This window comes from Pseudoxanthomonas sp. JC1303, assembly GCF_058448525.1.
The window spans coordinates 2,889,372-2,947,042 of the sequence record NZ_CP185958.1 but is presented as its reverse complement, the minus strand read 5'-3'; the positions used below and the strand labels follow the sequence as shown (position 1 = coordinate 2,947,042).

Sequence of the window (57,671 nt, the reverse complement as noted above, 5' to 3'; positions counted from 1 at the left end):
GCAGTCGACATGGTCCAGGCGGATCAACGAATACGGCAGCCGCGCCGGCGGCGCGAACTCGATCCGGAACTCGCGCTCGGCGCGCACCGCCTCGGTGCCGGCCATCTTGGCCAGGCGCTTGATCCGGCTCTGGGCCTGGCTGGCCTTGCTGGCCTGGGCCTTGAAGCGGTCGATGAAGCTCTGCAGATGCGCGCGCTCGGCCTCGGCCTTTTCGTGCTGGATCTGCTGCTGGCGCAGGTGCTCGGTGCGCTGACGCTCGAAGTCGGTGTAACCGCCGACGTAAAGCTTGGCCCCGCCGCCATGCAGGTGCAGGGTGTGGGTGGCGACGTTGTCCAGGAACTCGCGGTCGTGGCTGATCAGCAGCAGCGTGCCCGGGTACTTGAGCAGCCACTGCTCCAGCCAGAACACCGCGTCCAGGTCCAGGTGGTTGGTCGGCTCGTCCAGCAGCAGCAGGTCCGAGGGCATCATCAGCGCGCGGGCCAGGTTCAGGCGCACGCGCCAGCCACCGGAGAAGTCCTTGACCGCCCGGCCATGGGTGTCGGCCGGGAACCCCAGGCCGTGCAGCAGCTTGCCGGCGCGCGCCTCGGCGTCGTAGCCGTTGAGTTCGGCCAGCTTCTGGTGCGCATCGGCCACCGCCTCCCAGTCCTCGCGTGCGGTGGCGTCGGCCTCGGCACGCAGCACCGCGGCGATCTCCTCGTCGCCGCCCAGGACGAATTCCAGCGCCGGCTCGTCCAGTGCCGGAGTCTCCTGCGCCACGCTGGCCGTGCGCACCTTGCCCGGCAGTTCCACGTCGCCCTTGTCGGCCTCCAGCTCGCCCTTGACCGCGGCGAACAGGCTGGACTTGCCGGTGCCGTTGCGGCCCACCACGCCGACGCGGTAACCGGCGTGCATGGTCAGGTCGACGTTGGACAACAGCAGGCGCTCGCCACGGCGCAGGGCGAAGTTGCGAAGGGAAATCACAGGCAATTCCAGGGGGTGGGTGCAGCGGACCGCACAGTGTATCGGGTCCTGACGAATGTGATGGTTTGTTAAGAAACCGTTGCACAGCCACGCAACCCAAGGTATTCGTGGTTCGCGTCGCGACAATTCGCCACACCGGGACGCAGATCCCGGGTTGGGCGTGCGACGTCAGTCCCCCAACTTGACCGGAGCCACCATGTCATACAAGCCCACCCTGCTGACGGCAGCCATCGCGCTTGCGTTAGCCACCCCCGCCCTGGCCCAGGACAACGCCCCCGCCAAGACCCTGGACAACGTGATCGTGACCGGCACGCGCGTCGCCGACCGGACCGTGGCCGAGTCCCAGTCCCCGATCGACATCATCACCCCCGAAGTCCTCGAGCAGACCGGCACCACCGAACTGGCCACCGCGCTGACCCGCGCGATCCCCTCGCTCAACTTCCCGCGCCCGGCGGTCACCGATGGCACAGACGCGGTGCGCCCGGCGCAGCTGCGTGGCCTGTCGCCCGACCAGACCCTGGTGCTGGTCAACGGCAAGCGCTACCACACCACCGCGCTGGTCAACCTCAACGGCAGCCAGGGCCGAGGCTCTTCCCCGGCCGATCTGAACACCATCCCGATCGCCGCCATCGAGCGGGTCGAGGTGCTGCGTGACGGCGCGGCGGCCCAGTACGGCTCGGACGCCATCGCCGGCGTCATCAACGTGGTCCTCAAGGGCAGCGACAGCGGCGGCAGCGTGAGCCTGCGCGGGGGCAAGTACAGTGCCGGCGACGGTGCCCAGTACCAGCTCTCCGGCGATGCCGGCTTCAAGCTGGGCGAGGTCGGCGGCGTGCACCTGGCCGCGCAGGCCGGTCACCAGAACAACACCGACCGTGCCACGCCCTACAACGGCCGGGTCGAGCAGCGCTACGGTGATCCGGAAGTCGAGCAGGGCGCGGTGTCCTACAACGGCGAGCTCAAGCCCGCCGACTACCTGACGTTCTATTCCTACGGCATGGCCAGCAAGCGCAAGGTCACCTCCAACGGCTACTTCCGCGCCGCCGAGGACAACCGCAACCGACCGGAAATCTATCCGGACGGCTTTCTGCCGCAGATCTACAACGAGTCCGAGGACGTGTCCTGGGTCGGCGGTCTGAAGACCTACACCGAAGGTGGCCTCAACATCGACCTGAGCGCCAACTACGGGCACAACAAGCTGACCTTCGACGTCAAGCATTCGCTCAACAACTCGCTGGGCCTGAACTCGCCGACCAGCTTCTATGCCGGCGCGCTGGAAGTGAACCAGTACGTGCTCAATGCCGACTTCAACAAGCAGCTGGACTGGGGCCTGGCCTATCCGGTCACGCTGGCCTTCGGCGCGGAATGGCGTGGCGAGGAGTTCAAGGAAACCCCGGGCGAGGAAGCCTCCTACGTCAACGGCGGGGTGCCCTCGGCCAATGGCTCGCTGCTGCCGGGCGCGCAGGTGTTCTCCGGCTTCAAGCCCTCGGACTCGGGCAGCTTCGACCGCAACAGCTACTCGTTCTACGCGGACCTGGAAGCGGATCTGACCGACAAGTTCTCCGCCGGCCTGGCCGGGCGCTATGAGAAGTACAGCGACTTCGGCGATACCGGCAACGGCAAGCTGTCGCTGCGCTATGCCTTCACCGACAAGGTCGCCCTGCGCGCCACCGCTTCGACCGGCTTCCGCGCCCCGTCGCTGCAGCAGCAGTACTTCCAGTCCATCGCCACCAACTTCATCAACGTCGCCCAGCCCGACGGCTCGGTGGTGGCCACGCCGTTCGAGATCGGCACCTTCCGCACCAACGCCGCGGCCGCCGTGGCCCTGGGTGCCGAGCCGTTGAAGGCCGAGGAATCCACCAACTACGGCCTGGGGCTGGTGCTGCAACCGGTCGACGGCCTGTACGTGACCATCGACGCCTACCAGATCGAGATCGACGACCGCGTGGTGCTGTCCGAGAACCTGACCTCGACCGCGGTGCGCAACTACCTCAACGGACCGGGCGGCTTCAGCGGCATCGGCGGCGGACGCTACTTCACCAATGCCGTGGACACCACCACGCGTGGCGTCGATGTGGTCGGCACCTATCGCTGGGCGCTGGCGTCGAGCAACCTGGACCTGAGCGCCGGCTACAACCACAACAAGACCGACATCGACAAGATCGCCGCCAACCCGGCCGCGCTCGAGGCGATCGACCCCAATGCGGTGCGCATCGGCCGTGCCGAGATCGGGCGCATCACCAAAGGCTCGCCGCAGGACAAGTTCTACCTGGGCAGCGTGTGGAGCCCGGGCGCCTGGGCGTTCAGCGCCACCGCCACGCGCTGGGGCGAGTTCACCACCTTCGGCACCACCGAAGCGGCCGACCAGACCTATAGCGCCAAGTGGACCCTCGACCTGGCCGCGACCTACAAGCTGGGCGACTGGAGCTTCACCCTGGGTGGCGACAACGTGCTGGACGAATATCCGGACCGCACCGTGGCCGGTGCCGGCACGCGCAGCTACTTCCCGTACAGCGCGACCTCGCCGTTCGGCTTCAACGGCGCCTACCTGTACGCCAACATCGGCTACAAGTGGTAAACCCCGCGCGCATCGCAGATACGCGGACCCACCAGGAGCCCCGGCATCGCCGGGGCTCTTTTCGTTTCGCAAGACGCCATGTGCGCCGCCTCGCCGACACATCTCGACACATCCGGACACGGGCCCAGGCAGATGACGAAAACGCGGCACCGCCATGCGAATTCTTCATGAGTTGATCAGCAATGGTTGTAGGCGTGGCCGATGGACTTAACGAATAATTACGAAGGCACCTCACAACAACTCAACGCAATACCGACCTGTTGAACCTTGTTGTCCTTCGCACTTCTTCGATGGAGCTTCCCATGCAGCCGATCCAAACACGCCTCGCCGCGGCCGTGGCCTTCGCCCTGATCGCCGCCCCTGCCTTCGCCCAGCAGGCTTCCAGCACCGACACCACCAAGGCCAGCACACTGGACACGGTGATCGTCACCGGCACCCACGTGACCAATCGCACCGTGGCCGAGTCGCAATCGCCGATCGACATCGTCACCCCCGAAGCCCTGCAGGCCACCGGTACCACCGAACTGGCGACCGCGCTCTCCCGCGCCCTGCCCTCACTGAACTTCCCGCGCCCGGCGCTGGTGGATGGCACCAGCGGCATCCGCCCGGCGCAGCTGCGCGGGCTGTCGCCCGACCAGGTGCTGGTGCTGGTCAACGGCAAGCGCTACCACACCTCGGCAGCCATCAACCTCAACGGCAGCATCGGCCGTGGCGCCTCGGCGGTGGACCTCAACTCGATCCCGGTGTCGGCCATCGAGCGCGTGGAAGTGCTGCGTGACGGCGCCTCGGCCCAGTACGGCTCGGACGCCATCGCCGGTGTGATCAACATCGTACTCAAGGGCGCCGGCCAGGGCGGCAGCCTGGGCGTGAACTATGGCGAATATTCCAAGGGCGACGGTGAGCAGTTCCAGCTCTCCGGCGATACCGGGGTGAGCTTCGCCGACGGCCGCGGCCGCGTGCATCTGGCAGGCCAGGTGGGCAGCCAGGATCCGACCAACCGTTCCGGCGCCTACGCCGGCAGCACCCCCAACACCGGCAACTTTCCGGGCGTGGGCGAGAAGGCCTTTGTCATCGGCGACCCCGACGTCCACGCAGGTGCAGTGTCGGCCAACGGCAGCTTCGACTTCACCGACCGCATCACCGGTTATGCCACCGCGCTGGCCAGCAACCGCGACATCGATTCCTACGCGTTCTACCGCTCGCCCAACCACAGCAACCAGGGCGCGTTGATCGCCCAGTTCTATCCGGACGGCTACGTGCCGGTGATCAACCAGTACTCCAAGGACCGCTCGCTGGTGGCTGGCCTGAAGGGCGCGACCGACGGCGGCTTCACCTGGGACGTGAGCTACAACTACGGCTACAACAAGGTCGATTACGCGACCGGCAACACGCTCAACTACGACCTGGGCACCGACAGCCCGACCCGCTTCCACGACGGTGCGCTGGAATACACCCAGAACATCCTCAATGCCGACTTCACCCAGCCGCTGGAGTGGGGCCTGGCCTACCCGGTGACCCTGTCCTTCGGCGCCGAATATCGCGAGGAAAAGTGGAACCAGTCGCCGGGCGAGGCGGCGTCCTACTACGGGGGCGGCGCACAGGGTTTCCCGGGCTTCAGCGCCGAGAACGCCGTGCATGCCGACCGTCACAACTACGCGGTCTACGCGGGGCTTGAGGCGGACTTCACCGACAAGTTCTCCGCCGGCCTGACCGGCCGCTGGGAGGATTACTCGGACTTTGGCAGCAAGGCCTCGGGCAAGCTCTCGGCACGCTACGCCTTCACCGACAAGGTCGCCCTGCGCGCCACGGTCTCCAACGGCTTCCGCGCCCCGTCGCTGGCTCAGCAGAGCTACCAGTCGATCTCCAGCATCATTTCCGACGGCGTCTTCTATCAGAGCGGCACCTTCCCGGCGAGCAGCGCGGCGGCGCAGGCGCTGGGCTCCAAGCCGCTGAAGGCCGAGACCTCGACCTCCTACAGCATGGGTCTGGTGCTGCAGCCGATCGACCGGCTGTCGCTGACCGTGGATGCCTATCAGATCGAGATCGACGACCGCATCCTGCTGTCCTCCAACGTCAGCCTGTCCGGCAACACCCAGGCGCAGGCGCTGCTGTCCAACCTGGGCCTGAGCGGGGTCAACTCGTTCCGCTACTTCACCAACGCGGCCGATACCCGCACCCGGGGTGTGGACGTGGTGGGCACCTACAGCATCCCGTTCGCCGCCAGCGCGCTGGACCTGACCGCCAGTTACAGCTACGGCAAGACCGAGGTGCAGCACCTGGATGCCTCGCCGAGCGCGCTGACCGATCTGGGCATCACCACCTCGCTGGTCGCTCGTGACGAGGTGGGCCGTCTGGAAGACAGCTTCCCCAAGGACAAGACCATCCTGGGCGGCACCTGGCACAGCGATCGCTGGAGCCTGGGCCTGACCGGCACCCGCTACGGCAGCTTCACCGTGCGCAACAGCACCACGGCCGCGCGCGACCAGAGCTTCAATGCCAAGTGGCTGGTCGACGTGACCGCCAGCTACAAGCCGACCTCGCAGTGGACGCTGACCCTGGGCGCGGACAACGTGCTGGACACCTACCCGGACCGGAACATCTACGCCAACTCGACCAGCGGCGTCTTTCCGTACAGCAACTACTCGCCGTTCGGCTTCAACGGTGCCTACGTGTACGGCAAGATCGGCTACACCTGGTAAGCCTGCTTCACCGGCAACATCCACGCACAACCCCGGCGCCCGCGCCGGGGTTGTGCTTTTCCGGCCACCTCCAAATCGCCTGGCCAGACACGCCGTGGCGTCCCCGGCGTAAGGTGGATCCGCGTGCCTCCCCGGCGCGCCGTGCCGATAGACGGCATGAACCGATCAGTCATTTTCGATTTGCCCCATCTGGTTCAGCTGGGCCACACTCGTGGCCGGAAGGACACATCACCAAGGGAGCCCATGCATCACGACACCAGCCTGATCGACATCATCGCCGTCGGCCTAGCGGTTGCTTTCCTGCTGGGCGCGCTGGCCAACAAGCTGCGCCTGTCGCCCCTGGTGGGGTATCTGGTCGCCGGGATGGTGGTCGGCCCGTTCACGCCGGGCTTTGTCGCCGACCAGGACCTGGCCACGCAGCTATCCGAGCTGGGCGTGATGCTGCTGATGTTCGGCGTGGGCCTGCACTTCTCGCTGGACGATCTGATGGAGGTCAAGGGCATCGCCATCCCCGGCGCGATCGTGCAGATCGCCGTGGCCATCGGCCTGGGCTGGGCGCTGGCATGGTTCATGGGCTGGCCGCTGCTGCAGGGTTTCGTGTTCGGCCTGGCGCTGTCGGTGGCCAGCACGGTGGTGTTGCTGCGGGCGCTGGAGGACCGGCGCATGCTCGATACCCGGCGCGGCAAGATCGCGGTGGGCTGGCTGATCGTCGAGGACCTGGTCATGGTCCTGGCCCTGGTGCTGCTGCCAGCCCTGGCCGGCGCCCTGGGCGATGCCGGCACGGTGCGCGCCGCGGCTGAAGCGGGTGGCGGCGCCGCGGTGCAGGCCGCGCAGGGCGAACCCAACATCACGGTCGCCATCGCCAAGGCGCTGGGCATCACCCTGCTGCAGGTGGCCGCCTTCGTCGCGGTGATGCTGGTGATCGGCCGCCGGGTGATCCCGTGGACGCTGGAGAAGGTCGCGGCCACCGGCTCGCGTGAACTGTTCACGCTCTCGGTGCTGGCCATCGCATTGGGCGTGGCATTCGGCTCGGCCAAGCTGTTCGGGGTGAGCTTCGCCCTGGGCGCGTTCTTCGCCGGCATGCTGCTCAACGAGTCCGAATTGAGCCACAAGGCGGCCAATGATTCGCTGCCGCTGCGCGATGCGTTCGCGGTGCTGTTCTTCGTCTCGGTCGGCATGCTGTTCGACCCCATGATCCTGGTGAAGTACCCGCTGCAGGTGCTGGCGACCTTCGTGATCGTGGTGGTCGGCAAGTCGCTGGCGGCCTATGCGATCGTCCGCGCCTTCGGCCATCCGCGGCAGACCGCGTTCACCATTGCCGCCAGCCTGGCCCAGATCGGCGAGTTCTCCTTCATCCTGGCCGGCCTGGGCCTGAGCCTGAAGATCCTGCCGCAGTCCGGCCACGACATGATCCTGGCCGGGGCGCTGCTGTCGATCGTGGCCAACCCGTTCCTCTTTGCCGCCCTGGACGCGTGGAGCCGCCGCCAAGCCCAGGACGCCCTGGCCACCGATACCCCCGAACCCGACCCCTTGCCCGGCCCGCCGCTGATTGCGCAGGACCATGCCATCGTGATCGGCTACGGCCGCGTGGGCAGCAGTCTGGTCCGGGTCCTGGCCGAACGCGGGCTCCATCTGGTGGTCATCGACGACAACCGCGACAACGTGGAAAAGGCCCACGCCGCCGGCATTCCCGCCATCCGCGGCAGCGCCGCGGCCGACGCGGTCCTGGCGGAGGCCCAGCCGGAAAAGGCGCGCATCGCGGTGCTGGCCATCCCCCAGCCACTCGAAGCGGGCGAGGCCATCGCCAAGCTGCGCGCGCTCAACCCGGCGCTGACCGTGCTGGCGCGTGCCCATAGCGAGGGCGAGGTGGCGCACCTGCTCGAGCACGGCGCCGACGCGGCCGTGCTGGCCGAGCGCGAACTGGCCCATTCGCTGGCGGAAATGATCCTGTCGATGCCCCCATACCGGCCACCGCGCGCGCAGACCGCCTCCTGAGGCCAAGATCGCGCATTGCCAGCACAAAACTGCGACGGAAAGCGGGTTCGCAGCGGTGACCGGGGTCCCGAGTTTCGGTACAGTCGCCTTTCATTTTGAGTCGGTGCGGCATCCGGCTTTTCGGGGAAGTGTCTTGCGTATTCTGTTTGTGGGAAACGAAGCCAGCCTGTCGCTGGAGCTGATGGCGTACCTCACCGATCTGGGCGAGGACTGGCAGGTCGAAACCGTCGGCGATGGAAATGCGGCGATGGAAATGGTCGCCAATACGCCAATCGACGTGGTCATCGCCGCCCCCGTGCTGCCCGACCTGACCACGGCCACCCTGCTGGGCCAGATCCGCACCCTGCGGCCTGAGACCAGCCGCATCGCCATGGTCGATCCGGAGCAGGCCCAGCGCGGCCCCGCCGCACGCCTGCTTGGCGTGGCCCACCGCTTCCTGTCCATGCCGCTGATGCCCGAAGCCTTGCTCGAAGCGGTCACCAGCCTGGAAGAACTGCGCGAGCTGCTGGACAACCCGCGCCTGCGCTCGACCATCGGCCGCATCGAGAAGCTGCCCTCGCCCCCGCACCTGTACCTGAGCCTGGTGCACGCGCTGGAAGACAATGAAGGCGCCGACGCCAACGACATCGCCAAGCTGGTTTCGGCCGACCCGGCCATCGCGGCCAAGGTCCTGCAGCTGTGCAACTCGGCGTTCTTCTCCGGGGGGCGCAGCATCGCCGACCTGCGTACAGCGGTGACGCGCCTGGGTGTTGCGACCCTGCGCGACCTGGTCCTGGCCAGCGAAGTGTTTTCGGTCCAGACCCTCTCCCCCGAGGAACGCAACGCCATGCAGCAGCGCGCGCTGCTGTCTTCGCGACTGGCGGCCAAGATCCTGCCGTCCACCAGCGCCGAGCTTGGGTCGACCGCCTCGCTGCTGGCTGATATCGGCCTGCTGCTGCCCGGCGTGCGCGATGAACGCGCCGTCCCGGCCGACGACCAGGACGAGCGTCCCGGCCACAGTGAGGCCGGCGCCTATCTGCTGGGACTGTGGGGCCTGCCCATGCCGATCATCGAGGCGGTGGCCTTCCAGCGGCATCCGCAGAGCTCCAGCCTGCGCAGCTTCTGGGTGACCGGCGCGGTGCACGTGGCGACCTCGCTGATCAGCGGCGACCCGGTGGACGAGGAATACCTGCGTCGCGTCGGCGTGCTGGCCAAGCTGCCGGCCTGGCGCGACCAGGCCGACCGGCTGCTGGGACTGGCCGAAGAAGAGGCCTGAGTACCCGAGGCGACGCGCAGGTCGCCGCTCAGGCCAGGCTCGGGGTAAGTTCGGGCACGGCCAGGTCGAGCAGTACGTCGGCCAGCGGGCGCGGCCTGCCGTAGAAGTGCCCCTGCGCCCAGTCCACGCCCATCGCCCGCAGGCACTGGGCGGTTTCGGCATCCTCGACGAATTCGGCCACGGTTTCCGCGCCAAAGGCCTGGGCCACCGCGACCGACGCCTGGACCAGCGCATGGTCGCGTCCGCGCTGGACGACGTTGCGGATGAACGAGCCATCGATCTTGATCTCGTCCAGCGGCAGCTCCTTGAGCCGGGTGAAGCTCTGCATGCCGGTGCCGAAGTCGTCGATGGCGATGCGGCACCCCCCGGCGCGCAGCTCCTCCAGCAGTTCGATGGCCGCGGCGGTGCTGGCGATGGCGGCCGTCTCGGTGATTTCGAAGCACAGGGTGGACAGCGGCAGCGGCCATCGCGCCAGCAGGCTGCGCAGCTCGGAGCGGAAGCTCGGAGAGGCCACGCTCTGACCGGTGAGGTTGATCGAGATCCGGCCACAGTGCGGCAGCGCGGCACGGTGCCGTTCCAACTCACCGCGCAGCGTGCGGATGACCGCCAGGTCCAGCTCCACCCCGCGCCCGGCGGCTTCGATCGGCGCCATGAAACGCGCAGGCGAAATCAGCGTGCCGTCTTGATCGAAGAGACGGCACAGTACCTCGCCGCAGAGCTTGTCGGCGGCATGGCCGCCATCGCGCAAGGGCACGATGGGCTGGAAATGCAGGGCAATGCGATGCCGCCGCAGGCTGTCCAGCGCCTGCCCGGCGTCCTGCAGCTGGCGCAGCTGCAGGTCCTGCTGCTGCAGGTCGGCGGCCGCGGCGTAGCGCGGCAGCACGTCGCTCCGGCGCCGCGCATCGAAGGCCAGGTGGGAGGATGCGCGTAGCGCCGCGTCCAGCCCCGACGCCCCTTCGCCGTACAGGGGGGCGACTCCCATATAGGGCGACAGACGCAGCCGCTGCCCGCCCAGGTCCAACTCGGCGGCCTCCAGGGTGTGCATCAGCTGTTCCCAGGACAGCGCCTGCGGCTCGCGGATGAGCACGAACTGGCCGGTGCCCACGTAATACACCCGGGCATGCCGACGCAGCTGCGCGGCGGTCTGCTGCATCACCGCGGTCTGGGTGTCCAGGCCAAAGCCGGTGACCATGAAATCGACCTGGTCCAGCAGCAGATAGGCCAGCTCGCACCCTCCACCGGGGCGTCGCTGCAGGTCGCGGGTCAGCGCGCGCAGATTGGGCAGCAGCGTGATGCTGTTGCGCAGCGCCTGCTCGGACAGGTCGTGGGCCAAGATCCGCCGATCTCGCCGCCCCAGCCACACATAGAGCATGCTGATCAGCAGGATGCTCACCTCCACCGCGATGTGCAGCAGGTTGAAGAACCCAAGCACAGTGTTGCCGTAGGGCGCGGCACCGGCGGCGGCGGCAACCAACAGAAACAGCCCCGAAGACAGCGCCAGCATGGCGCCAAGCGGCGGCAGGCGGATGACCAGAAAGGCCAGCACCACGAACGCCACGAAGCGGGAGTCCATCAGCACCGGCGGCATCATCCCGGCATCGGAGAACCCGCGATACAGGCAGTGCGAAGCGAGCACACCAAGCCCCAAGGCCCCACCCAGCAGCAACGGCCAGCCAACACGCAATGCGCGCGAGGGCATGCGACCCCACCGCCGATGGTCGCGTTCGGTCCAGGCCAGCATGAGCGGCAAGGTGACCACGGCCACGCCGAACTGCGTGGCAAAGAACGTCTGGAAGATCTCCCCAAGCCATTCGCGGCGCGGCGGGTCGAGCACGATGGACGTGGCCGCCACCAGCGCCATGCCCAGCGGATAGAGCAACAGGGCCACCGCCGCCAGACGTGGCAATCGCGTGCGCACAAAGCGACGCCCGTGACCGGGCACCGGCCAGCCGGTCCAGTGCGCGCACAGCCTGGTCCACAGCACGATGACGCACCAGGCCGCCAAGCCCCATGCCAGGACGGGCCAGCCCCCTTCACCACCGCGAGCCTGGCGCACGCACCAGCCCAAGGCCAGCATCAGGCCCACGCCCGGCATGGTCCAACGATCGCGCGCCAGCAGCGCGATGGCCAGCAGCAGGCCGGCATGCAGGTGCACCAGCGATGCATCCTGCACCTTGCCTGCAAAATCGATGCGGTAAGCGATCGCGACCTGCTGCAGGACCAATCCCGTCAGACCAAGCAAAACGATCCTGCCCAGCCGCGTGGCCGTCCAGTGCCTCATTCCGGCATTCCCCCTGTCGCCACACGCACTCCGGCGGCGATCGGGCGGCATCGTGACATGCCGTCGCGGCATGCGGCATAGCACCATCCGGATGCGTGCACTCGATCACGCCGACAACGTGCCCGCGCGCTAGCTCAGCGCATGATCCGTTCCGAGCACCAGCTGCAACGGGCGCGGCGCCGCGATCAGATAGCCCTGCACCCAGTCCACGCCTAGCGCCTGCAGGCACGCCAGGGTCTGCGCGTCCTCGACGAATTCGGCCACCGTCTGCGCCTCGAAGGCGCGTGCCACGGCCACGCAGGCCTGCACCACGGCGTGGTCCTTGCCGCCTGCCGCCACATTGCGCACGAACGAGCCGTCGATCTTGATCACATCCACCGGCAGCAGCTTGAGACGTTCGAAACTCTGCATGCCCACGCCGAAGTCGTCGATGGCGATCAGGCAGCCGCGTTCGCGCAGTTGCTCGAGCAGCGCGCGCGCGACCGAGGCCTGCAGAATCGCGGCGGTTTCGGTGATCTCGAAGATCAAGCGGCTGCCGGGAATCGGCGCGTCGTCGAGCAGGGCCAGCAGGCTGCTGGCGAAACTGGCCGAGGCCAGGCTCTGTCCGGTGAGGTTGATGGCGAGTCGGGCGAAACGCCCGATGGCCTCCGGGCGCGCGGCCAGGGTGTCGAACAGTGCCCGCACCACCGCCAGGTCCAGCTCGCCACCGCGACCGACCGCCTCGATCTGCGGCAGGAACGCCGCGGGCATCATCAGCTGGCCGGATTCATCGCGCAGGCGACACAGCACTTCCCCGTGCAGCGGCGCCTCCCAGTCCAGTGGCGCATGCGCCTGGTCGATCGCATGCAGCGGCTGGAAGTAGAGCTCGACCTGCCCCTTGCGCAGCGCCGCCAGGGCATCGGAGGCGCTGCTGACCATCTGCCATGCCCCCACCCGACCCTCGTCCGGATCGTGCAGCAGCGGGTGCAACTCGCTGCGACGACGCGCCTGGAAAGCCAGTCGGGAAGCGTTACGCAGGGCTACTTCCAGATCGTGGGCCGTATCGTGGGCGAATGCGGCCACACCCAGATACGGGAGCATGCGGAAGTGTCCGCCGCCCGCCTCGATCCGCACGTCGCGCAGCCGCTCCATCAAGTCCTCCCAGCAGCTGTCGATGGGCGCCTGTGCGGTCGGCAGCAGAACGAACTGCCCGGTGCCCACCACATAGGCCTCCACATCCTCGCCCAGGCGGCCGGCCGCTTCGGTCATGACTTCGGCCTGGACCTCCAGGCCATAGACCGAGACCAGATCCTCGGTCCGGTCCAGCAACAGGTAGCCCAGTTGCCGACGTTCCGCCGCACGTGTGCGTTCTGCAACGCCATCGCGCAGCGCCTTCAGGTTGGGCAGGCCGGTCACCGCATCGCGTCGCGTCTCCCGATCCAGCTGCCGCGCGTTGCGGCGCGCATCGCGCAGCACGATCAGCAGATACAGCGCGGTGATCTGCAATACGCCCAGTTCGACGGCGATATGCAGCAGATTGACGAAGCCCAGCGGGGTATTGCTCGCCGTGGCCGCGCGCGCCGCGCCATAGGCAATCAGCAGCAGGCAGGCGCCGAGCAAGGCCATTGACACCGGATAGCGCAGGCGGATCACCGCCGCGCCGACCAGGACGAACAGGGTGAAGCGGAAGTCCATCAGCGGCAGCGGCTGGCCCGTGCGTGCGCCCAGGTGCTGGCGCAGATAGCCCTCGGCCAGGAAGCTCACCGCCACCGCGACCGTCAACACCAGCAGCCAGCCCAGGGCGCGCAGGCGTCGCTCGTCAGGCACCGGGGTCCCACGCTCGGTCCAGGCCGCCACCAGCGGCAGGGTCACCACCAGCACGCCAAACAGCTTGGACAAGTACACCTCGACCATGACCTGCACGCGTTCGCCGGCAGGGAACAGCCAGAGCGAGGCCAGCCCCCCGATCAAGGCAATGCCGACCGGATACAGCAGCAGTCCAACGCAGACATAGCCAGGCAGGTCGCCCAGACGCAGATGCGCCTGGGCGCCTGCGCGCGGCCAGCCCATCAGCCGCGCACAGAGCCAGGTCCACCCGAAGAGCAGCGCATACGCGCCGACGCCCACCGGCACCTCGTACCAGCTGCCATGCATGAACAGCATCCAGTCGGCGATCCAGCCCAGGCACAGCACGACGTGGAGTCCGGCCAGCACGCGGGTGCGGACGAACAGCATCGCCACGGCCAGCAGCAGGCCCGTATGCGGATGCACGAGCGAGGCCATCTCGGCGCTGCGCCCGAGGAAGGACGGATAGCCGACGCTGACCCGCTGCAACAGCAAGCCCACCGCGCCAAGCAGCAGCATGGTTCTCAACGACGTCGTTGCGCGCTCCCCCATCCCGCCATTCTGCCCACAACGGCGCGCTGCGCGACACCAAGGCAACCGGCGTCACACCTGCAGTCTGTCCGGCGTCAGAGTCCGCGCCGCGGGCGGGAGGAAAAAGCCGCTCAAAGGCCCGCTGCCCATCCCCGCATGGCACCCCTGGCCGCCAGGATCCCCATGGCCTCGCCGCCGTTCGTGCCGAAGGCCGCACCGCGGCGAGTCGCGTCCCAGCGCCGTCCGTCCCCGATCCGGTCGCGGAAGAAAAAGGCCCCGCGTGCGCGGGGCCTTTCCTTATCCCTTGGCGAACACCAGCTGCCCGCCTGCAGCATCGACCTTGACCGTGTCGCCGGCGCCGAATTCGCCGCCGAGGATCTTGGAGGCCAGCGGGTTCTCCAGCTGCTGCTGGATCGCACGCTTCAGTGGGCGCGCACCGTACACCGGATCGAATCCGACATTGCCCAGCAAGTCGAAGGCGCCATCGGCCACCTCCAGGGCGATGCCGCGCTCGTGCAGGCGTGACTCCAGTCCGCGCAGCTGGATCCTGGCGATCTGGCGGATCTGCGCCTTGTCCAGCGGGTGGAACACGACGATGTCGTCCAGCCGGTTGATGAACTCGGGGCGGAAGTGCGCCTGCACCACGCCCATCACCGAGGCCTTCATCTGCACATAGGCCTCCGGCGAATCATCGCCGCTCATTTCCTGGATCTGGTGCGAGCCCAGGTTGGAGGTCATCACGATGACGGTGTTGCGGAAGTCCACGGTACGTCCCTGGCCATCGGTCAGGCGGCCGTCGTCGAGCACCTGCAGCAGGATGTTGAACACATCGCTGTGGGCCTTCTCCACCTCGTCGAGCAGGATCAGCGAGTACGGACGACGGCGCACCGCCTCGGTCAGGTAACCGCCTTCCTCATAGCCGACATAGCCGGGAGGCGCGCCGATCAGCCGCGCGACCGAGTGCTTCTCCATGAACTCGCTCATGTCGATGCGGATCATCGCGTCGCTGGAGTCGAACAGGAACTCGGCCAGCGCCTTGCACAGCTCGGTCTTGCCCACGCCGGTCGGGCCCAGGAACAGGAACGAACCGCCCGGGCGGTTGGGATCGGCCAGTCCGGCGCGCGAGCGGCGCACCGCGTCGGACACGACCTTGATCGCCTCTTCCTGGCCGACCACGCGGGTGTGCAGCTGCTGTTCCATCTGCAGCAGTTTCTCGCGCTCGCCCTCCAGCATCTTGCTCACCGGAATGCCGGTCCAGCGCGAGACGACCTCGGCGATTTCCTCGGCGGTCACCCGGTCCTGGACCAGCTTGAAGTCCTGCTGTTCGGCGGCCTGCGCGGCGGCGAGCTGCTTGTCCAGCTGCGGCAGCACGCCGTACTGGATCTCGCTCATGCGCGCGTAGTCCTGGCGGCGCTGCGCGCCTTCCAGTTCCACCTTGGCCGCCTCGATCTGCTCCTTGATCTTGGTCGCGCCCTGCAGGGCGGCCTTCTCCGACTTCCACACCTCGTTGAGGTCGGAGAACTCACGTTCCAGCGTATCGATGTCGGCCTCCAGGTCGGCCAGGCGCTTGGCCGACTCGGCGTCCTTTTCCTTCTTCAGCATCTCGCGCTGGATCTTGAGCTGGATCAGGCGGCGCTCCTTGCGGTCCAGTTCCTCCGGCTTGGAGTCGATCTCCATGCGGATGCGGCTGGCGGCCTCGTCCATCAGGTCGATGGCCTTGTCCGGCAGCTGGCGATCGGCGATGTAGCGGTTGGACAGCGTGGCCGCCGCGACGATGGCCGGGTCGGTGATCTCCACGCCATGGTGGACCGCGTAGCGCTCCTTCAGGCCGCGCAGGATCGCGATGGTGTCCTCCACCGTCGGCTCGCCGACGAAGACCTTCTGGAAGCGGCGCTCCAGCGCGGCGTCCTTCTCCACGTACTTGCGGTATTCGTCCAGGGTGGTGGCACCGATGCAGTGCAGCTCGCCGCGTGCCAGCGCCGGCTTGAGCATGTTGCCCGCGTCCATCGCGCCATCGGCCTTGCCCGCGCCGACCATGGTGTGCAGCTCGTCGATGAACAGGATGATCTGGCCTTCGCTCTTGGACAGGTCGTTGAGCACGCCCTTCAGGCGCTCCTCGAACTCACCGCGGAACTTGGCCCCGGCGATCAGCGCGCCCATGTCCAGCGACAGCACGCGCTTGTTGCGCAGGTTCTCGGGCACCTCGCCGTTGACGATGCGCTGGGCCAGGCCTTCGACGATGGCGGTCTTGCCCACGCCGGGCTCACCGATCAGCACCGGATTGTTCTTGGTGCGACGCTGCAGGACCTGGATGGTGCGGCGCACTTCCTCGTCGCGGCCGATCACCGGGTCCAGCTTGCCTTCCTCGGCACGCGCGGTCAGGTCGATGGTGTATTTCTCCAGCGCCTGGCGCTGGTCCTCGGCGTTCTCGCTCTGCACGGTCTCGCCGCCGCGCACCTTCTCGATGGCCGCGGCGATCTTCTGCTTGTCGCCCCCGGCCGCGCGCAGGGCCACGCCGAGCGGGCCACTGTCCTCGGCGGCGGCCAGCACGAACCACTCGCTGGCGATGAAGGCATCGCCATGCTGCTGGGCGAGCTTGTCGGTGACGTTGAGCAGGCGCGAGAGGTCGTTGCCGATCGACAGGTTGCCGGCCTGGCCGGTGACCTTGGGCAGCGCCTCCAGCGACTCGCCCAAGCGCTCGCGCAGCACCGGCACGTTCACGCCGGCCTGGGCCAGCAGCGGGCGGGTGGAGCCGCCGGACTGGTCCAGCAGCGCCACCAACAGGTGCACCGGTTCGATGAGGTTGTGGTCGCGGCCCACGGCCAGCGACTGCGCATCCGCCAGGGCCTGCTGGAAGCGCGAGGTGAGCTTGTCCATCCGCATGGGGAAATCCTCGAAAGTGAGTGGCCGGCGCGGCCGGCAATGATCCTGAGATGGCGTTGACGCGGCGTGTTTCAAGGTCCGGTGAGACCGCGTTGCCGCGCCTGCCGGTGGTCCATCCTCGCCCCGCCCTGCGTGTGCCGCCTTGATCCGGCGCAATGTCGCCGCCAGGCCCGTCCACCGCATAATCGGCCCATGCCCGAGACCGCGCCCTGGTGCCTGTACCTGCTGGAATGTCGCAACGGCAGCTACTACTGCGGCATCACCAACAACCTGGAAGCCCGCTTCGCCGCGCACCTGGCCGGGCGCGGTGCACGCTACACCCGTGCCCACCCGCCCCTGCGCATCCTCGGCAGTCGCAGCTATCCGGATCGCGCCAGCGCCTCGCGCGCAGAGTGGGCGCTCAAGCAGCTGCCACGGGCGGCCAAGCTGGCCTGGTTGCAGGGATCATCGGTCGTGCCCGCCTCCTGAAGCCCGACGTGCGTGGCCGAGCGCGACATCGCGCGACGTCGCCAAAGGGCATCTGGATCACGGCGCGGTGGCGCCCGGCCCACTAGCCTCGAACTCCCTCCACCACCGGGTACGTTACGATGCACTACCACCTGTACTACTGGACCGGCCTGCAGGGGCGCGGCGAATTCGTCCGCCTGGCGCTGGAGGATGCCGGCGCCGACTACACCGATGTGGCCCGTGAGCAGGGCGACGGGGTGATGCAGGCGTTCCTGCAAGGTCGCCACGAAGGCCCACGCCCCTTCGCACCGCCCTTCCTCAAGGCTGGACGGTTGGTGATCGCCCAGGTGGCCAACATCCTGCACTTCCTGGGCCCGATCCTGGAGCTGGTGCCCGACGCGGAATCGCGGCGCATCCAGGCCCTGCAGCTGCAGCTGACCATCGCCGACCTGGTGGCCGAAGTGCACGACACCCATCACCCGGTCGCCACCTCGCTGTACTACGAGGACCAGCGACCCGAGGCGAAGCGGCGGGCGCAGGAACTGCGGGAAAACCGCCTGCCCAAGTTCCTGGGCTATTTCGAGAGCGTGGTGGAAGACGGCGGAGGCAAGCACGCCCTGCGCCAGCATTCCTACGTGGATCTGTCGCTGTTCCAGCTGATGCGCGGACTGGCGTACATGTTCCCTAAACGCATGGCGACCCTGGCGCCCGACCTGCCGCTGCTGCACGCACTGGCCGACCGGGTCGAGCAGCGCCCCGGCATCGCGGCCTACCTGGCCTCGGAGCGACGCGTGGCGTTCAACACCAACGGAATCTTCCGCCACTACCCGGAATTGGACGCCGCCTGAAGGCGGCGCCCGACGGCAGCGATCACATCCGAGTCAGCGCGGCGCGCATCGCCTTGAGCTGGGCCTTGACCGCCCGCTCCTGCTCCGGCCCCAGTCGCACCAGGGCCTTCTGTCCGACCGACAGGCCTTCCAGCACCGGATCGACGTAGCGATAACGACCCTTGGCATCCAGCTCCACTGCAGGCGGCTGCGCAGGTTCTGGCGCTTGCAACAGATGGTCGATGACCGCCACCAAGCGATCATTGAAATAGCCGTTGGCATAGCCCAGGTCCACATAGGCCTGCTGGAACAGCGGATAGAAGCGCTTGTAGGCGCGCACCAGCGTAGTGGGGTCGGCCTGGGTGAAAGCCTGCACGTAGGGCGCGTAACGCTGGGCATTGGAAGCGGCGATGGTCGTCGCCGTGTCGGCCTGCTCCACCGCCAGCTTGCCCGGCACCGGCTTGATCGCCATGGCGCGCTGGCTGAGGCTGGGCAAGGTCAGGTTGTCGATCATCACTACCAGGCGTGGGATCAGGCGGTCGCGCAGCAACAGGTCCAGGCCCGGTGCATTGCCGGCCGCCTGGGCCAGCGCGTCCCACGCACCGCCGTCACTGTCGCCCAGCGCCGGCAGCGCGGGCGCGGCGGCATCGGCCGTCTCGGCGTCATCGGCCACGGCATCGGCGATGGGGTGCTGGATCTGCGGGGTTTGTTGAGCAGGTGCTGTCGAGGAAGCAGACGCGGCGGGTGACGCCGCAGACGCGGGAGTCTCCTCGGCGGACGTGTCCTGGGGCATGTTCTGCCGGAACAGCCACCAGCCGGCGCCCACCACGACAACGACGACGATGAGCCAGGGCCAACGGGAAGATCTGGATTGCATGATGCGGATGTCCTGGTGAAGCAAGAACATCTTCTGACCGCGTCGGTTCGCCTAGGTTCCGTCGGTGCCCTGGACGGGTTCGGCGGGCCCGGCCCGATGCAGGCGCGACAGGCCCCACATCAGGGCCGCCAGGGCCAGATAGGCACCGGCGAACTGCAGCATCATGGTGCGCGGCAGGCCATGGACCTGCCAGGGGACATAGATGCCGCCGCCCGCGGCGACCGAGTGGATCAGCCCGAACAGGGTCAACGCGGCGGCGACCAGCCAGAACGCGCCGGCGCGCAGCAGGCGCCCGTCGATCATCGCCACCACCGCCCCGATCCACAGCATCGAGGTGATGATGAATCCATTGCCCAGCAGCTTGATGACGGCCATTTCCGACAGGCCATGCGCATCCGGCGTGGCCAGCAGGTAATCCATGCGGTCGGCCGGCACCCAGCCCTGGGCCTTGATCAGCAACAGGTAGGCCACCGAAGGCAGGAAGCCCAGCACCATTGCCCCGGCATGCTGGCGCGGGGTGGCCTGGAAGGCCTGGGTGGTGATGTCGATGGCCACGTACACGATGATCGGCGAGAGCACGGCCAGCGGCAGCCACTGCACCAGCATCGAGACGACGCCCAACATGCCGCCGATGCCGATGAACAGCCCGGTCAGCAGCGTGTACCCGCTGCGCGCGCCCATGTGTTTGTAAGCCGGCTGGCCAATGTAGGGCGTGGTCTGGGCCACGCCGCCGCACACGCCGGCCACCAGCGTGGCCATCGCCTCGACCAGCAGGATGTCGCGGGTGCGGTAGTCATCGCCGGCCGCGCGCGCGCTCTCGGAGACGTTGATGCCGCCGACCACCATCAACAGCCCGAAGGGCAGCAGCAACGGCAGGTATGGCAGCGCATGCGGCATCCCGTCGATGAAGCCCAGCGAGGGCCAGGGCAGCACGACATGCGGTGCGGTGAAGGTCGGCACCGCGAAGCCCGGCACGCCCAGACCGGACAGCCCCAATAGGTAATACAGCGCGGTGCCGATCAGGAAGGCGACCAGCACCCCGGGCAGGCGCACCGGCAAACGTCCCTTTGCGATCAGCACGTACAGCAGCAAGCCCAGGGTCAGCAGTCCCACCACGGGCGACTTGAGGGTTTCCAGCAGCGGCAGCAGCCCCATCAGCACCAGCGCGATGCCGGCGATGGAGCCCAGCAGCGCCGCGCGCGGCAGGGCGCGGGTCACCGCCTCGCCGAAGAACGACAGCACCAGCTTGAGTCCGCCCATGATCACCAGCGCGGCCATGCCCAAGTGCCAGGTCTCTATCGCCGCTGCGTGCGCGTCCATGCCGAGGTTGCGGAAGGTCCAGAAGGCCGGGCCCAGCACCAGCAGCGCCATGCCGATGCTGGTCGGCGCATCCAGGCCCAGCGGCATCGCCGTGACATCGCTGCGTCCGGTGCGCCGGGCCAGGCGGCGCGCCATCACTGTGTAGGCCAGGTTGCCGACCAGGACGCCGAAGGCCGTGCCGGGGAACATCCGACCGAACACCACCTCGGCGGGAAACTGAAACATCCCCACCAGCGCCATCGCGATGAAGCCCAGGATGGACAGGTTGTCGACCACCAGGCCGAAAAAACCATTGAGGTCGCCAGGAACGAACCAGCGCGCGTGCGCCGGGGAACGGGGAGCGGAAGCAGGCATGCAGGTGGCGCCGACGCGGGGAAGCTGTCGATCCTAGGCGCTGGTCACCCTGCCGGACAACGTCACGCGCAAGGCGCGGCCAGCCGCTCGACCAGAAAGTCGATCAGCACGCGTGCCTTGGGCGGCAGGTAGCGGTTGGGCGGATACATCAGCCACGCGGTCCCGGCGTAAACCGGCGGATGAAACGTCCAGTCCGCCAGCACCCGCCGCAAGCGGCCATTGGCCAGCCACGGACTGGCCACGAAATCCGGCAGCGACGCGATGCCCAGACCGGCGGCAGCGGCCTCCGCGCGCACCGCACTGTGATTGGCCGGATAGCGCCCGTGCACCTCTACCCGCGCCCGCTCGCTGCCCCGGGTGAACTGCCAACGCTGGTCCTGGCGCGACTCGCCCAGGTGCAGGCACTGGTGCGCGGCCAGCGCCCGGGGATGGTCCGGCTCAGCGTGCGCGCGCAGATAGTCCGGCGCAGCGCACAGCACGTGTTCGACCCGATGCAGCGCGCGTGCCACCCAGCCCTCGAACGGTTGCTCGGTCACCCGCACCACCAGGTCCACGCCCTCGGCAATCGGGTCCACCAGCCGGTCCAGAAGCAGCAGTTGCAGGTCCACCTGCGGATAGCGCGCGAGAAACTCCGGGACATGCGGGTGGATCCGGTGCCGCGCATAGGCCACCGGCGCGCTCAGGCGTACCAGCCCACGCGGAGCAGCCTGCAGCTGGCCGGCGGAGCCCACCGCGGCGGCCGCCGCCTGCAGCATGTCGCGGCAGCGGGCACAGACGGCCTCGCCGGCATCGCTCAGCCGCAGCTGGCGGGTGGAGCGCTCGATCAGCCGCACCGACAGCGCGCGCTCCAGGCGCTGGACCTGGCGGCTGACCGCCGAGGGGGTCACGCCGAGTCGCCGTGCGGCGGCCGAGAAGCTGCCGGCTTCGGCCACCTGCACGAAGGCCGCCATGTCCGGCAACAGGGGGATCAGGTCGATGTCGTCCACGGCGCCTCGATTGTTGCCTCAAGCACACAGGTGATGTGCATCAAACCCGGATTATTAATCTATTGGCAAGGACGGAGACTGCGCGTCCGCCCCCTCCCGAGGCCTTCATGCCAACTTCCCGCGCCCCTCTGGGGTGGCCCGACCTGTTGCTCGTCCTGTCCGCCCTGGTCTGGGCCACCAGCTATGGCGTCACCCAGTCCGCCCTGCACTGGGTGCCGGTGGCGATGCTGCTGGTCTTGCGCTTTGGCTTGGCGTCGCTGCTGCTGGCCCCGGCGTGGCTGCGCCTGCGCCTGCCGCGCACCGATTGGCTGCGGCTGGCTGTGCTGGGCGCACTGATGCTGGTGACCCTGACGCTGGAATGCGTGGGGGTCCTGCACACCAGTGCCGCCAACGCTGCTCTGCTGATCAGCCTGTGCCTGGTGCTGACGCCGCTGGCCGAGTGGGCCTGGCTGGGACGTCGCCCTACGCTGCCCGAGACGGTGGCGTGCGCGGTGTCGCTGGGCGGCGTCGTGCTGCTGACCACCGACGGCGGCCTGCATCTGCGCCTGGGCGATGGGCTGCTGCTGGCCGCCGCGGTCAGCCGCAGCGCGCTGGGCGTGCTGACCCGCCAGCAGATGCTGCGCCGTCCGGTGCCCGCCCTGGCCCTGACCGGCGTGCAGTCCGGCGTGGTCGCCCTGGGCGCGCTGCTGGCCCTGCTCGTCCTGCCCGGATCCCTGCGCACCGTTTGGCATCCCGACACCGTCGAAAACCTGTGGCTGCCGCTGGCCTGGCTGGTGCTGGGCTGCACCCTGTTCGCCACCGGTGCGCAGAACCTGGGCGCGCGCCACCGCAGCGCCACCCGCGCGGCGGTGCTGGGCGGCTGCGAACCGGCCTTCGGCGCCCTGTTCGGCGCGCTGTGGTTGGGCGACCGGCTCGGCAGCTGGGGCTGGGCCGGCGCGGCCCTCATCGTCGGCGCCGCGCTGCTGGCGGTCATGCCAATGCCCAGTGCCTCCGCCAAGCGAGCGTTACGAGAACCGGCATGACCTGGCATCCGCTCAGCGCGATGCCGTTTAAATCCGAAGATGCAGGAACTGGTTGAAGTCGCTGGCGACGTAGTCGCCAAACGCGGGGCCGTTGACAAAGCCGCGCCGCCGGTACAGCGCCAGCGCCGGCTCGAAAGCCTCGCCCGAACCGGTCTCCAGGCTCAGGCGATGCAGGCCCAGTGCACGCGCCTGTCCGATGATGTGTTCCAGCACGGCGGCGGCCGCGCCCTGGCGCAGGTGGTCGGGGTGGGTGCGCATGGACTTGAGCTCGCCGGTGCCGTCGCCCCAGTCCTTGAGCGCGCCCACCGCGACCAGTACATCGCCGCGCCACGCGCTCCACACGCGCATGCCCGGTGCCTGCAGGCCGGTCAGGTCCAGCGCGAAGACGCTGCCCGGCGGCGAGTGGGCATGCATCTGGCGCAGGTGGTACTCCAGCAGCGCACGGATCTGTGCACCGCTCAGGTCATCGGGTCGGATCTCAAACGGCGCGGCGGTGATGCTCAGAACGAGACCTCCACCGGTGTGCGCGCCCACAGCACCGACTGGTGGCCGGTGGCCTGCTTCCACGCCAGGCGGATGGCTTCGATGTCGGCCCGGTGTTGCGGCGTGTCCTGATGCAGGATGACCAGCACCTTGGTCTTCAGCCGGTTCGGCGCCGGGGCGCCACGGAACATCCACTGTCCGTAGGCATCGAACACGGTCAGTCCATCGGGGAACCGCGGGGTCACTTCCTTGTCCAGGAAGGCGCGCCACTGCGCCTGGCCGATCGGTGCGTCCTGCGGACGGTCGGCCACACCGTCGTCGGCGCCCACGCCGAAATACAACTCGCTGCGAACCCAGCCGGTGGCCTGCGCCGGGCGCGCGGCGTCGCCCTGCATCGCGGCCGTGGTCTGGTTGGAGCGGGTGGGCTGGATCGCGCAAGCGGACAATAGCGCCAAGGTCATCGCCAGCAACGTCGATCGCGTGGACATGGAGGGTTCTTGCATCAGGGGACGGCGACAGAGCGTGCCACCAAGGCGAAGGACGCGCCATGGCCGAGACCGCCGTGCAGGGGACGGCGCCGGCTTCACACCATGGCAAGCAAGCTCCGGGGCCCTCGTCCGTGCGATGCGCATGTTGCCTTGCGGCGATGATCATGGCCTGCCCCCGTACGTGTCACGCATGTGCGTAAAAGGGCTTGTTTCAGGCCTTTGCGCGTGCGGCGCGCATTTGCATCGCGGCGCGCGATCGTGCTTCCCTGAATGAATCTCACCAGATGACGTGGGGCCATGGCGCACCTCTCAACACTCGACTACTGGGTCATCGCGGGCTACTTCCTGCTGACGGCGATCATCGGCTTCTCGGCCACGCGCAAGTCCGCGTCCTCCGACGAACTGTTCCTCGCAGGCCGCAGCCTGGGGCCCATCGCGGTGGGTGTGTCGCTGTTCGCCTCCAACATCTCCTCCGACACGCTGGTCGGCCTGCCAGGCGCGGCCTACAGCACCGGCATCTCGGCGGCCAACTACGAGTGGATGGCCGGCGTGGTGCTGATCTTCACCGCGATCTTCGTCATGCCGGTGCTGCTGCGGGCCAAGGTCTCGACCATGCCCGAGCTGATGGAGCGGCGTTTCGATTCGCGCCTGCGCAAGTATCTGTCGGTGATCACGCTGTTCCTGTCCATCGTGCTGGACACGGCCGGCACGCTGTATGCCGGCGGCCTGATCGTCACCACGTTCCTGCCGATGTTCGATCTGTGGAGCGTGTGCATCACCATCGCCGCGTTCACCGCGGTGTACACCGCCTGCGGCGGCCTACGTGCGGTGGTCTACACCGACGTGATGCAGGGCGTGGTGCTGCTGGCCGGCGCGGCCTGCCTGAGCTTCATCGTGTTCGGCAAGTTCGACTACAGTTGGTCCAACGTGGTGGCCCAGGTCAGCCCGGAGAAACTCTCGCTGATCCGCCCGCTCGACGATCCCGGCGTGCCATGGCTGGGCCTGATCACCGGCGTGCCGATCGTAGGCTTCTACTACTGGACGATGAACCAGTACGTCATCCAGCGCGTGCTGGGCGCGCGCGATGTGGAAACCGCTGGTCGCGGCGCGGTGATCGCCGCGACGCTCAAGCTGCTGCCGATCTTCCTGATGACCATCCCCGGCGCGATGGCCAGCGTGCTGCTGCCCGGCCTGGAGCATCCCGACCAAGTGTTCCCGGCCATGGTGTCCAACTTCACCCCGGCCGGCGTCACCGGCCTGATCCTGGCCGGCCTGATCGCCGCGCTGATGTCCACCGTCTCGGCCACGCTCAATTCGGCCGCCACCCTGGTCACCCTGGACTTCGTGCGGCCCAAGAAGCCGCATCTCTCGCCGACCCAACTGGCCTGGACCGGCCGCCTGGTGACCCTGGTGATCGCGATGATCGCCGCGCTGTGGGCGCCGATGATCCAGCACTTCTCCGGGTTGTGGGCCTACCTGCAGCAGGTCTTCGCCTTCGTCGCCTCGCCGTTGGTGGCGGTGTTCCTGATGGGCCTGTGGGTCAAGCGCCTGGGCGCTTCGGCGGCGTTGCGCGGCCTGGCCTGCGGCCACGCGCTGAGCGCGGTGCTGTTCGTGCTGCGCGAGACCGAGGTCATCACCCTGCACTTCACCATCATGGGCGGCGTGTTGTGCGTGGCCACCGCGCTGCTGACCACGTTCTGGATGTGGAAGCTGGGCGCGGCCGACGGTCCCGACGCCGATGGCCAGGAGATCCTGGCCGACGCCCGTCCGGGCCTGACCCACATTCCCAAGGATGTCGCCGTCGGCATCGCGCTGGTGCTGGTGCTGACCGCCGTCATCCTGGTCGTGCTGCGCTAACCGCCCTTTCATCAAGGGCGACGCGCCACCAAGTGCGCCTGCACCGGCTCGGTGAGGTGATGCGTCGAATCGCCGCAACCTGCGGCGTTCAGTCCAGGAAGCGCTCGCGCTGCTGAGGGCTGGGCACCGCGCAGGCCGTCGTGCCGAACCAGCGCTTGCGCCGACGCGCCAGGAAGCGATAGCCCGCATCCCCTAAGCCTCGTGGCAGCACGCGGGCCAGCACCGCCAGCCGCCACAGACCGCCGAGCCCGACCAGGACCCGGACGATGGCCGCGATATCGGTGTGCATGCCCCGCGCGTCGACCAGCAGGAACGAGGCAGGATCCTCCGGATCGAGCCCATGCGCCGCCAGCAGCGCCCGCCCGCTGGAACCCTGCATCGCCGCGAAGCGATATCGACCGCGTCGGTCGTGGCGCAGCAGGAACCGCACCCAGCCATTGCAAAGTACGCAGGTGCCGTCGAAGACGATCACCGCGCCTGCGGGGAGGGACGCATCCTCACGCATCGGGGCAGCCCGGCTGGAGTCGTCCGTGGTAACGCACCAGCAGGCCGACCCAGGGCAGCACCACGTCCACGTCGAAGACATAGACGCCGGCGTCCGTCGACTCGAAGGCCCGCGTCCTGGCGAACCAGCGCCGCGGCAAGCGGACTCCACAGGTCCGCACCGCCTCCACCGACCAGACCAGCCCTGCCGCGTCCGCGCGCAGGCTGAAATCGAAGGTCACCAGCCCGAGGCGCTCGCGCAGCAGCCGACCGTGCTGCCAGAGCGTCGAGTCCATGCGGTGGTGGCCGAAGCGCCGCTGCCAGCGCTCAAGACCGCCGGCGCGCACAAATCCCACGCGCACCGGAACGACGCCGGCCGGAGGCAGCCGGGCCGCCCAGGCCAGCGGCAGGACCAGCGGATGGTCGCCGCGGATCACCTCCCCGCTTCCGGCCCAGCAGGTGTCCTGCTGCGCATCGTGCAAGGCACGCACCGGCGCCGGCAATCGCGCGAACGCTTCCTGGCCGAGCACGCGGGCGAAAAGAGGAGGCGCGGCGGAACCCGGCGCGGAATCGACGTCTGACCAGAGGCTCGCTTCCATGCGCGACCGATCCTCAGCCCGACCGCCAGGCCAGGGTGGCCATGCGCCCGGTGCGCGCATCGCGCCGGTGCGAATAGAACCGGCCCGGGTCGCTGATCGTGCACAGGCCGCCGCCGTGGACATCGACCACGCCGACCGCGGCCAGGCGTCGCCGCGCCAAGGCGTACAAATCGACGTTCCAGTGGCCAGGCCGGGTCGAGGCAAAAGCGGTCGCGGCCTGCGGATCGGCGGCGGTGAAGGCCTCGAAGACCTCCACGCCGATCTCGTAGGCCTGCGGGCCGGCCGCCGGCCCCAGCCAGGCGCGCACCTGGGCGGCAGGCGTGCGCATGGCCGCGACAGTGCGCTCCAGCACGCCGTCGGCCAGCCCGCGCCAGCCCGCGTGCGCGGCGGCAACCTCGCTACCGTCGACCGCGGCGAAGACCACCGGCAGGCAGTCGGCGGTGAGGATCGCCAGGACCACGCCGGGCGCGCTGGTCACGGCGGCATCGGCCTGGGGCTCGTCCGCAGCGGCGCGCGGCGCAGACAACGTCGTATCGAAGCGCACCACCCCGGTGCCGTGCACCTGGCGCAGCCACTGCGGCAGCGACGGCAAGTCCGCCAGCGCCGCAAGTTCCGCGCGATTGGCCTCCACCCGGACCGGGTCGTCGCCGGTGGCTGCACTCCGATTGCCCAGATTGAAGGTATCGAACGGCGCGGCCGAACCACCGGCGCCATGGCGCAGCGTCACTAGCGCGCTCACGCCCGGCGGTGCGGGCCAGTCGGCGAGCAGCAGCGCGTTCATCGCCCCTTGTGCGCGGCCGTGTCCTCGCGCAGGGCTGCAAGCAGGTCCAGCATGTCGGCGGGCACCGGGGCGCTGGTGCGCACCGGCTCGCCGGTGGCCGGATGCACGAACTCGAGGGTTTCGGCGTGCAGTGCCTGGCGGCGGAAGCCGCGCAGCTGCGCGTTGAGCGCCTCGGTGGCCCCGCGCGGCAGGCGCAGCGGACCGCCGTAGAGCGGGTCGCCGACGATCGGGAAACGCGCATGCGCCATGTGCACGCGGATCTGGTGGGTGCGTCCGGTTTCCAGGCGGCACTCCACGGCGGTGTGACCCCGGAAGCGCTCGCGCAGGCGGTAATGGGTCACCGCCTCGCGACCGTCCTCGCGCACGGCCATCTTCAGGCGGTCGCGGGGATGGCGGTCGATCGGCGCATCCACGGTCGCCCCGGACACCATCGCCCCGACCACCACGGCCAGGTACTGGCGATGCACCTGGCGCGCGGACAACTGGGCCACCAGCGAGGTGTGGGCCTGCAGCGTGCGCGCCACGACCATGACCCCCGAGGTGTCCTTGTCCAGGCGATGGACGATGCCCGCGCGCGGCAGCGCCGACAGCGCCGGATCGTGGAACAGCAGCGCGTTGACCAGGGTCCCGGTGTGGTTGCCCGCGCCCGGATGCACCACCAGCCCGGCCGGCTTGTCCAGCACGATGACCTCGCTGTCCTCGTAGAGCACCTGCAGCGGGATGTCCTCGGGCAGGGCGTGAGTCTGGGTCTCGATCACCACCTGCAGGCTGGCCACCTGCCCGGGGGTGACCGGGTCGCGTGGGCGCACGACTTCACCGTCCAGGCGCGCGTCGCCGGACTTGATCCACTCGGCCAGCCGCGAGCGGGAGAACTCGGGGAACAATTCGGCCAGGACCGCGTCGAACCGGCGCCCAGCGGCGTTGACGGGCACCTGCGCGGTGCGCGGACCCTCGGCGGCGGGGGAATCGAGGGCGTCGTCGTCTGCAGCAGCGGTCATTTGGTCAAGGGGCCTGCGGTGTTGATTGACCGGACATTCATGGCCCGGCAGCCGCCTAGGCTATCATCGCCCCTTCGTTTCCCCGATGCGGCCCGCCCGCCTGCCCATGTCCCAGCGTTTCGCAGCTCCGTTCACCCGCAACACCGTCCGCATCGTGCTCCTGCTTCTGGTGACCGCCCTCGCCGCCACCGGCTGTGGTCGCAACAGCAAGGACAAGGCCCGGGAATCGCGTCCGGTGGAGGCGATCTACAGCGAGGCGCATACCGCGATGACGCGCGGCAACTGGAGCGGTGCCGAGCGCCAGTTCCAGGCGCTGATCGCCCAGTACCCCTACGGTCCGTACACCGAGCAGGCGCAGATGGAAATCGCCTACGCCCAGTACAAGTCCGGCAAGATGGAAGAGGCGGTGTCCAGCATCGACCGCTTCCTGCGCACCTATCCGACCCAGCGCAACGTGCCCTACATGTACTACCTGCGCGGCCTGGCCAACTCCAACCGCGACACGGTGTTCCTGCAGAAGGTCTGGAGCCTGGATTCCAGCCGCCGCGACCTGTCCACGCCGATGCAGGCCTACAGCGACTTCAACACCGTCACCGAGCGCTATCCCAACAGCCGCTACGCCGCCGACGCGCGCGAGCGCATGATCCAGCTGCGTAACACCTTCGCCCGCCACGACATGGAAACCGCGCTGTACTACCTGCACCGCGGCGCCTACACCGCGGCGGTGACCCGGGCCAAGTACATCCTGGAAACCTATCCGCAGAGCGAGTTCCAGTACGACGCAATCGCCGCCCTGGCCGAGGCCTACACCAAGCTGGGCAACAAGACCCTGGCCGACGACGCCCGCCGCGTGCTGGAGCTCAACGATCCGCAGCACCCGTGGCTGGCCGGCAAGTGGCCCGACTACCCGGGCAACTGGCGCAAGCTCAACCCGTTCGCCAGCGAGAAGTCGGCCCTGGACAACGAAGATGCGCACGGCCACTGATCGGTGGACCGACCCGCGCAATGAAGGAAGGGGCCACAAGGCCCCTTCTTCGTTTTCGTCTCACGCCTCCAGCGCTAGGCGGGATAGCGGTTGCTGATCGGATAGCGACGCTCGCGGCCGAAGGCACGCAGCGAAACCTTGGGCCCGGGCGCGGCCTGCTGGCGCTTCCACTCGTTGATCCGGACCAGGCGCAGCATCCGGTTGACCACCTCGGCGTCGAAGCCGGCGGCGATGATTTCCTCGCGCGACTGCTCGCGGTCGACATAACGCAGCAGGATCGCGTCGAGCACGTCGTAGGGCGGCAGGGAATCCTGGTCGAGCTGGTTCTCGCGCAGTTCGGCCGAGGGTGGGCGGTCGATCACCGCCTGTGGGATCACCGGCGCGCCGCCCACCGTGTTGCGCCAGCGCGCCAGGGCGAACACCTCGGTCTTGTACAAATCCTTGATCGGCGCGTAGCCGCCGCACATGTCGCCGTAGATCGTGGCGTAGCCGACCGCGTACTCGCTCTTGTTGCCGGTGGTCAGCAGCAGTCCGCCGAACTTGTTGGACAAGGCCATCATGATCGCCCCGCGCGTGCGCGACTGCAGGTTCTCCTCGGTGGTGTCGGCTTCGCGCCCTTCGAACAGTGGCCCCAGCGCCTGCAGGAAGCCCTTGAACGGCCCCTCGATCTCTACCGTCTCCATGCGCACGCCCAACGCCCGGCACTGCTCCTCGGCCAGCGCGTTGGACAGGCCGGCCGTGTAGCGCGATGGCAGGCGCACGGCGGTGACGTTGTCCGCGCCCATGGCATCGACCGCCATGGCCAGCACGATGGACGAATCGATGCCGCCGGACAGCGCCACCCAGACCTTGCCGAAGCCGTTCTTGCCACAGTAGTCGGCGATGCCACGCGTCACCGCGCGCCAGGCCAGGGCATCGCGGCTTTCGTCACCCTCGTCCATCCAGCGTACGGGCGTGAAGCCACGGGTGGCTGCGTCGTAATCCACCACCAGCCACTGCTCGGTGAAGGCCGCCGCGGCCGGGGATATATCGCCGTTGCCACTGGCGACCACCGAGGCCCCGTCAAACACCAGCGCGTCCTGCCCCCCGACCACGTTGAGGTAGGCCAGCGCCACGCCGGTCTCGCGATTGCGCAAGGCCAACAGCGCATCGCGCTGGGCGTGCTTGTCGTGCTCGAACGGAGACGCATTGGGCACCAACACCAGCTCGGCCCCGGCGTTGGCGGTATCGGCCAGCGGCTCGGCGAACCACAGGTCCTCGCAGATCACCAGGCCCACCGGCACCCCCTTGACCTCGAACACGCATGGGCCCCCGTCCGGATCGACGTGGAAATAGCGACGCTCGTCGAAGACGTTGTAGTTGGGCAGTTCGCGCTTGCGATAGTTGGCGATGATCTTGCCGTCGCGCAGCACACAGGCGGCGTTGTAGAGGATGCTGCCGGCGCTTTCCGGCCAACCGACCACGGCGGTGATGCCGTGGGTCGCGGCCGCGACCTCGTCCATGGCCGCGTGGCAGTCGGCCAGGAAGGAAGGACGCATCAGCAGGTCTTCCGGCGGATAACCGCTCAGCGCCAGCTCCGGGAACAGCACCAGGTCGGCGCCGTATTCGTCGCGGGCCACAGCGATCTGCTCGAGGATGCGCCGGGTATTGCCCGCCAGGTCGCCGACCGGATAGTCGAACTGGGCCATAGCGATGCGAAGCGTTGCGGGCATGGGTCACCTGGTGCGTGTGCGAAAGCGGACGCCGCCATTATTTCAGAACATCCCAGTCGCCTTCGTGGGAGCCGCCCTGGCGGCGATGAGGCTTTCCCGGTCACGCCCCGGGTCGCCGCCGTGAGCGCTTGTGTCTGGCGCTCCCGGCAAGTCCCCAATCGCCGCCATGGCGGCGTCCACCCGGCCTGTCCTGTCTGGCGACGCTACTTGCCGAAGAAGGCCTCGACCTCGCCCACCTCGCGGGTGCGGGCGAACGGCGGCAGCGACTGCATGAAGACGCGTCCGTAGGGCTTGGTGGACAGCCGCGGATCGCACAGCACCAGCACGCCGCGATCCGATTCACTGCGGATCAGCCGGCCCACGCCCTGCTTGAGGGCGATCACCGCCTGCGGCAGTTGTTCGTCGCGGAAGGGATTGCCGCCGGCGTTGCGGATCGCCTCCAGCCGCGCCTCGAACACCGGATCGTCGGGCGCGGCGAAGGGCAGCTTGTCGATGGCCACCACACTCAAGGCCTCGCCGACCACGTCCACGCCTTCGCGGAAACTGGCCGACCCCAGCAGCACGCCATTGCCGGACTCGCGGAAGCGCTGCAGCAGCGTGGCGCGCGGCGCCTGCCCCTGCACGAACAGCGGCCAAGGCGCGTCGCGCAGGGCTTCGGCGGCCTCGCGCAGCGCCCGGTGCGAGGCGAACAGCAGGAACGCGCGTCCATTGGAGGCGTGCAGCACCGGCAGCAAGGCGGCGATCAGCGCGGTGCCATAGCCACGCGCATTGGGATCGGGCAGGCCCGGCGGCTGGTAACACAGGGCCTGGCGCGGCCAGTCGAACGGACTGGGCTGCAGCAGCGTGTGTGGATCGTCCAGGCCCAGGCGCTGGGCGATGTGGTCGAAGCCCCCGCCGACCGCCAGCGTGGCCGAGGTGAAGATCCAGGCCGCATGCGAGGCCTCGCGATGCTGGCGCAGCGGCCCGGAGACATCCAGCGGCGTGCGCTGGCAGCGGAAGCCGCGCGGGGTCAGCTCGTACCAGAACACGTCGGTCGACCCGGCTGGCGCCACCTCATCCGGTGCCAGTGGGAAGTCCTGGTGATCGGCCGACGGCACCTCGCCACCGCGCGGCATTGGCGAGGGCTCATCGGCGGACGGGTCGCCCAACCAGCGCAACAGCCGGCCTTCGATGTCGCGCCCGCGCGCGGCGCAGGCATCCAGGCCCGGCGAGGAAGACGCCAGCGGGGCCAGCGCCCGGCCCAGGTCCTGCAGGGACAGGACCAGCGTGTCGAAGCCTTCGCGCAGCGCCGCGCTGCCCAGCGCGCGCTGGCGGGTACCGCGCGGCGGCAGTGGCTCCATGGCCAGGCGCAGCTCGCGCAGCGCCTGGTCCAGCAGGCGCGCCAGCGGCTCCACGCTGGCCAGTGCGCCGGGCACCGCGCGGCTTTCGGCCACCACATCGCGCACCAGTTCCTGCAGCGGGCGCATGCCGAAGCCCTCGCCGAAGAAGTTCGCCGCCAGCTCGGGTAGCTGGTGCGCCTCGTCGATGACAAAGGCCTGCGCGCCCGGCAGGATCTCGCCAAAGCCTTCCTGCTTGAGCGCCAGGTCGGCCAGCAACAGGTGATGGTTGACCACCACGACGTCGGCCGCCTGCGCCCGTTGCCGGGCCTGGACCACGAAGCAGTCGTCCCAGAACGGACACTCGGTGCCCAGGCAGTTGTCCACGGTCGAGGTGACCATCGGCAACAGCGGCGAGTCCTCGGGCAGGGACTCCAGCTCAGCCATGTCGCCATAGCGGGTGCGCCCGCTCCACACCACGATGCGCTGGAACTGGTCGGCCTGTTCGCGACTGGTGAAGCGGGGTTCGCCGCGCGACTGGGACAAGCGGTAACGGCACAGGTAGTTCGCCCGCCCCTTCAGCAACGCCGCGCTGTGGCCCACACCCAGCGCAGCGCGCACCCGCGGCAGATCGCGATGAAACAGCTGGTCCTGCAGGGCCCGGGTGCCGGTGGAGAGGATGGCCTTGGCCCCCGACAGCAGCACCGGCACCAGGTAGGCGAAGGTCTTGCCGGTGCCGGTGCCGGCTTCGGCCAGCAGGGTGTCGCGGGCGTCCAGCGTCTCGGCGATCGCGGCGGCCAGCCGTTGCTGAGCCTCGCGCGCGACGAAGCCGTCCAGCCGCTGGGCCAGCGCGCCGCCGGTCTGCAGGGCGTCGATCACCAGGGAAGTCAGGGCGGACATCGCGAGGTCAGGCGACCGATATGTCGTATCGCGCGGCGGCGCAGCCCTCGCCTGCGGCTCGGCGCGGACCAGCGCCGACGCCGCGGCAGGTCATCGGTACGGATCTCACATCCGGTCAAAGCCGGCGACGGTGCAACTGGCGATCTGCGCATGCGCCGAGGCCGCGTTCTGATCTTCGCCACGGGCCAGCTGCGACTGCTCGATGGTCGCCCAGTGGCGCCGACACAGCGGGCCGGTTTTTGACCCCAGGCCCAGGGCCTTGCGCGCGAGGGTCTCGGCGCGCTCCCACTCGCCCAGGGCCAGGGCGACTTCGGCCCGCTCCTGCAGCAGTGTCGGATCTTCCGGGCTGAGCAGCAGCGCCTGGTTCAGCGCGGCGGCCGCACCGGACCAGTCCGCCCGCGCCTTGGCGGCATCGGCGGTGTCACGCAGGTCCTGGATTTGCGGATCGATCAACGGCTGGACCGAGAGCTCGCGATCATCGGACTTGCCGGCCGCCATCACCGCGGTCAGGGCCTGGGTCGGCGTGACGCGCGGCGCCACCGGCGTCGGCGCAGGGGCGGGCTCGGTCACGCAGGCTGCGAGCGGCAGCACGGCCAGACTGATCAGCAACAGACGGCGCAGGAGACTCATAGCGGGCTCTGGTTGGGTGACGGGGTGGGCAGCGAGCGGGCCGGCGGCGGCGTCTCGTCCTTCTTCGGCGGCAGGCCGAACCAGCGACGCCAGCCGCCACCTCCTCCGTCCGAGTCGCCGTCACTGGGAAGGGTGTACTGCTGGCAGTCCGCGTAGGCCGGCGCATGCCCGGCGACGAACGGGAAGCGCCGTGCGCCTGGGCAGCTGGCATCGGTGGCTGCCGACTCGGCCACCCACGCGTAATCCAAGCCCTTGCTGGAGACCTGCAGCGGCGCACTGGGCAGACGGGAGAAAATACCGGCCCACACCCGCATCGCGCCGGTGGCGCCGTACAGGCCGGTTTCCTTGTTCTGGTCGTTGCCCATCCAGATCACCGCCAGGTGATCGCCGGTATAGCCGGCGAACCAGCTGTCGCGGCCGTCGTTGCTGGTGCCGGTCTTGCCGGCGGGCGACAGCCGGCCCAGGCCGTCGGACAGCAACTGCCGGCCGGTGCCCTCGGTGACCACGTCCTGCAGGGCCACGGTGACCAGATGGGCCGCGATGGAGTCCCCCTCCTGCGCGGCCGCGGGCGTCTTGTCGTAGCGGTTGAGCACCCGGCCCTGCGCGTCGATCACCCCACGCACCGCATGCAGGGGCTGGATCTGCCCACCGGAGGCCAGGAACTGGTAGGCCTGGGCCATCGCGTACGGGCTCTGATCGGTGGCGCCCAAGATCAGCGCGGGATTGGGCGCCGCCTGGATGCCGGCCAGGACCTTGAGCACGTCGGCCACGCGCTGCGGGTCCACCTTGAGGCCCACGCGCACGGTGGCCTGGTTGTAGGAATGGGCCAGGGCGTCGATCAGCCGCACGCGACCATGGCTGCGGTTGTCCGAGTTGTCCGGCGACCAGGACTTGCCGCGCCCCAGCGGCACGGTGATCGGCGCATCCTCGACCCAGCTGGCCAGCGACCAGGTATCCGGCTGGGCCAGGGCCAGCAGATAGACGAACGGCTTGATCAGCGAGCCGACCTGGCGCTGCGCTTCCACGGCGCGGTTGAAGCCCGGCTCGGTGACGTGGCGGTTGCCGACCACTGCCAACACATCGCCGTTGTGCACGTCGGTCACGACCAGCCCGGCCTGCAGCGGCGGCCGCTTGCCCTTCTCCAGCTGACCCAGGGTGTGCTTGACCGCGCCTTCGGCGTAGGCCTGGGCCGAGGGCGACATGCCGGTCATGACCGTCAGGCCGGCCCCGCGCAAGGCGCCTTCGGGATAGTCGTGCGCCAGCTGGCGGCGGACCAGGTCCACATAGGCCGGGAAGCGGTTGGCCGCGTTCAGGCCCGGATCGCGGGTGACTTCCAGCGGTGCCGCGCTGGCGCGATCGAACTCCTTCTTGTCGATCAGCTTGGTGGCCAGCATCCGCCGCAGGGCCAAGTCGCGACGCTCCTTGGCGCGCTCGGGATGCCGGCGCGGATCGTAATAGGACGGGCCCTTGACGATGCCGATCAGCAGGGCGACCTGCTCGGTGGACAGGCTGTCCAGGTCACGCCCGAACCAGAACTCCGAGGCGGCCGCCACGCCGTGCACGGCCTGTCCGCCACGCTGGCCCCAATACACCTGGTTGAAATAGGCCTCCAGGATGGTGCGCTTGTCGTAGCGCGCCTCCAGGATCAACGCATAGAGGATCTCGTTGAACTTGCGGGTCAGGGTCTGCTCGCGGCCGATGCCCAGCAAACCACTGCGGGCGAGCTGCTGGGTCAGGGTACTGGCGCCCTGGCGCACCTGCCCGCCGGAGCTGACGAATTCCCAGGCCGCGCGCGCCATGCCGGACAGGTCGATGCCATGGTGGGTCGCGAAATCGCGGTCCTCGACGGCCTGCAGCCCGGTCACCAGCAGCTCGGGCACGTCCTCCAGCTGGACCAGCCTGCGGTCTTCCTGGGACTTGCCGTACAGGGTGGCGATGCGCGCCGGGTCCAGCCGCGCCGAGGTGATGTTGCGGCCGCGGCGCATGTCGCGCACCCCCACCACCGTCCCGTTGGACAGCACCACCTGCAGGCGCATCGGCGGGATGATGTGGTCCACGTCGGTGAAGCCGCGGTTGGAGATGGTGAAGCGGTTGCCGCTACGCGCATAGGTACCGGGCAGTTCGCCGGTCCCGTCGTCCTGGTAGGAGGCCGCGTCCAACTCGGTCTTCAACGTGTCCGCATCCAGCGCCTGACCCGGCGCCAGCGGCAGCGGGCGGGCATAGACCCGGGTGGGCACCTGCCACTGAAGGTTGCCGAAACGTTCGGCCACCTGGTGATTCAGGTAGGCCACGTAGGGGATCAGGAACCCCAGCGCCAGGGCCAACAGGCCCAACACCACGGTGATCAGGCGGCTGCGCCACGGAGAGGCGGATTTGCCGGAGTTCTCGTACGCGTCGTCGGCGCCGTGTTCGTCGTCTTTGCGGGCCACTTAAGGATGCGACAATGAAATGGACTGGCGAGTCTATCGCAGCCCGTGCGGCGGCCGAGGCGCCGGGCACCCCCTTGATCAGCTGGAGTTAGGTCCCCCGATGCCGATGTTGCTGGACGACGCACGCTTCCTGTTCACGCGTGCGGCATCGACCCTGCGCCGCCTGTTGGCCAGCGCGCGCACCCGGGGCGTGGCGCCAACAGCCCGTCGCGCGTGGGAACGCCTGACCGGCCGCCTGACCCGGCCACCGTCCGCCGAGCCGCTGTGGCTGCCAGCCTCGGCGCCGTTCGCGCCCTTCTCCGTGCCTTGTGCCGCCACGCCCCGCGCCAGCATCGTCATTCCGGTGTACGGGCAGTTGCAGATGACCGTGGACTGCCTGCGCGCCCTGGCCGCGCGGCCACCACAGGTGCCGGTGGAGATCATCGTGGTCGACGACGGCTCGCCTGACGACACCGCCGCCCGCCTGCCGCACGTGGACGGCCTGCATTACCACCTGCGCGCGCGCAACGGCGGATTCATCGCCGCCTGCAACGACGGCGCGGCGCTGGCGCGGGGCGAGTACGTGGTGTTCCTCAACAACGACACCCTGCCCCAACCTGGCTGGCTGGATGCGCTGCTGGAGACCTTTGCCCAATACCCGGGCACCGGGCTGGCCGGGGCGAAACTGGTGTATCCCGATGGCCGCCTGCAGGAAGCCGGCGGCGTGGTCTTCTCCGACGGCTCGGCATGGAACTATGGCCGCTTCGATGCGCCGGACGACCCGCGTTACAGCTACGTGCGCGAAGCCGACTACCTGTCCGGCGCGGCGATTGCGCTGCCGAAGGCGCTCTTCGACCAGCTTGGCGGATTCGACACGCGCTACGCGCCGGCCTACTACGAGGACACCGACCTGGCCTTCGCGGTGCGCGCGGCCGGTTACAAGGTCATTTATCAGCCGGCGGCCGTGGTCGTACATCGCGAAGGCGCCACGGCCGGCACCGATACCGGCAGCGGGGTCAAGGCTTATCAGGTGCGCAACGCGGTGATCTTCGCCGAGAAGTGGCGCAAGGCGCTGACCGCGCAGCCGGCGCCTGGCACAGTCCCCTCGCCGGCAACCCTACACGGCGACCTGCGGCAGGTGCTGGTCATCGATGCGCTCACGCCAAAGCCCGACCGGGATTCAGGTTCGCTGCGACTGGTCAACCTGATGCGCATGCTTCGCGACGAAGGTGCCCACGTGTGCTTTGTCGCCGCCGACGGTGCCTTCGTGCCGGACTACACGCCGGCCCTGCAGGCAATGGGCATCGAGGTCTGGCACGCGCCCTGGATCAAACGGTTCCCGGCTTTTTTTCAGCAGCATGGCGCGCGTTTCGACGTGGTGATGTGCTCGCGTCATTACGTGGCTTCGCAATTCGTTCCGCTTTCCCGCCGCCACGCCCCGCAGGCGCGCATCGTGTTCGACACCGTGGACCTGCACTACCTGCGCGAGCAGCGTGGCGCCGAGGCCAGCGGCGATGCGGTCATGTTGCGCCAGTCCCAGGCGACCCGCGCGCTCGAGCTGGCGGTGATGGCCGCCTCGGATACCACGTTGGTGGTGAGCCCGGTCGAACGCGAGGCGCTGGCTGTCGCCGCGCCGCAGGTCCAGGTGGAGATCGTGTCCAACCTGCACCGCCTGGGCGAACCCGGTCTACCGTTCGCCGAGCGCGCCGACCTGCTGTTCGTGGGCGGCTTTCACCATCCGCCCAATGTCGACGCCGTGGCCTGGTTCGCTGCCGAGATCCTGCCGCGTGTGCGCACGCAATTGCCCCAGTTGTGCCTCCATGTCGTGGGCGTCGATCCGCCGCCGCAGGTAGCGCGCCTGCACGGCCGCGACGGGGTGCTGGTCCATGGCCACGTCCCCGACCTGCAACCGCTGTTGGATGGCAGCCGCATCGCGGTGGCGCCCCTGCGCTACGGCGCCGGCGTCAAGGGCAAGGTCAACCAGGCCATGGCGCACGGGCTGCCGGTCGTGGCCACGCCGATGGCGGTGGAAGGCATGCACTTGGCCGATGGACGCGACGTGCTGGTCGGGGAATCAGCGCAGGCCTTCGCCGATGCGATCGTGCGCCTGCACGATGATGCGGCGCTGTGGGACACACTGGCCGCGCACGGCCTGGACAACGTGCGCCGCCACTTCTCGCTGGAGGCGGCGCGCGAGACGGTACGCCGGGTGTTTTTCGACGCCGCCACGCCCAGCGCGTAATCAGTCCGCGAGCAGCGCCGCCAGGGCCAGGTAGGCGCGGCGCACCGTCTCCGGTCCGTGCAGGCGCTCGAGCCGGCGCACGATGAAATGTCCTCGCGCCATGCTCTGGAAGTGGTCGGTGAACACCGAGTTGACCGTGGCCCCGCCCAGCGCGCCCAGGATCGGCACCCACTGTGCGGCGGCCTTCTCGCTGACCTGGATGGAATAGCGCTCGGCGATCGCCTTGACCAGGCCGACCAGCACCGGCGCGCCCTCCTTCTGCAGCCCGTGGCGGGCGACATGGCTGGCCGCGTCGGAGACCATGCGGCTCATGGCCTCGCGGGCGGCGTAATAGCCCACTTCGGTCGCATCGTCGGTGGGCGAATTGCCTCCCATCGCCATCACCCGCACGCACTCCAGTCGCACGGCGGGATCGGCCAGGTCGGCCCCTTCGCTACGGGCGATGTCGGCGATCGAGCGCAGCATGATGGTCGTGGTCAGCGGCAGCTCGACAGCCAGGGCGGTCAGGCCGAAGGCACCGCCCACCGCCCCGGTGGCGGCCGTGGCGCCCAGGTGCCACCAGTCCGAGGACTTGCGTGCGCCCTCGGGCTTGACCCGCGTGTCCATGGTGGTCAGCGACACCCGCAAGGCCGCGCCGATGGCCTTGCGCGCCGCGTAGGTGATCACGGTGTTGGCGCGCCGCGGCAGGAAGCCCAGCAGCTTCTCCACAGGCGTGCCCACCACGCTGGCCACGCGCGCGCCGAAGCTGGGATTCTCCAGCCGCTGCACGGCCTGGCGCAGCTGTTCCAGGTCCTGGGGGCTCAGCGTGCCGGCGCTGCCGCCGGGGATGAGTTCCCCGGCGAGCGGGGGCGGCGTGGACGGGCCCCGGCGCATCGTCAGTTCAGCCCCCACCGGCGCGGGCATGGGCCACGCGCGAGGCGAAGTCGGCCAGTCCGGGCGCATTGCGATCCAGGCCCCGCGCGCGCTGCAGGGCCTCGCCGGCGACCCCCAGCTCGCCCGCGCCCAGGCGCTCGGTGCCGATGTCGATCCAGCGCATCGCCAGCTGGCGCCGTGCGGCCGTCAGGCCCTCATCGCCCGGCGAAAGGGCTTGCCAGGCATCCAGACAGCCCTGCGCAGCGCGTACGCGATTGGCAGCCAGCTCGTGGCCCACGCAACGCCGCACATCAGGCAAGAGGCGCTGCGCGGCACGCCGCACCTCGGCATCATCTGGGGCCAGTGCCTGGGCCGCGCGCAGCTTGTCGAACGCGCTCTCCCCCGGTGGATCGATCCAGTCGCTCCGCGCCTCGGCACGGGCGGCGGCGGCCAGCAACGCGCCGACCTGCCGGCGGCGTTGCGGCGTTGCCGGGGTCGTCTGGTCCAGCCGCGCCTGGCTGCGACGCGCGCGATCGATCGCCGCTTCGGCCTGGCCAACGGCCTGGGAATTCGGCGCCAGCGCCTGGGCCTGGGCCAGATCCTCAGCGGCCGGGGCAAAGTCGAAATCCGCGGCCCGGCGCGCGGCCCGCTGCGCGTACAGGGCCGCCGCATTCTGCAGACCCAGCGTGGCTGCGCCGTCCTCAGGCGAGGCTTCGAGCACGCGACGATAGGTCGCCACCGCCTGTTCCAGGCGACCGCCGCGCAGCGCTGCATCGGCGTGTCCGCGCTGGCGCTCGAGCATCCGGGACAGCTCGGCACGCGTTTCGGGAAGGTCGTAGTGGCCAGGATCGTAGGTGCGCGCCTGTTCGATCGCGCGCGCGGCATCCGCCAGGCGACCGGCCTGGATGTCGCGCCGCGCGGTCTGCAACTGGTCGGACAGCAGGTCCTCACGCGCCTCCAGGGCAATGGTGTTGTCCGGCTGCAAGGTCAGGATCTGGCGCAACAGGGGCAAGGCCGCGCCGGGGTCGCCGTCGAGATGGCCCGCCTCACGCGCGGCCACCGCCTGCGCGATCAGCGCACCGACGCCGGCACGATCGGCCTGGCGCTTGCGCAGCGCGCTGGCAATGGCATCGGACTGCGCCCGCGGCACCTGCAACTGGCGCGCCAGGGTCAGCGCCTCCTGCGCCGCCTGCAGATAGTTGGCCTGCAAGGCCGCATGGGCCTGGGCAACCGCCGCCTGCCCGACCTGGGCCAGGCCGGTGCGGGCTTCGCCGCGATCGTTGTCCAGGGCCAGCGCCGCCTCGAACCGTTGCCGCGCGCCACTGCCGTCTGCTGCGGTCAGGTGTCCTTGCGCCAGCGCCGCATGCCCTTGATCGAGCAGCGCCTGGATATGCGCGCCCTGCCACATCCGGTCGGCGATCGGCTTGCGCAGGGCCACCGCACAGGCCAGCAGCGCCACGACGATCACCGCAGCGGCGATCCACGTCCGGTGACGCGCGTGCACAGGCCGCACCGGCGCGCGGGCGCGCACGGGGTCGGCCATCGTCGATGGCGCTGGCCAGTCGATGCGTGGCTCGATCCTGCCGTCGGGACGCTGGTCGGACACCGGGTTCACGCCGCGCAGTATCCGCCAGGGCGCGTGATGAGCCGATCCCTACGCTGAACGCGTGGCACCCCGGCTTTCCTAACCGGCGCGCAGGGCCTGCTGCACACCCGGCAGGGCATCGAGCTTGCGCAACAATGTAGACAACTGGCCGTAGTCGGACACCTTCAGGCGCAGGCGGAAGCGGACCTTGCCCGTCCCGCGGCTGGCGTCGCTGTGGATGTCCAGTACGTGGGCATCCTCCTGGGCGATCAGCGTGGTGACGTCCTTGAGCAGCCACTTGCGGTCGATCGCCTCGATCAGCGCGTCGACCTCGTACCCCCCTCCGGCCACGCCCCACTCCACCGGCAGGACGCGCTGTGGATGCTGCGCGGCCAGCCGGCGCAGGGACGGGCAGTCGCGGCGGTGCACGGTGACCCCGCGCCCGCGGGTGAGGTAGCCGACGATGGGTTCGCCGGCGACCGGCTGGCAACACTTGGCCAGTTGCACCAGCAGATTGCCGACGCCCTGCACGGTGAAGCGCGACTTGTCCGCGCCGGGTGCGCGCTGGACGGCACGACGGACGGGGTTCTGCGGCGGCAACGGGGCCTCGCCGGCCTGGGCGCGCTGGTCCTCCTGCAGCGCGCGCGCCACCTGGCTGGGGCCGGTATCGCCCAGAGCGACCTGGATGTAGAGCTCTTCGGTCGATTCTGCACGGAACTTGCGCAGCGCCGGCGCCAGATCCAGTTGATGAAGGTGCAGACGCTTGAGTTCGCGCTCGAGCAGGTCCTTGCCCGCGGCGACGTTGCCGGCCCGGTCCAGCTTGTGGAAGTAATGGCGCACCTTTTCGCGCGAGCGGTTGCTGGCCAAAAAGCCGTTGGCCGGCAGCAGCCAGTCGCGCTTGGGTTCGCCGGTCTTGCTGGTCAGGATCTCCACCCGGTCACCACTGCGCAGCACATGCCCCAGCGGCACGATGCGGCCGTTGACCTTGGCCCCGCGCGTGCGGTGCCCGACCATGGTGTGCACGTGATAGGCGAAATCCAGCACCGTGCCGCCGCGCGGCAGGTCGATGACTTCACCCTTGGGCGTGAGCGTGTAGATCCGGTCTTCGGCCAGCTCGGCACCGAACTCGCTTTCCAGGCCCTGGCCGCCGGCCGACTCGTTCTCGCTGGCATGTTCCAGCAGGCGCCGCATCCAGGCGATCTTGCGGTCGAAGGCGGCATCACCCCCACCCTCCTTGTAACGCCAGTGCGCGGCAACGCCCAACTCGGCCTGGGCGTGCATGTCGTGGGTGCGGATCTGCACTTCCAGCGCGCGTCCTTCCGGACCGACCACCGCGGTGTGCAGCGAGCGGTAGTCATTGGCCTTGGGCCGGGCGATGTAGTCGTCGAACTCCGAGGAGATCGGCGTCCACAGCGCATGGACCACGCCCAGCGCCGCGTAGCACTGGGCCACGTCGTCCACCGCGATGCGCACCGCACGCAGGTCGAACAGCTCGTCCAGCGCCACCTGCTTGCGCTGCATCTTCTTCCAGATGCTGTAGATGTGCTTGGGGCGCCCGCTGACCTCAGCCGCGATGCGGTGCTCGGCCAGCGCCGCACGCAGGGTCGTCTTGACCTGCTCGATGTAACGCTCGCGTCCGGTGCGCTTTTCGTCCAGCTGGGCGGCGATGGACCGGTAGGTCTCCGGCTGCAGATAGCGGAAGGCCAGATCCTCCAGCTCCCACTTGAGCTGCCAGATCCCCAGGCGGTTGGCCAGGGGCGCATGGATGTCGCGCGTGAGCAGGGCCAGCTCACGACGGGCGTCCTCAGGCATCGCGGCCGCCTTGCGCATCCGCGCCAACTGCCGCGACAGCAGGATCGGGACCACCCGCAGGTCCTGGATCATCGCCAGCAGGAGACGACGCAGGCCTTCGGTGTTGCGCGCGGCGGCCGGTTCGGCGTGCAGGGCCCAGACCTGCGCAGCGGCCTGCTGCCCTTCCAGCAGCGCCAGTAGCCCCGGATGCGCGGCACGCAGATCGGCCGACAGCGCCTCCTGCAGCCCGGGCACGCCGAACAGCAAGGCCGCGCACAGCACCTCGCCGTCCGCCGACAGCCCGGTCAGGGTCTGCAGCGCATCGGCCAGCACCGGCCAGGGGTCGGGCATGGCGCTCTGCACGTCGTCCTGTCGGAGGCGCTCTTGCATGGGTCCGCGCAACGACGAGGGCAGTGCGGCAAGCACCCCTGAAACGACATCTGATTGAGCTGGGGGAACGGCGGACATCGACGCGACCATGACACGAAGCGGGGAATGGTTGCGAATACACTACTGGTCCGCCCAATCCGGGAACACCCATGCCTCGCGCACTGCGCTACAGCCTGCTGACCCTCGCCCTCTTCCTGCCACTGGGCGCCGCGGCGCAACAGGCGGCGCCGGCGACCGACCTGAAGCAGCAGATGAGCCCGGTCGAGTTCAAGGCCGCTGGCCTGGACAAACTCAGCGCCGGCGAACTGGCTCAACTCAATGCCTGGCTCAACCACGCCGTCGATACCCAGTCTGCTGCGGCTTCCGCCCAGGCCAGAGCGGAAGCCGAACAGGCCCGCGCCGAGGCCGAGCGTGCCCGTGCTCAGGTGGCCACGGCCAGGGAGGCCGGGCGCAAGGACGTAGTCGAAGCGAACCGCGGCTTCCTGACGTTCGGCTCGGATGAGCCGATCGAGTCGAGCATTTCCGGCCAGTTCGATGGCTTTGGCAAGGGACGCAAGTGGACTCTTGCCAATGGTCAGGTCTGGCAGCAGGCCGACGCCGCGACTCTGGAGGGCGTCCATCGCACCGACCCGAAGGTGTCGATCAAGCCCGGTATGTTCGGTGCCTGGTACATGCGCATCGAAGGCTTCAACACCTCCGCATCGGTCAAGCGCATCAAGTGAACACCAGCGCGTCGCCGCAGCCGGCGCGCGATGCGCTCCGCGCGCGGCTGCACGCGCCCATCGACTGGCTGCGGCGCCAGTTCCGCGCCAACGACCTGTGGTTCATCGGCCTGTCCACGCTGGTCGGCCTGATTGCGGCCGGGCTGACCTTGCTCCAGGGCGACCTGTCGCGCGCCATGCAGGCCATGCTCTACGACCTGGCACCGGGCGAGCATCTCAGCGCGTCCAGTGGCATGAGCGTGTCCCAGTTGCTGGTCCTGCCGCTTGGCGGGCTCTTGGTCGGCCTGGTGACGCTGGCCGCGCGACGGCGCAAGCGCGCGCTGGTCGATGCGGTCGAGGCCAACGCGCTGCACGGCGGGCGCATGTCGATGCGCGACAACCTGATCATCTCCCTGCAGACGCTGCTGTCCAACGGCTTCGGCGCCTCGGTCGGACTGGAAGCCGCCTATGCCCAGATGGGCGCCGGCGCCGGTTCGCAGCTCGGACGCGTACTGCGCGTGCGCCGGGCCGACATGCGCACCCTGGTCGGCGCCGGCGCCGGCGGCGCCATCGCCGCCGCATTCGGGGCGCCGTTGGCGGGGGCGTTCTATGCCTTCGAGATTGTCATCGGCGCCTATACCCCCTCGGCGCTGGCTCCCGTGGCCGCGGCCACCCTGTCCGGTGCGTTCCTGGCCGAAGCGTTGGGCGCCCCGCCCTATCTGCTGCCGGCTGCTTCCACCTACGAGCTGGCCCCACGCGACTACGCGATCTATATCGCCCTGGGCCTGACCTGCGCCCTGATCGGAATCGCGGTGATGCGGCTGGTCGCGGGCATCGAGCGGGTGATCGGCAAGCTGGAGCTGCCGGTCTGGGGGCGGCCGGTGGTCGGCGGCCTGCTGCTGATCCCGCTGGCGCTGTATTCCCCGCAGATCCTCTCCTCCGGCCACGGCGCCCTGCACCTGGACATGGGTAACGCCAACACGCTGCGGATCCTCGCCACGCTGCTGGTGCTCAAATGCCTGGCCTCAGGGATTTCGCTGGGATTCGGGTTCCGCGGCGGCCTGTTCTTCGCCTCGCTGTTCATGGGCTCGCTGGTCGGGGCGTTCTTCGCCGTGGGCATGAACCAGCTGGTGGATACCTCGGTGGTCGATGTCACCAGCGCCTCGCTGGTCGGCATGGCCGCGCTGGCCGCGGCGATCGTCGGCGCGCCGATGACCATGGCCATGCTGATCCTGGAGGGCACGCATGATTTCGTCCTGGCCAGCGCGGTAATGGTCGCCGTGCTGGTGGCCAACACGGTGGTGCGCCAGGCCTTCGGCTATTCGTTCTCCACCTGGCGCCTGCATCTGCGCGGGGAAAGCATCCGCAGCGCCCGCGACGTGGGTTGGGTGCGCAACCTGTCGGCCGGCAAGATGATGCGCAAGGACGCCAACCACACGCCCGAAACCACCAGCGTGGCCGAGTTCCGCCGACGCTTTCCGCTGGGCTCGACCCAGCGCGTGGTCCTGGAAGACGCCGATGGCCACTATGCCGGTGTCGTGCCACTGTCATTGGTCTATGCCGATGGCATCGGCAAGGACGCGACCGTGGCCGACTACGCGCAGAACCGCGACGCGGCCCTGTCGGCCGACACCGATATCGTCTCGATCATGCAGGCCTTCGACGCCACCCAGGCCGACGAACTGGCCGTCGTCGACGACGCGCGCAAGGTGCTGGGCGTGCTGTCCGAAGGCTTCGTGCGCAAGCGCTACGCCGAGGAACTGGAGAACCGCCAGCGCGAACTCATGGGCGAACGCGGACGGGGCGAGGACTAGCGTTCGCCGCCAGGTGCGCCATCGATGCGCTACCGTCGAGACTGGCCGACTGGCACTTCAAATTCGCCACGCACCCGGACCGTTACGACAAAGAGGACACGATATGGGCTCAATGAGCGTCTGGCACTGGACGATCCTGCTGTTGGTCTCGCTGGTCTGGGTGATTCCTTTCTGGCGCATCGTGGCCAAGGCGGGTTATCCCGGCGCCCTGGCATTGCTGGGCCTGATCCCCGGCGTCAACCTCATCCTGCTCTGGATCTTCGCCTTCGTGCGCTGGCCCGTGGAATCGCGGCGGGCGTAAGGCCTATCGCTTCAGCGCCCCTGCAGCGCCGCCACCCGCTGCGCCAGCTTCTTGGGGCTGATGCCACTGCGCGCACCCAGCTCCTGGGCGAACAGCGACACGCGCAGCTCCTCGATGTCCCAGCGCAGCGCCTGCCACTCGTCCGACTGCACGCGGCCCAGCGCGGCAGCATTTTCCAGAGCCTGCACGAACGGGGTCAGCTCCAGCATGCGCTGCTGGTCGCGGCTGGGATCGCGCTTGGCGCGTTCGGCGCGCAGCTTCATCGCCTTGAGATAACGCGGGAATTGCGCCAGCACCTCGGCCGGGGTTTCGCGCAAAAATCCCGGGTGCACCAGCGCGTCGAGCTGGGCGTGCAGGTCATCCAGGTTGCCGCGCGCCCAGCCCATCAGCGGGGCTTCCAGCTCGGGCTTGAGCTCGGCCACGGCCGCCAGGATGGCCTCGGCGAGCTTGAGCCTTTCCATCGCCTCGCCGAACAGCGCCTTGCCGGCCGCATCGCGACGCTGGGCGAAGCTGCCCGGGTCGCGGACCTCGCCTAAGCCCTCGGCCAGCACCGCATTCAAGGCCGCATCGACGATGTCGCCACGCAGGCGTTCCTGCGATTCCAGCGCCGCGTACAGCAGCCCGGTCTTGGGCGACACCGGCAGCTGCTTGCGCGCTTGCTTGACCTTGTCGGCCAGCGCCAGCTCCATGAGACGACGCACGCCGCGGGGATGTGCGGCGACCGCCTGGGCGCGGTCGGCGAAGATGCGCAGTGCGGCGCTATCGCCCTCGTCCACCAGCGCCGGATATGCCGGCACGCCGGCTTCGCCGGGGACCTGCAGCGGGATCGGTTCGGACGGAAACGCGTGCAGGCCCTCGCTGGCCAGCGCGCGACCGGCACGCGCAGCGAAGGCATGGCCCGCCTGGGTCCCAAAACGCGCGCGCAGTGCCTCCAGGTCACGCGAGGACGCCAGCACCTTGCCCTGCTCGTCGCGCAGGCGCAGATGCATGCGCAGGTGGGGCTCCAGTGCGGCCTCGTCGAAATCCAGCGCGCTCACCGCCACGCCGGTGGCCTTGGTCAGGAAACGCGCCAGCTCGCCGCGCAGGTCATCGCCGGACGGCTTGGCGAAGGCTTCATAGAACGCCCGGCCGAAGTCCGGCGCCGGCACGAAGTTGCGCCGCTGCGCCTTGGGCAGCGAGCGGATCAGCCCGGCCGCCTTTTCGGCGACGAAGCCCGGAGCCAGCCACGACAGCCACGCCGGATCCAGCGCATTGAGCAGGTGCAGCGGCACCTCCAGGGTGACGCCATCGTCTTCCGCGCCCGGCTCGAACCTGTACTGCAGCGGCAGGCGCGCATCGCCCAGCGCGAAATACTTCGGGTAGCGGTCCGCCTCGCTGCCTTCGCCAGGCAGCAGGTCGGCCAGCGACCAGCGTAGGGCCTGGCGCTTGTCGTCGGCCAGCGTCTTCCACCACGCGTCCAGCCCGGCGGCCGAGTGCAGTTCGCCCGGAATGCGGTCCAGGTACCAGCGCGCCTGCCAGTCCTCGTCGGCGACGATGCCGGCGCGGCGCAGTTTGGCTTCTTCCTCGTGCGCGGTGGCCAGCACTTTGCCGTTGTCGGCAACGAAGGCCGCGCGCGTATTGATCTCGCCCGGCACCAGCCCCTGGCGCACGAACAGTTCATGCGCCTCCTGCGGCGCGATGCGCCCGTAGTGCACCGGCTTTTTCGGCGCCAGTACCAGGCCGAACAGGCTGATCTGCTCGGAGGCCAGCACCTGTCCCTGCGCGCGGGACCAGTGCGGGTCGAAATGCTTGCGCGCCAGCAATTGCGGCACCTCGGCGATCACCCAGTCCGGCTCGATCGACGCGTTGGTCAGGCCCCACACCCGCTGAGTATCGAGCAACGTGGCGGTGAGCACCCAGGCCGGCGGCTTTTTCGCCAGCGCCGAGCCGGGGAACAGATGGAAGCGGCGCTGGCGCGGCGCCAGAAAGTCGCCCTTCTCGGTGCGGTGGCCCACCTGCGTGGGCAAACCGGCGATCAGCGCGCGATGCAGCGACTGGTAGGCGGCGCTGCGTTCGCGTTCGCTGATGCGTACACCGGGGTCCGCGTCGACTTTCCGTTCTGGCTTGGCCGCCTCTGGTGCGCTCCCGGAGAAAGTCGACGCTGCCCCCGTTTTTGCTTTCCCCTCCCGCGCCAAGCGCGCGGCCCGATGCAGCTCGCCCCGGGTGGGACGCGAGGCGGGCTTGCCGTCATGGCCCACCGAAGCAGCAGGCGAACCCGCCAGCAGCGGCGCCAACGCGGCGGCGACTGGTTCCTCGGCCCAGCCCAGCTCCTCGCACAGCACGCGCAGCTGGCGATGCAGTTCGCGCCACTCGCGCATGCGCAGGAAGCCCAGGAAATTGCGCCCGCACCAGTCGCGCAGCTTGGACTGGGTCAGGTCTTCGTGGGCCTGGTTGTAGCCGTCCCACAGGCGCAGGATGCCGACGAATTCCGAGCGCGCATCGGCGAACTTGGCATGCGCGTTGTCGGCCGCCTCGCGCGCCTCGGGCGGGCGTTCGCGCGGATCCTGGATCCCCAGGAACGCGGCGATCACCAGCATCGGCCGCAGGCAGCCGTGGGCCTGCGCGGCGACCAGCATGCGCGCCAGCTTCACGTCCACCGGCAGGCGCGCCATGCGCCGACCGACCTCGGTCAGCTTGCGCAGGCCATGCCGATCGGCCTCGGTGACCGCGCCCAGCTCGACCAGCTGCTGCCAGCCATCGGCGATGGCGCGCTCGTCCGGCGCCTCCAGGAACGGGAAGTCCTCAATCCGGCCCAAGCCCAGCTGCAGCATGCGCAGGATCACGCCGGCCAGCGACGAACGCCGGATCTCCGGGTCGGTATAGCGTGGGCGTGCCTCGAAATCGGCCTGCGCGAACAGGCGCACGCAGATGCCTTCGGCCACGCGGCCGCAGCGGCCCATGCGCTGGTTGGCGCTGGCCTGGCTGATCGGCTCGATATGAAGGCGGTCCAGCTTCTGCCGCGGGCTGTAGCGCTTGACCCGCGCCAGGCCCGGATCGACCACGTAGCGGATGCGCGGCACGGTCAGCGAGGTCTCGGCGACGTTGGTGGCCAGCACGATGCGCCGCTGCGAGCCAGGATTGAACACCGCGTCCTGGTCCTTGGCCGAGAGCCGCGCGTACAGGGGAAGGACCTCGGTATGCCGGTACTTGCGCCGTTCCAGGGCCTGGTGCGCATCACGGATCTCGCGCTCGCCAGGCAGGAAGATCAGCACGTCGCCGCGTGCGTCTTCGCGGGTGATCTCGTCCACTGCGGCCACGATGGCCTCGTTGACGCTGCGCTCGCCCTGCTCCGAATCATCCGCGGCCGTCCGTGGCGAAACTCGATCGGCTCCGGACTCGCCGGCCCGGCCATCCGTGGCCGGTCGTTCGACAACCTGGCGAGCACCTTGATGGTGCTCACCCGAGCCGGTTGTCTCACCCAGCGGCCGGTAGCGCACCTCCACCGGGAAGGTGCGACCCTCCACGCTGACCACCGGCGCATCGTCGAAATGCGCGGCGAAGCGGGCGGTGTCGATGGTGGCTGAGGTGACGATGACCTTCAGGTCGCGGCGCTTGCGCAGTAGCTGCTTTAGGTAGCCCAGCAGGAAATCGATGTTGAGGCTGCGCTCGTGCGCCTCGTCGACAATGATCGTGTCGTAGTTGGACAGCCAGCGGTCGCTGGCGATTTCCGCCAGCAGGATGCCGTCGGTCATGAACTTGATGCGGGTGTCCTCGCCGACGTTGTCGTTGAAGCGCACCTGGTAGCCGACCGCCCCGCCCATCGGCACCTGCAGCTCCTCGGCTACGCGCCGGGCCACCGCGCGCGCGGCGATCCGGCGCGGCTGGGTGCAGCCGATCATGCCGGCCACGCCGCGTCCGGCCGCCAGGCAGAGCTTGGGCAACTGCGTGGTCTTGCCCGAGCCGGTCTCGCCGGCGATCACCACGACCTGATGGTCGCGGATCAATTCGACGATCCGCTCGCCTTCGCGGGCGATCGGCAGCGCGTCATCCAGGGTCACCGCCGGCAACGAGGCCGCGCGCGCCTGGCAGGCGGCGACCGAGGCGCTCAGCGCCTGGCCAAAGCGCTCGCGAAGCTGCTCGTCACCGGGTTTGGCCTTCCAGCGCGACAACAGGCCATACAGGCGGCCACGGTCGCGACTCAGCGCGCCATCGATGGCGCGCCGGGCGGCGTCGGGAGACTGGGGGAGTTCTACGATTGATGCCATGAATCGATCGATCTGGATCTTTTGATTACCAAACTTCATCTACGCGGTTTATTGTGAACCATCGCCACTGACGAGGAGCTCCACATGGCCAAGACCAAGACCGCGACCAAGAAGAAGAAGGCCACCCCGCTGGCGGCCGCCCCCAGCGCGCCCGGCGTGGATATCGGGATCGCCCCCGACGACCGCAAGCACATCGCCGATGCACTCTCGCACTTCCTGGCCGACGCCTACACCCTGTACCTGAAGACCCACAACTTCCACTGGAACGTGACCGGGCCGATGTTCAACTCGCTGCACACCATGTTCGAGGGGCAGTACACCGAACAGTGGGGCGCGCTGGACGAGGTGGCCGAGCGCATCCGCGCCCTGGGCTACAACGCGCCGGGCTCGTACGCCGAATTCGTCAAGCTGACCTCCATCCCGGAGGAGCCGGGCCTGTCCAACAGCGCCGACTGGAAGGAGATGGTCCGCCAGCTGGTGGTCGGCAACGAGGCGGTGTGCCGCACCGCGCGCCAGACCCTCAAGACCGCCGAGGAAGGCAACGACGACCCGACCGTGGATCTGATGACCCAGCGCCTGAACACCCACGAAAAGTACGCGTGGATGCTGCGTTCTTTGCTGCAGTAAGGTCCGGTCTGGCCTGCCGACCAGGCATGACTTCCCGGCATTTGCACCGCAAATGCTGGGGTCTGCGCCTTCGGCACGCCCCTTGACTCAAGGGGGCTTTCCACCAGCGAGTTGATCGGGAAGCTGCAGTCGGCCTCCAGAAATTTCCGACGTGATGTGTCGCCTATGCCCGGCCCTGCGCCGGGCATTGCGTCCCTGGGGGATGAGACGCCGGCCCGGTATCCTGTGCACATGCAGGAACGTGCGCTTGAAATCCTCCACCGGGTGTTCGGTCACCCCGGTTTCCGCGGCGAGCAGGCCGCCATCGTCGAACATGTCGCCAGCGGCCACGATGCCCTGGTGCTGATGCCCACCGGCGGCGGCAAGTCGCTGTGCTACCAGGTGCCGGCGCTATTGCGCGAGGGCACCGCGATCGTGGTCTCGCCGCTGATCGCGCTGATGCAGGATCAGGTCGAGGCGCTGCACCAGCTCGGCGTGCGCGCCGAATTCCTCAACTCATCGCTGGATGGAGAGGCCGCGCAACAGGTCGAACGCGCCCTGCTGGCTGGCGAGCTGGACCTGCTGTATGTCGCCCCCGAGCGGCTGCTGACCGGGCGCTTCCTCTCCCTGCTGGACCGTGCGCGGATCGGCCTGTTCGCCATCGATGAGGCGCATTGCGTGTCGCAGTGGGGCCACGATTTCCGCCCCGAATACCGCAAGCTCACCGTCCTGCACGAGCGCTGGCCGGATATCCCGCGCATCGCACTGACCGCGACGGCCGATCCGCCGACCCAGGCCGAGATCGCCGAGCGCCTGCAGCTGGAGGACGCGCGCCGCTTCGTCAGCTCCTTCGACCGTCCCAACATCCGCTACACCGTGGTGCAGAAGGACAACGGCCGCCGCCAGCTGCTCGACTTCCTGGCCGACCACACCGGCGAGGCCGGCATCGTCTACTGCATGTCGCGCAAGAAGGTCGAACAGACCGCCGAATTCCTGCGCGAGAAGGGTTTCGACGCCCTGCCTTACCACGCCGGCCTGGATGCGCAGGTGCGCGCGGACAACCAGCGCCGGTTCCTGCGCGAGGACGGCATCGTGGTCTGCGCGACCATCGCCTTCGGCATGGGCATCGACAAGCCGGACGTGCGCTTCGTGGCGCATACCGACCTGCCCAAATCGCTGGAGGGTTACTACCAGGAAACCGGCCGCGCCGGCCGCGACGGCGAACCGGCCCAGGCCTGGCTGGCCTACGGCCTGGGCGATGTGGTCCTGCTCAAGCAGATGATCGAGCAGGGCGAGGCCGCCGAGGAACGCAAGCGCCTGGAGCGGCGCAAGCTGGACCAGCTGCTGGGCTATTGCGAATCCATGCAGTGCCGTCGTCAGGTGCTGCTGGCCGGCTTCGGCGAGACCTATCCCCAGCCCTGCGGCAACTGCGACAACTGCCTCACGCCCGCGGCCAGCTGGGATGCGACCGAGGCGGCGCGCAAGGCGCTGAGCTGCGTGTATCGCACCGGTCAGCGCTTCGGCGCGGCGCACCTGATCGACGTGCTGCGCGGCGCCGACACCGAGCGCATCCGCCAGCTCGGCCACGACCAGCTCACCACCTACGGCATCGGCAAGGACCTGGACGCCTCGATGTGGCGCGGGGTATTCCGCCAGCTGGTGGCGGCCAGCGTGCTGGAGGTCGATGCCGAAGGCCACGGCAGCCTGCGTCTGACCGCGTCGGCCAAACCGATCCTGCAGGGCCAGCAGACCGTGCTGCTGCGCAAGGATTCGCCCAAGCTGCGCCAGCGCACCGGCAGTGGCAGCAGCCAGGTCGCCGCCGAGCTGTCCGAAGTCGACCAGCCGCTGTTCCAGGCCCTGCGGCGCCTGCGCGCGCAGTTGGCCAAGGAGCAGAACCTGCCGGCCTACGTGATCTTCCACGACGCCACCCTGCGCAACATCGCCGAGCAGCGCCCCATCGACCTGCGCGCCCTGGCCCGGGTGGGCGGCGTTGGCGGCAGCAAGCTGGATCGCTACGGACCGGCGCTGATCGAAGTGGTGCGCGAGGCTGGATGATGGGCACGCGGGGTCAGGTTCACTTTCCCCGACATCCCCAGGCGAGTCAGACGACGAAGGAAAGTGAACCTGACCTCGCCCCACACTCTTTCCAAAGGATTGCCCGCATGAGCGGCTACTGCACCATCGCCCCCGGCCACCCCATCCACGGCACCTACCACGACACTGAGTACGGCTTCCCACAGCGCGACGAATCGGTGCTGTTCGAGCGCCTGCTGCTGGAGATCAACCAGGCCGGGCTGAGCTGGGAAACCATCCTGCGCAAGCGCGCCGCCTTCCGCGCGGCGTACAGCGGCTTCGACGTGGATGCGGTGGCCGCCTACGGTGAGGCGGAGATCGCGCGCCTGATGGCCGACGCCGGCATCATCCGCAACCGGCTCAAGGTGCTGGCCGCCATCCACAACGCCCAGGTCATCCAGCGCCTGCGCGCCTCGCACGGCGGCTTTTCCGCGTGGCTGGATGCGCACCATCCGCTGGAAAAGGCGGACTGGGTGAAGCTGTTCAAGAAGACCTTCCGCTTCACCGGCGGGGAGATCACCGGCGAGTTCCTGATGAGCCTGGGCTACCTGCCCGGTGCCCACCACGCCGACTGCCCGGCCTATGCCGAGGCCGCCCGGCATCAGCCGCCATGGATGCAGGGGCAGAGCCGCTGATCGCCCAACGGCGCCCTGAAGGGCGGCAAGGCTTTCTCAGGACCGATCGATGACTCCGTGGCGATGTCATCCACGGACTGAGGGCTGGCCACGGCGGTTTCAACCAGCCAGATGCCGACACAGCGCCGCCCAGGCGGTCGAACCGGCGATGGCCACGAATCCCACCTGCTGCGCCAAGAGCACCGCCAGCAGCAGCGGATACGGCGGCAGGAGCCGCCCAGCGCGCATGTCGCGCACCATCAGGACCAGGGCGACCACCACGCTGATCAGCATGCCGGCATGGAAGACCGTATCGAAGGACGACACGCCCGGCAGGTAGGCGCCCAGCGCACGCGCGGTCGCCGGCGGCAGCACCAGCACGGCGGTGCAGGCCATGTAGCGCAGGTGCAGCGGCCGACGCCGCCGGTGCCACAGCGCCAGGACATAGCAGCAGGCGAAGAACGCCAACCCGAGGAAATCCACCCAGGCCAGGCGCGTGGCATAGGCACGCTGGAACGGGTTGGTTCCCGCCAGTGCGTCACAGACCAGCAGTACGCCGGACACCAGGAACGGCGGGACGATCGCCAGCGAAGACCAGCCCAGGATCCGATGCGGCGCCAAATGCCGGGTCCGCGCCAGGGTCGCCTGCACGATCAACAGCAGCAGCCAGGTCGTGGCGAGCGTTCCATGGACCAGGCGCAACGTGCCGACCCGGGTCGGCTGGGAGAAGAACGAGGGATAGAAGCCGGCCACGGCCACCAGCAAGGCCACGCCGAAGTAATAGACGCTCGTGTCGTGCGACTGCGTTCGCGACAGCTGCATGGCCGTGTTTCCAAGGGGAATCAGCGGTCACAACGCAGCGCCGGGCGGGCGCCGGCCAGGCAGGCTCAGACGGCGCCGCCCCCCGCGCAGCGTGCGCACAGGCCGTGGACTTCCAGGGTCTGGGCCTGCGGCTGGAATCCCAGGGCCTTGGCCCGGGCCTCCAGCTGATCGACCACGGCGCGGTCTTCCAGTTCGACCGCCGAGTGGCAGCGGTCGCAGATCAGGAACGGCACCGAATGCGCGTCGCTGTTGGGGTGATGGCAAGCGACGAAGGCGTTGACCGATTCGAGCTTGTGCACGAAGCCATTGGCCATCAGGAAATCCAGCGCGCGGTACACCGTCGGCGGTGCGTCGGCACCCACGCCCTTGGAGGCGCGGACCAGATCCAGCAGCTCGTAGGCCTTGATCGGCTTGCCAGCCTGCGCGATCAGCTGCAGCACGCGCGCGCGAATCGGGGTCAGGCGCAGGCCGCGTTCGCTGCAGGCATGCTCGACCGCATGCACAAACGCTTCGGCGCTGTGCACGTGATGGGTCGGGTCGATGCAGGCGTGGGCGTGCTTGCTGGACATGGGGCACATCCTCTCGTGGATCAGACAGCGTTACGCGATCTTGGTAAGCGCGACGTCGATGCGTTTCAAGGCCTCGTCGCGTCCGGCCAGGTACACCGTATGGGAAATGTCCGGGCTGACCTGGGTGCCGGTGATGGCCACGCGCAACGGTTGGGCGACCTTGCCCATGCCCAGTTCCAGCGCGGCGGCGGCATCGTGCAGCGCGGTGGAGACCGCTTCGACATGCCACTGGCCCAACGCCGCCAGCAGCTCGCGCGCCTTGGCCAGCGGCGCGGCGGCGGCCGGCTTGAGGTGCTTGGCCACGGCGGCCTCGTCGTATTCGGTCAACGGCTGGTACCAGACCACGGCCTTCTCGGCCATTTCCTTCAGGGTCTGCACGCGCTCACGCAGGGCCAGCACCACGTCCACCGGTGCCGGTCCAGCCGACAAGTCCAGGCCCAGCTTGTCCAGCTGGTAGACCAGGTGCGGCGCGATGGCGTCCGGCGCTTCGGTCTTGAGGAAATGCTGGTTGACCCAGCCCAGCTTGGCCATGTCCAGGCGCGAGGCCTTGGAGTTGCAGTCCTTCACCTCGAACAGGTCGATCAATTCCTGGCGCGTGAACAGTTCCTGGTCGCCATGCGACCAGCCCAGGCGGGCCAGGTAGCTGAGCAAGGCATCGGGCAGGTAGCCGGCGTCCTTGTACTGCATCACGTCGGCCGCACCGGTGCGCTTGGAGAGCTTGGCACCCTGCTCGTCCAGGATCATCGGCATGTGGCCGAACTTCGGCACTGGGGCGCCGATGCCTTCGTAGAGGTTGATCTGGCGCGGGGTGTTGTTGATGTGGTCGTCGCCGCGGATGACCTCGGTGATGCCCATGTCCCAGTCGTCCACCACCACGGCGAAGTTGTAGGTCGGGTAGCCGTCCGGGCGGAAGATCACCATGTCGTCCAGCTCGGCATTGGCGATCTCGATGCGGCCCTTGATCAGGTCGTCGAAGACCACCACGCCGTCCTGCGGGTTCTTGAAGCGGATGACCCGGTTCGGATCGTGCCTGTAGGGCAGGCCCAGCTCGCGCGCGGCGCCGTTGTAGCGCGGCTTTTCCTGTTTAGCCATCGCGGCCTCGCGCATGGCGTCGAGTTCCTCGCGGGTCTCGTAGGCGTAATAGGCCTTGCCGTCGGCGAGCAGCTGCTCGGCCACTTCCTTATAGCGGGCCACGCGCTGGGTCTGGTAGATCGGGCCCTCGTCATAGCCCAGACCCAGCCAGTCCATCGCCTCCAGGATCGCGTCGATCGCGCCCTGGGTGCTGCGCTCGCGGTCGGTGTCCTCGATGCGCAGGACGAACTCACCGCCGCGGTGGCGCGCCTCCAGCCAGCAGTACAGCGCGGTGCGTGCGCCGCCGATGTGCAGGTAACCGGTGGGACTGGGGGCAAAGCGGGTACGGCAGGTCATGGAAGGCCCGGAAGCGTATGACAGAGGAATTCCACCATTTTACCCGGCCCGGGCGGCACGGTCCGAACGCCCGGTATCATGGCCCGATGACCACGCTGTTCATTTCCGACCTGCATCTGGACGCCGCGCGTCCGGCCATCACCACCCTGTTCCTGGAATTCCTGCAGCGCGAGGCGATCCACGCCGAGGCGCTGTACATCCTGGGCGACCTGTTCGAGGCCTGGGTGGGCGATGACGACCCGTCCGAGCTGGCCACCCAGGTGGCCGACGGCCTGCGCGCGGTCAGCGACGCTGGCATGCCGGTGTTCTTCATCCGCGGCAATCGCGACTTCCTGCTCGGCCAGGACTATGCCGATCGCTGCGGCATGCGCATCCTGCCCGACCCGGCCGTGGTCGAACTCTACGGCGAGCCGGTGCTGCTGCTGCACGGCGATCTGCTGTGTACCTCGGACGTGGCCTACCAAGCCGTGCGTGCGCAGACCCGCGACCCGGCCTGGCAGGCGCGGATGCTGGCCCAGCCGCTGGCCGCGCGTATCGCCTTCGCCGCCCAGGCCCGCGCCGCCAGCGCCGCCCACCAGGGCGGCATGAAAGACGACAGTGCGAAATTTGAGACGCTCACCGACGTCACCCCGGCCGAGGTCGAGACCAGCTTCGTGCGCTACGGCCTGACCCGCATGATCCACGGCCACACCCATCGCCCTGCGGTGCATGCGCTGACAGCGGGCGGCCAGGCCTGCACCCGCATCGTGCTGGGCGACTGGTACGAACAGGGCTCGGTGCTGCGGGTCACGCCGGAAGGCGACGACCTGCAGGTGCTGCCGCTGGGCTGAGCGTCACCGCCGCCATGGCGGCGATGACGCCTTCCCATCACGCACGATCGCCGCCATTGGCCTATCTGTGCCCGGCCTTCCTAGCAAGGCCCCGATCGCCGCCATGGGGGCTGCTACCTGTAGCGCCGAGCTTGCTCGGCTGAAGCCTTTTCGGTAACGCCCCAGCCGAGCAAGCTCGGCGCTACCGCGTTTCCTCGACCTCGCGATGCCCCGACCCTGGCCTTGATGGGGGCGTGGCCTGGCCTGGCCTATGCCGACCGCGCCGGCGCCAGCGCGAGCAGGGCGTCGACTTCCTCCTGGTCGAAGCCGGCCTGCAGGCGCGCTTCCAGGTTG

The 57,671-nt window shown here is 68.9% G+C and carries 42 protein-coding genes (2 of these 42 cut by a window edge); 17 read left to right on the top strand and 25 right to left on the bottom strand.

Annotation, left to right across the window (positions count from 1 at the left end; translation table 11 throughout):
• Nucleotides 1-960, bottom strand: partial view of a ribosomal protection-like ABC-F family protein gene (gene abc-f, locus ACORQU_RS13160; protein ID WP_491641571.1) — the 5' portion only. Its footprint begins 984 nt before the window's first position; 960 of the gene's 1,944 nt are visible here — the first part of the coding sequence; its start codon is at nucleotides 958-960; the stop codon falls past the left edge of the window.
• 196 nt (nucleotides 961-1,156) lie between these two features.
• Here abc-f and ACORQU_RS13155 point away from each other — a divergent pair, with 196 nt between their 5' ends.
• The 4 genes from ACORQU_RS13155 to ACORQU_RS13140 all read left to right on the top strand — a co-directional run bounded on the left by ACORQU_RS13155 (nucleotide 1,157) and on the right by ACORQU_RS13140 (nucleotide 9,484).
• Nucleotides 1,157-3,535, top strand: a complete 2,379-nt coding sequence (locus ACORQU_RS13155) for a TonB-dependent receptor plug domain-containing protein (protein ID WP_491641570.1) — start codon at nucleotides 1,157-1,159, stop codon at nucleotides 3,533-3,535.
• A gap of 302 nt (nucleotides 3,536-3,837) precedes the next feature.
• Nucleotides 3,838-6,234, top strand: a complete 2,397-nt coding sequence (locus tag ACORQU_RS13150; RefSeq protein ID WP_491641569.1) for a TonB-dependent receptor plug domain-containing protein — start codon at nucleotides 3,838-3,840, stop codon at nucleotides 6,232-6,234.
• Nucleotides 6,235-6,477: 243 nt separating this feature from the next.
• The gene (locus tag ACORQU_RS13145) at nucleotides 6,478-8,229 is read left to right on the top strand and encodes a cation:proton antiporter domain-containing protein (protein ID WP_491641568.1); all 1,752 of its coding nucleotides are present in this window, start codon (nucleotides 6,478-6,480) and stop codon (nucleotides 8,227-8,229) included.
• A gap of 133 nt (nucleotides 8,230-8,362) precedes the next feature.
• Complete coding sequence (locus ACORQU_RS13140; RefSeq protein WP_491641567.1) at nucleotides 8,363-9,484, top strand: HDOD domain-containing protein; 1,122 nt, start codon at nucleotides 8,363-8,365, stop codon at nucleotides 9,482-9,484.
• Nucleotides 9,485-9,512: 28 nt separating this feature from the next.
• Here ACORQU_RS13140 and ACORQU_RS13135 read toward each other — a convergent pair whose 3' ends face one another.
• From ACORQU_RS13135 to clpB, 3 genes are all read right to left on the bottom strand, one after another.
• Nucleotides 9,513-11,765, bottom strand: a complete 2,253-nt coding sequence (locus tag ACORQU_RS13135) for an EAL domain-containing protein (RefSeq protein WP_491641566.1) — start codon at nucleotides 11,763-11,765, stop codon at nucleotides 9,513-9,515.
• A gap of 129 nt (nucleotides 11,766-11,894) precedes the next feature.
• Entirely contained in the window at nucleotides 11,895-14,108 is a 2,214-nt protein-coding gene (locus ACORQU_RS13130; RefSeq protein ID WP_491641565.1) for an EAL domain-containing protein, read from the bottom strand.
• Between the two features lie 309 nt (nucleotides 14,109-14,417).
• A complete protein-coding gene (gene clpB / locus ACORQU_RS13125) occupies nucleotides 14,418-17,003 on the bottom strand; it encodes an ATP-dependent chaperone ClpB (RefSeq protein WP_491641564.1) in 2,586 nt (861 codons plus the stop codon).
• Between the two features lie 192 nt (nucleotides 17,004-17,195).
• Here clpB and ACORQU_RS13120 point away from each other — a divergent pair, with 192 nt between their 5' ends.
• On the top strand, nucleotides 17,196-17,471 hold the full coding sequence (locus ACORQU_RS13120) for a GIY-YIG nuclease family protein (protein WP_491641563.1): 276 nt from the start codon (nucleotides 17,196-17,198) through the stop codon (nucleotides 17,469-17,471).
• 119 nt (nucleotides 17,472-17,590) lie between these two features.
• On the top strand, nucleotides 17,591-18,298 hold the full coding sequence (locus tag ACORQU_RS13115) for a glutathione S-transferase (protein WP_491641562.1): 708 nt from the start codon (nucleotides 17,591-17,593) through the stop codon (nucleotides 18,296-18,298).
• A gap of 22 nt (nucleotides 18,299-18,320) precedes the next feature.
• Here the strand turns inward: ACORQU_RS13115 and ACORQU_RS13110 are convergent, their stop codons facing one another.
• From ACORQU_RS13110 to ACORQU_RS13100, 3 genes are all read right to left on the bottom strand, one after another.
• Nucleotides 18,321-19,154: a DUF3014 domain-containing protein gene (locus ACORQU_RS13110; RefSeq protein ID WP_491641561.1), complete on the bottom strand. Its 834-nt coding sequence runs from the start codon at nucleotides 19,152-19,154 to the stop codon at nucleotides 18,321-18,323.
• 51 nt (nucleotides 19,155-19,205) lie between these two features.
• Nucleotides 19,206-20,828, bottom strand: a complete 1,623-nt coding sequence (locus ACORQU_RS13105; RefSeq protein ID WP_491641560.1) for a hypothetical protein — start codon at nucleotides 20,826-20,828, stop codon at nucleotides 19,206-19,208.
• Nucleotides 20,829-20,890: 62 nt separating this feature from the next.
• Complete coding sequence (locus ACORQU_RS13100) at nucleotides 20,891-21,814, bottom strand: LysR family transcriptional regulator (RefSeq protein WP_491641559.1); 924 nt, start codon at nucleotides 21,812-21,814, stop codon at nucleotides 20,891-20,893.
• A gap of 107 nt (nucleotides 21,815-21,921) precedes the next feature.
• On the opposite strand from ACORQU_RS13100, the gene ACORQU_RS13095 reads away from it, so the two are divergent.
• Nucleotides 21,922-22,836, top strand: a complete 915-nt coding sequence (locus ACORQU_RS13095) for a DMT family transporter (RefSeq protein ID WP_491641558.1) — start codon at nucleotides 21,922-21,924, stop codon at nucleotides 22,834-22,836.
• A gap of 27 nt (nucleotides 22,837-22,863) precedes the next feature.
• Here ACORQU_RS13095 and ACORQU_RS13090 read toward each other — a convergent pair whose 3' ends face one another.
• Nucleotides 22,864-23,370 (bottom strand): GNAT family N-acetyltransferase, encoded by a 507-nt coding sequence (locus tag ACORQU_RS13090; protein WP_491641557.1) that lies wholly within the window; start codon nucleotides 23,368-23,370, stop codon nucleotides 22,864-22,866.
• A complete protein-coding gene (locus ACORQU_RS13085) occupies nucleotides 23,337-23,807 on the bottom strand; it encodes a DUF3574 domain-containing protein (protein WP_491641556.1) in 471 nt (156 codons plus the stop codon). Before ACORQU_RS13085 ends, ACORQU_RS13090 begins: the two co-directional genes overlap by 34 nt.
• 297 nt (nucleotides 23,808-24,104) lie before the next feature.
• On the opposite strand from ACORQU_RS13085, the gene ACORQU_RS13080 reads away from it, so the two are divergent.
• Nucleotides 24,105-25,664: a sodium:solute symporter family transporter gene (locus tag ACORQU_RS13080; RefSeq protein ID WP_271644906.1), complete on the top strand. Its 1,560-nt coding sequence runs from the start codon at nucleotides 24,105-24,107 to the stop codon at nucleotides 25,662-25,664.
• A gap of 88 nt (nucleotides 25,665-25,752) precedes the next feature.
• Here the strand turns inward: ACORQU_RS13080 and ACORQU_RS13075 are convergent, their stop codons facing one another.
• The 4 genes from ACORQU_RS13075 to rluD are packed head-to-tail and all read right to left on the bottom strand — an operon-like array spanning nucleotide 25,753 to nucleotide 28,525.
• Nucleotides 25,753-26,169, bottom strand: coding sequence for a thiol-disulfide oxidoreductase DCC family protein (locus tag ACORQU_RS13075; RefSeq protein WP_491641554.1), 417 nt, complete (start codon nucleotides 26,167-26,169; stop codon nucleotides 25,753-25,755).
• On the bottom strand, nucleotides 26,162-26,746 hold the full coding sequence (locus tag ACORQU_RS13070) for a DUF4166 domain-containing protein (RefSeq protein ID WP_491641553.1): 585 nt from the start codon (nucleotides 26,744-26,746) through the stop codon (nucleotides 26,162-26,164). The genes ACORQU_RS13075 and ACORQU_RS13070 overlap by 8 nt, the downstream gene beginning before the upstream one ends.
• 13 nt (nucleotides 26,747-26,759) lie before the next feature.
• Entirely contained in the window at nucleotides 26,760-27,527 is a 768-nt protein-coding gene (gene pgeF, locus ACORQU_RS13065; protein WP_491641552.1) for a peptidoglycan editing factor PgeF, read from the bottom strand.
• On the bottom strand, nucleotides 27,524-28,525 hold the full coding sequence (rluD, locus tag ACORQU_RS13060; protein ID WP_271644901.1) for a 23S rRNA pseudouridine(1911/1915/1917) synthase RluD: 1,002 nt from the start codon (nucleotides 28,523-28,525) through the stop codon (nucleotides 27,524-27,526). Before rluD ends, pgeF begins: the two co-directional genes overlap by 4 nt.
• Before the next feature lie 106 nt (nucleotides 28,526-28,631).
• Between rluD and ACORQU_RS13055 the strand changes: the two genes are divergently transcribed.
• Nucleotides 28,632-29,510: an outer membrane protein assembly factor BamD gene (locus ACORQU_RS13055; protein ID WP_491641551.1), complete on the top strand. Its 879-nt coding sequence runs from the start codon at nucleotides 28,632-28,634 to the stop codon at nucleotides 29,508-29,510.
• 74 nt (nucleotides 29,511-29,584) lie between these two features.
• On the opposite strand, the gene ACORQU_RS13050 is transcribed toward ACORQU_RS13055, so the two are convergent.
• The 4 genes from ACORQU_RS13050 to mrcB all read right to left on the bottom strand — a co-directional run bounded on the left by ACORQU_RS13050 (nucleotide 29,585) and on the right by mrcB (nucleotide 36,497).
• Nucleotides 29,585-31,222 (bottom strand): NAD+ synthase, encoded by a 1,638-nt coding sequence (locus ACORQU_RS13050; protein ID WP_271644898.1) that lies wholly within the window; start codon nucleotides 31,220-31,222, stop codon nucleotides 29,585-29,587.
• A 203-nt stretch (nucleotides 31,223-31,425) separates the two neighbouring features.
• Nucleotides 31,426-33,438 (bottom strand): DNA repair helicase YoaA, encoded by a 2,013-nt coding sequence (gene yoaA, locus ACORQU_RS13045; protein ID WP_491641550.1) that lies wholly within the window; start codon nucleotides 33,436-33,438, stop codon nucleotides 31,426-31,428.
• A gap of 105 nt (nucleotides 33,439-33,543) precedes the next feature.
• The gene (locus ACORQU_RS13040) at nucleotides 33,544-34,068 is read right to left on the bottom strand and encodes a hypothetical protein (RefSeq protein WP_491641549.1); all 525 of its coding nucleotides are present in this window, start codon (nucleotides 34,066-34,068) and stop codon (nucleotides 33,544-33,546) included.
• A complete protein-coding gene (mrcB, locus tag ACORQU_RS13035) occupies nucleotides 34,065-36,497 on the bottom strand; it encodes a penicillin-binding protein 1B (RefSeq protein WP_491641548.1) in 2,433 nt (810 codons plus the stop codon). Before mrcB ends, ACORQU_RS13040 begins: the two co-directional genes overlap by 4 nt.
• A 100-nt stretch (nucleotides 36,498-36,597) precedes the next feature.
• On the opposite strand from mrcB, the gene ACORQU_RS13030 reads away from it, so the two are divergent.
• Nucleotides 36,598-38,718, top strand: coding sequence for a glycosyltransferase (locus tag ACORQU_RS13030; RefSeq protein ID WP_491641547.1), 2,121 nt, complete (start codon nucleotides 36,598-36,600; stop codon nucleotides 38,716-38,718).
• On the opposite strand, the gene ACORQU_RS13025 is transcribed toward ACORQU_RS13030, so the two are convergent.
• The 3 genes from ACORQU_RS13025 to ACORQU_RS13015 form a co-directional block, all read right to left on the bottom strand.
• Nucleotides 38,719-39,591 carry an EcsC family protein gene (locus tag ACORQU_RS13025; RefSeq protein ID WP_491641546.1) on the bottom strand — a complete coding sequence of 291 codons (873 nt, stop codon included), beginning with the start codon at nucleotides 39,589-39,591 and terminating at the stop codon, nucleotides 38,719-38,721.
• A 7-nt stretch (nucleotides 39,592-39,598) separates the two neighbouring features.
• Nucleotides 39,599-41,185: a tetratricopeptide repeat protein gene (locus ACORQU_RS13020; protein ID WP_491641545.1), complete on the bottom strand. Its 1,587-nt coding sequence runs from the start codon at nucleotides 41,183-41,185 to the stop codon at nucleotides 39,599-39,601.
• Nucleotides 41,186-41,254: 69 nt separating this feature from the next.
• A complete protein-coding gene (locus ACORQU_RS13015) occupies nucleotides 41,255-43,414 on the bottom strand; it encodes a RelA/SpoT family protein (protein WP_491641544.1) in 2,160 nt (719 codons plus the stop codon).
• Nucleotides 43,415-43,485: 71 nt separating this feature from the next.
• Between ACORQU_RS13015 and ACORQU_RS13010 the strand changes: the two genes are divergently transcribed.
• The 3 genes from ACORQU_RS13010 to ACORQU_RS13000 all read left to right on the top strand — a co-directional run bounded on the left by ACORQU_RS13010 (nucleotide 43,486) and on the right by ACORQU_RS13000 (nucleotide 46,152).
• Nucleotides 43,486-44,058 carry a hypothetical protein gene (locus tag ACORQU_RS13010; RefSeq protein WP_491641543.1) on the top strand — a complete coding sequence of 191 codons (573 nt, stop codon included), beginning with the start codon at nucleotides 43,486-43,488 and terminating at the stop codon, nucleotides 44,056-44,058.
• A gap of 47 nt (nucleotides 44,059-44,105) precedes the next feature.
• Nucleotides 44,106-45,851 (top strand): chloride channel protein, encoded by a 1,746-nt coding sequence (locus tag ACORQU_RS13005; RefSeq protein WP_491645115.1) that lies wholly within the window; start codon nucleotides 44,106-44,108, stop codon nucleotides 45,849-45,851.
• A gap of 112 nt (nucleotides 45,852-45,963) precedes the next feature.
• Nucleotides 45,964-46,152 carry a hypothetical protein gene (locus ACORQU_RS13000; RefSeq protein ID WP_491641542.1) on the top strand — a complete coding sequence of 63 codons (189 nt, stop codon included), beginning with the start codon at nucleotides 45,964-45,966 and terminating at the stop codon, nucleotides 46,150-46,152.
• Between the two features lie 11 nt (nucleotides 46,153-46,163).
• On the opposite strand, the gene ACORQU_RS12995 is transcribed toward ACORQU_RS13000, so the two are convergent.
• Complete coding sequence (locus tag ACORQU_RS12995) at nucleotides 46,164-50,396, bottom strand: DUF3418 domain-containing protein (RefSeq protein ID WP_491641541.1); 4,233 nt, start codon at nucleotides 50,394-50,396, stop codon at nucleotides 46,164-46,166.
• Nucleotides 50,397-50,480: 84 nt separating this feature from the next.
• Between ACORQU_RS12995 and ACORQU_RS12990 the strand changes: the two genes are divergently transcribed.
• The 3 genes from ACORQU_RS12990 to ACORQU_RS12980 all read left to right on the top strand — a co-directional run bounded on the left by ACORQU_RS12990 (nucleotide 50,481) and on the right by ACORQU_RS12980 (nucleotide 53,710).
• Nucleotides 50,481-51,023: a Dps family protein gene (locus tag ACORQU_RS12990; protein WP_271644887.1), complete on the top strand. Its 543-nt coding sequence runs from the start codon at nucleotides 50,481-50,483 to the stop codon at nucleotides 51,021-51,023.
• A gap of 231 nt (nucleotides 51,024-51,254) precedes the next feature.
• On the top strand, nucleotides 51,255-53,057 hold the full coding sequence (gene recQ, locus ACORQU_RS12985) for a DNA helicase RecQ (RefSeq protein WP_491641540.1): 1,803 nt from the start codon (nucleotides 51,255-51,257) through the stop codon (nucleotides 53,055-53,057).
• Nucleotides 53,058-53,164: 107 nt separating this feature from the next.
• Nucleotides 53,165-53,710, top strand: coding sequence for a DNA-3-methyladenine glycosylase I (locus ACORQU_RS12980; RefSeq protein WP_491641539.1), 546 nt, complete (start codon nucleotides 53,165-53,167; stop codon nucleotides 53,708-53,710).
• Nucleotides 53,711-53,809: 99 nt separating this feature from the next.
• Here ACORQU_RS12980 and ACORQU_RS12975 read toward each other — a convergent pair whose 3' ends face one another.
• The 3 genes from ACORQU_RS12975 to gltX form a co-directional block, all read right to left on the bottom strand.
• Nucleotides 53,810-54,511 carry a hypothetical protein gene (locus ACORQU_RS12975; RefSeq protein ID WP_491641538.1) on the bottom strand — a complete coding sequence of 234 codons (702 nt, stop codon included), beginning with the start codon at nucleotides 54,509-54,511 and terminating at the stop codon, nucleotides 53,810-53,812.
• A gap of 65 nt (nucleotides 54,512-54,576) precedes the next feature.
• Complete coding sequence (locus tag ACORQU_RS12970; protein WP_491641537.1) at nucleotides 54,577-55,080, bottom strand: transcriptional repressor; 504 nt, start codon at nucleotides 55,078-55,080, stop codon at nucleotides 54,577-54,579.
• A 30-nt stretch (nucleotides 55,081-55,110) separates the two neighbouring features.
• Complete coding sequence (gltX, locus tag ACORQU_RS12965; RefSeq protein WP_491641535.1) at nucleotides 55,111-56,508, bottom strand: glutamate--tRNA ligase; 1,398 nt, start codon at nucleotides 56,506-56,508, stop codon at nucleotides 55,111-55,113.
• 86 nt (nucleotides 56,509-56,594) lie between these two features.
• Between gltX and lpxH the strand changes: the two genes are divergently transcribed.
• The gene (gene lpxH / locus ACORQU_RS12960) at nucleotides 56,595-57,338 is read left to right on the top strand and encodes a UDP-2,3-diacylglucosamine diphosphatase (protein WP_491641534.1); all 744 of its coding nucleotides are present in this window, start codon (nucleotides 56,595-56,597) and stop codon (nucleotides 57,336-57,338) included.
• A gap of 248 nt (nucleotides 57,339-57,586) precedes the next feature.
• On the opposite strand, the gene ACORQU_RS12955 is transcribed toward lpxH, so the two are convergent.
• Nucleotides 57,587-57,671, bottom strand: the final stretch of a protein-coding gene (locus ACORQU_RS12955; RefSeq protein WP_491641532.1) for a ferritin-like domain-containing protein. Its footprint extends 737 nt past the window's final position; only the last 85 of its 822 coding nucleotides appear in the window; its start codon lies beyond the right edge, outside the window — the gene reads right to left on this strand; its stop codon occupies nucleotides 57,587-57,589.

What these genes read in the sequence shown, in the direction of transcription:
- ACORQU_RS13155 (WP_491641570.1), top strand. Translation starts at nt 1,157, where the DNA reads ATGTCATACAAGCCCACCCTGCTGACGGCAGCCATCGCGCTTGCGTTA.
- ACORQU_RS13150 (WP_491641569.1), top strand. Translation starts at nt 3,838, where the DNA reads ATGCAGCCGATCCAAACACGCCTCGCCGCGGCCGTGGCCTTCGCCCTG.
- ACORQU_RS13145 (WP_491641568.1), top strand. Translation starts at nt 6,478, where the DNA reads ATGCATCACGACACCAGCCTGATCGACATCATCGCCGTCGGCCTAGCG.
- ACORQU_RS13135 (WP_491641566.1), bottom strand. Translation starts at nt 11,765, where the DNA reads ATGAGGCACTGGACGGCCACGCGGCTGGGCAGGATCGTTTTGCTTGGT.
- ACORQU_RS13130 (WP_491641565.1), bottom strand. Translation starts at nt 14,108, where the DNA reads ATGCTGCTGCTTGGCGCGGTGGGCTTGCTGTTGCAGCGGGTCAGCGTC.
- clpB (WP_491641564.1), bottom strand. Translation starts at nt 17,003, where the DNA reads ATGCGGATGGACAAGCTCACCTCGCGCTTCCAGCAGGCCCTGGCGGAT.
- ACORQU_RS13120 (WP_491641563.1), top strand. Translation starts at nt 17,196, where the DNA reads ATGCCCGAGACCGCGCCCTGGTGCCTGTACCTGCTGGAATGTCGCAAC.
- ACORQU_RS13115 (WP_491641562.1), top strand. Translation starts at nt 17,591, where the DNA reads ATGCACTACCACCTGTACTACTGGACCGGCCTGCAGGGGCGCGGCGAA.
- ACORQU_RS13110 (WP_491641561.1), bottom strand. Translation starts at nt 19,154, where the DNA reads ATGCAATCCAGATCTTCCCGTTGGCCCTGGCTCATCGTCGTCGTTGTC.
- ACORQU_RS13105 (WP_491641560.1), bottom strand. Translation starts at nt 20,828, where the DNA reads ATGCCTGCTTCCGCTCCCCGTTCCCCGGCGCACGCGCGCTGGTTCGTT.
- ACORQU_RS13095 (WP_491641558.1), top strand. Translation starts at nt 21,922, where the DNA reads ATGCCAACTTCCCGCGCCCCTCTGGGGTGGCCCGACCTGTTGCTCGTC.
- ACORQU_RS13085 (WP_491641556.1), bottom strand. Translation starts at nt 23,807, where the DNA reads ATGTCCACGCGATCGACGTTGCTGGCGATGACCTTGGCGCTATTGTCC.
- ACORQU_RS13080 (WP_271644906.1), top strand. Translation starts at nt 24,105, where the DNA reads ATGGCGCACCTCTCAACACTCGACTACTGGGTCATCGCGGGCTACTTC.
- ACORQU_RS13075 (WP_491641554.1), bottom strand. Translation starts at nt 26,169, where the DNA reads ATGCGTGAGGATGCGTCCCTCCCCGCAGGCGCGGTGATCGTCTTCGAC.
- ACORQU_RS13070 (WP_491641553.1), bottom strand. Translation starts at nt 26,746, where the DNA reads ATGGAAGCGAGCCTCTGGTCAGACGTCGATTCCGCGCCGGGTTCCGCC.
- pgeF (WP_491641552.1), bottom strand. Translation starts at nt 27,527, where the DNA reads ATGAACGCGCTGCTGCTCGCCGACTGGCCCGCACCGCCGGGCGTGAGC.
- rluD (WP_271644901.1), bottom strand. Translation starts at nt 28,525, where the DNA reads ATGACCGCTGCTGCAGACGACGACGCCCTCGATTCCCCCGCCGCCGAG.
- ACORQU_RS13055 (WP_491641551.1), top strand. Translation starts at nt 28,632, where the DNA reads ATGTCCCAGCGTTTCGCAGCTCCGTTCACCCGCAACACCGTCCGCATC.
- ACORQU_RS13050 (WP_271644898.1), bottom strand. Translation starts at nt 31,222, where the DNA reads ATGCCCGCAACGCTTCGCATCGCTATGGCCCAGTTCGACTATCCGGTC.
- yoaA (WP_491641550.1), bottom strand. Translation starts at nt 33,438, where the DNA reads ATGTCCGCCCTGACTTCCCTGGTGATCGACGCCCTGCAGACCGGCGGC.
- ACORQU_RS13040 (WP_491641549.1), bottom strand. Translation starts at nt 34,068, where the DNA reads ATGAGTCTCCTGCGCCGTCTGTTGCTGATCAGTCTGGCCGTGCTGCCG.
- ACORQU_RS13030 (WP_491641547.1), top strand. Translation starts at nt 36,598, where the DNA reads ATGCCGATGTTGCTGGACGACGCACGCTTCCTGTTCACGCGTGCGGCA.
- ACORQU_RS13025 (WP_491641546.1), bottom strand. Translation starts at nt 39,591, where the DNA reads ATGCGCCGGGGCCCGTCCACGCCGCCCCCGCTCGCCGGGGAACTCATC.
- ACORQU_RS13015 (WP_491641544.1), bottom strand. Translation starts at nt 43,414, where the DNA reads ATGTCCGCCGTTCCCCCAGCTCAATCAGATGTCGTTTCAGGGGTGCTT.
- ACORQU_RS13010 (WP_491641543.1), top strand. Translation starts at nt 43,486, where the DNA reads ATGCCTCGCGCACTGCGCTACAGCCTGCTGACCCTCGCCCTCTTCCTG.
- ACORQU_RS13000 (WP_491641542.1), top strand. Translation starts at nt 45,964, where the DNA reads ATGAGCGTCTGGCACTGGACGATCCTGCTGTTGGTCTCGCTGGTCTGG.
- ACORQU_RS12995 (WP_491641541.1), bottom strand. Translation starts at nt 50,396, where the DNA reads ATGGCATCAATCGTAGAACTCCCCCAGTCTCCCGACGCCGCCCGGCGC.
- ACORQU_RS12990 (WP_271644887.1), top strand. Translation starts at nt 50,481, where the DNA reads ATGGCCAAGACCAAGACCGCGACCAAGAAGAAGAAGGCCACCCCGCTG.
- recQ (WP_491641540.1), top strand. Translation starts at nt 51,255, where the DNA reads ATGCAGGAACGTGCGCTTGAAATCCTCCACCGGGTGTTCGGTCACCCC.
- ACORQU_RS12980 (WP_491641539.1), top strand. Translation starts at nt 53,165, where the DNA reads ATGAGCGGCTACTGCACCATCGCCCCCGGCCACCCCATCCACGGCACC.
- ACORQU_RS12975 (WP_491641538.1), bottom strand. Translation starts at nt 54,511, where the DNA reads ATGCAGCTGTCGCGAACGCAGTCGCACGACACGAGCGTCTATTACTTC.
- ACORQU_RS12970 (WP_491641537.1), bottom strand. Translation starts at nt 55,080, where the DNA reads ATGTCCAGCAAGCACGCCCACGCCTGCATCGACCCGACCCATCACGTG.
- gltX (WP_491641535.1), bottom strand. Translation starts at nt 56,508, where the DNA reads ATGACCTGCCGTACCCGCTTTGCCCCCAGTCCCACCGGTTACCTGCAC.
- lpxH (WP_491641534.1), top strand. Translation starts at nt 56,595, where the DNA reads ATGACCACGCTGTTCATTTCCGACCTGCATCTGGACGCCGCGCGTCCG.